Origin of the sequence: Flavobacterium galactosi (assembly GCF_048158585.1) — a bacterium.
Classification (GTDB): Bacteria; Bacteroidota; Bacteroidia; order Flavobacteriales; family Flavobacteriaceae; genus Flavobacterium; species Flavobacterium galactosi.
Genome location: NZ_JBLNKV010000006.1, coordinates 230687 through 288357, shown reverse-complemented (window position 1 = coordinate 288357; position 57671 = coordinate 230687). Strand labels below are relative to the sequence as shown.

At 34.2% G+C, this 57671-nt stretch carries 56 protein-coding genes (2 of these 56 running past the window's edge); 21 read left to right on the top strand and 35 right to left on the bottom strand.

The annotated features are described in order from the left end of the window. From coaBC to ACM55M_RS14435, 8 genes are all read left to right on the top strand, one after another. On the top strand, positions 1-53 hold the 3' portion of the coding sequence (gene coaBC, locus ACM55M_RS14470) for a bifunctional phosphopantothenoylcysteine decarboxylase/phosphopantothenate--cysteine ligase CoaBC (RefSeq protein ID WP_416858365.1). 1165 nt of this gene lie to the left of the window's left edge; the window shows 53 of its 1218 coding nt (coding positions 1166-1218); its start codon lies beyond the left edge, outside the window; its stop codon occupies positions 51-53. Positions 54-122: 69 nt separating this feature from the next. After that, positions 123-1007, top strand: coding sequence for a type IX secretion system protein PorD (porD, locus tag ACM55M_RS14465; RefSeq protein ID WP_416858364.1), 885 nt, complete (start codon positions 123-125; stop codon positions 1005-1007). Positions 1008-1061: 54 nt separating this feature from the next. Continuing rightward, complete coding sequence (gene recN / locus ACM55M_RS14460; protein ID WP_416858363.1) at positions 1062-2714, top strand: DNA repair protein RecN; 1653 nt, start codon at positions 1062-1064, stop codon at positions 2712-2714. 90 nt (positions 2715-2804) lie between these two features. Further along, entirely contained in the window at positions 2805-3995 is a 1191-nt protein-coding gene (gene fabV, locus ACM55M_RS14455) for an enoyl-ACP reductase FabV (RefSeq protein WP_416858362.1), read from the top strand. Between the two features lie 126 nt (positions 3996-4121). Next, the gene (locus tag ACM55M_RS14450; protein WP_416858361.1) at positions 4122-5120 is read left to right on the top strand and encodes a glycosyltransferase family 2 protein; all 999 of its coding nucleotides are present in this window, start codon (positions 4122-4124) and stop codon (positions 5118-5120) included. Between the two features lies 1 nt (position 5121). Beyond that, entirely contained in the window at positions 5122-5718 is a 597-nt protein-coding gene (gene coaE / locus ACM55M_RS14445) for a dephospho-CoA kinase (protein WP_416858360.1), read from the top strand. A gap of 59 nt (positions 5719-5777) precedes the next feature. Further along, positions 5778-7361: a sensor histidine kinase gene (locus tag ACM55M_RS14440; protein WP_416858359.1), complete on the top strand. Its 1584-nt coding sequence runs from the start codon at positions 5778-5780 to the stop codon at positions 7359-7361. Between the two features lie 4 nt (positions 7362-7365). After that, the gene (locus ACM55M_RS14435; protein ID WP_416851343.1) at positions 7366-8082 is read left to right on the top strand and encodes a response regulator transcription factor; all 717 of its coding nucleotides are present in this window, start codon (positions 7366-7368) and stop codon (positions 8080-8082) included. A 95-nt stretch (positions 8083-8177) separates the two neighbouring features. Here the strand turns inward: ACM55M_RS14435 and ACM55M_RS14430 are convergent, their stop codons facing one another. The 7 genes from ACM55M_RS14430 to ACM55M_RS14400 form a co-directional block, all read right to left on the bottom strand. Continuing rightward, entirely contained in the window at positions 8178-8918 is a 741-nt protein-coding gene (locus ACM55M_RS14430; protein WP_416858358.1) for an acyl-[acyl-carrier-protein] thioesterase, read from the bottom strand. 44 nt (positions 8919-8962) lie between these two features. Then, positions 8963-9880: a tRNA (adenosine(37)-N6)-dimethylallyltransferase MiaA gene (gene miaA / locus ACM55M_RS14425; protein WP_416858357.1), complete on the bottom strand. Its 918-nt coding sequence runs from the start codon at positions 9878-9880 to the stop codon at positions 8963-8965. A gap of 159 nt (positions 9881-10039) precedes the next feature. Then, positions 10040-10873: an ion transporter gene (locus ACM55M_RS14420; protein ID WP_416858356.1), complete on the bottom strand. Its 834-nt coding sequence runs from the start codon at positions 10871-10873 to the stop codon at positions 10040-10042. Between the two features lie 27 nt (positions 10874-10900). Beyond that, positions 10901-12262 (bottom strand): exonuclease domain-containing protein, encoded by a 1362-nt coding sequence (locus ACM55M_RS14415; RefSeq protein ID WP_416858355.1) that lies wholly within the window; start codon positions 12260-12262, stop codon positions 10901-10903. Between the two features lie 97 nt (positions 12263-12359). After that, the gene (locus ACM55M_RS14410) at positions 12360-13025 is read right to left on the bottom strand and encodes a YggS family pyridoxal phosphate-dependent enzyme (RefSeq protein WP_416858354.1); all 666 of its coding nucleotides are present in this window, start codon (positions 13023-13025) and stop codon (positions 12360-12362) included. Position 13026: 1 nt separating this feature from the next. After that, positions 13027-13914: a 3-hydroxyacyl-CoA dehydrogenase family protein gene (locus tag ACM55M_RS14405; protein ID WP_416858353.1), complete on the bottom strand. Its 888-nt coding sequence runs from the start codon at positions 13912-13914 to the stop codon at positions 13027-13029. A gap of 84 nt (positions 13915-13998) precedes the next feature. Further along, positions 13999-14964, bottom strand: a complete 966-nt coding sequence (locus ACM55M_RS14400) for a Gfo/Idh/MocA family protein (RefSeq protein WP_416858352.1) — start codon at positions 14962-14964, stop codon at positions 13999-14001. A 144-nt stretch (positions 14965-15108) separates the two neighbouring features. Here ACM55M_RS14400 and ACM55M_RS14395 point away from each other — a divergent pair, with 144 nt between their 5' ends. Continuing rightward, the gene (locus tag ACM55M_RS14395; protein WP_416858351.1) at positions 15109-15750 is read left to right on the top strand and encodes a protein-L-isoaspartate(D-aspartate) O-methyltransferase; all 642 of its coding nucleotides are present in this window, start codon (positions 15109-15111) and stop codon (positions 15748-15750) included. A 49-nt stretch (positions 15751-15799) separates the two neighbouring features. On the opposite strand, the gene ACM55M_RS14390 is transcribed toward ACM55M_RS14395, so the two are convergent. Together ACM55M_RS14390 and smpB are read right to left on the bottom strand one after the other, a co-directional pair. After that, entirely contained in the window at positions 15800-16849 is a 1050-nt protein-coding gene (locus tag ACM55M_RS14390; RefSeq protein WP_416858350.1) for a Fic family protein, read from the bottom strand. Positions 16850-16932: 83 nt separating this feature from the next. After that, positions 16933-17385, bottom strand: a complete 453-nt coding sequence (smpB, locus tag ACM55M_RS14385) for an SsrA-binding protein SmpB (protein WP_035671685.1) — start codon at positions 17383-17385, stop codon at positions 16933-16935. Between the two features lie 69 nt (positions 17386-17454). Between smpB and ACM55M_RS14380 the strand changes: the two genes are divergently transcribed. Next, complete coding sequence (locus tag ACM55M_RS14380; RefSeq protein ID WP_416858349.1) at positions 17455-17685, top strand: VF530 family protein; 231 nt, start codon at positions 17455-17457, stop codon at positions 17683-17685. A 2-nt stretch (positions 17686-17687) separates the two neighbouring features. On the opposite strand, the gene ACM55M_RS14375 is transcribed toward ACM55M_RS14380, so the two are convergent. The 3 genes from ACM55M_RS14375 to ACM55M_RS14365 form a co-directional block, all read right to left on the bottom strand. Continuing rightward, a complete protein-coding gene (locus ACM55M_RS14375) occupies positions 17688-18239 on the bottom strand; it encodes a DUF3575 domain-containing protein (RefSeq protein WP_416858348.1) in 552 nt (183 codons plus the stop codon). A gap of 118 nt (positions 18240-18357) precedes the next feature. Further along, positions 18358-18909 carry a GNAT family N-acetyltransferase gene (locus tag ACM55M_RS14370; protein WP_416858347.1) on the bottom strand — a complete coding sequence of 184 codons (552 nt, stop codon included), beginning with the start codon at positions 18907-18909 and terminating at the stop codon, positions 18358-18360. Positions 18910-18930: 21 nt separating this feature from the next. Further along, positions 18931-19782, bottom strand: coding sequence for an aldose 1-epimerase family protein (locus ACM55M_RS14365; RefSeq protein ID WP_416858346.1), 852 nt, complete (start codon positions 19780-19782; stop codon positions 18931-18933). A 172-nt stretch (positions 19783-19954) separates the two neighbouring features. Here ACM55M_RS14365 and ACM55M_RS14360 point away from each other — a divergent pair, with 172 nt between their 5' ends. Then, positions 19955-22222: a M1 family metallopeptidase gene (locus ACM55M_RS14360; RefSeq protein WP_416858345.1), complete on the top strand. Its 2268-nt coding sequence runs from the start codon at positions 19955-19957 to the stop codon at positions 22220-22222. Between the two features lie 76 nt (positions 22223-22298). Here the strand turns inward: ACM55M_RS14360 and ACM55M_RS14355 are convergent, their stop codons facing one another. Continuing rightward, positions 22299-23339: an agmatine deiminase family protein gene (locus ACM55M_RS14355; protein ID WP_416858344.1), complete on the bottom strand. Its 1041-nt coding sequence runs from the start codon at positions 23337-23339 to the stop codon at positions 22299-22301. Between the two features lie 186 nt (positions 23340-23525). Here ACM55M_RS14355 and ACM55M_RS14350 point away from each other — a divergent pair, with 186 nt between their 5' ends. Beyond that, a complete protein-coding gene (locus ACM55M_RS14350) occupies positions 23526-25049 on the top strand; it encodes a choice-of-anchor I family protein (RefSeq protein ID WP_416858343.1) in 1524 nt (507 codons plus the stop codon). 78 nt (positions 25050-25127) lie between these two features. Here the strand turns inward: ACM55M_RS14350 and ACM55M_RS14345 are convergent, their stop codons facing one another. Both ACM55M_RS14345 and ACM55M_RS14340 read right to left on the bottom strand, forming a co-directional pair. Next, positions 25128-26015: a carbon-nitrogen hydrolase gene (locus ACM55M_RS14345; protein ID WP_291248957.1), complete on the bottom strand. Its 888-nt coding sequence runs from the start codon at positions 26013-26015 to the stop codon at positions 25128-25130. 72 nt (positions 26016-26087) lie between these two features. Next, positions 26088-27776, bottom strand: a complete 1689-nt coding sequence (locus ACM55M_RS14340; RefSeq protein ID WP_416858342.1) for a glycoside hydrolase family 28 protein — start codon at positions 27774-27776, stop codon at positions 26088-26090. Positions 27777-28154: 378 nt separating this feature from the next. Here ACM55M_RS14340 and ACM55M_RS14335 point away from each other — a divergent pair, with 378 nt between their 5' ends. Then, on the top strand, positions 28155-28436 hold the full coding sequence (locus ACM55M_RS14335) for a hypothetical protein (RefSeq protein ID WP_416858341.1): 282 nt from the start codon (positions 28155-28157) through the stop codon (positions 28434-28436). 76 nt (positions 28437-28512) lie between these two features. Here the strand turns inward: ACM55M_RS14335 and ACM55M_RS14330 are convergent, their stop codons facing one another. From ACM55M_RS14330 to ACM55M_RS14315, 4 genes are all read right to left on the bottom strand, one after another. Next, positions 28513-28917 (bottom strand): putative quinol monooxygenase, encoded by a 405-nt coding sequence (locus tag ACM55M_RS14330; RefSeq protein ID WP_416858340.1) that lies wholly within the window; start codon positions 28915-28917, stop codon positions 28513-28515. A 241-nt stretch (positions 28918-29158) separates the two neighbouring features. Beyond that, positions 29159-29767 carry a hypothetical protein gene (locus tag ACM55M_RS14325; RefSeq protein ID WP_416858339.1) on the bottom strand — a complete coding sequence of 203 codons (609 nt, stop codon included), beginning with the start codon at positions 29765-29767 and terminating at the stop codon, positions 29159-29161. Between the two features lie 147 nt (positions 29768-29914). Next, a complete protein-coding gene (locus ACM55M_RS14320; protein WP_416858338.1) occupies positions 29915-30769 on the bottom strand; it encodes a DUF3800 domain-containing protein in 855 nt (284 codons plus the stop codon). Between the two features lie 458 nt (positions 30770-31227). After that, positions 31228-32097, bottom strand: a complete 870-nt coding sequence (locus ACM55M_RS14315) for a DUF808 domain-containing protein (RefSeq protein ID WP_416858337.1) — start codon at positions 32095-32097, stop codon at positions 31228-31230. A gap of 201 nt (positions 32098-32298) precedes the next feature. On the opposite strand from ACM55M_RS14315, the gene ACM55M_RS14310 reads away from it, so the two are divergent. Next, on the top strand, positions 32299-32766 hold the full coding sequence (locus ACM55M_RS14310) for an OsmC family protein (RefSeq protein WP_416858336.1): 468 nt from the start codon (positions 32299-32301) through the stop codon (positions 32764-32766). 31 nt (positions 32767-32797) lie between these two features. Here the strand turns inward: ACM55M_RS14310 and ACM55M_RS14305 are convergent, their stop codons facing one another. From ACM55M_RS14305 to clpB, 4 genes are all read right to left on the bottom strand, one after another. After that, positions 32798-33445 carry an HAD family hydrolase gene (locus ACM55M_RS14305; protein ID WP_416858335.1) on the bottom strand — a complete coding sequence of 216 codons (648 nt, stop codon included), beginning with the start codon at positions 33443-33445 and terminating at the stop codon, positions 32798-32800. Between the two features lie 118 nt (positions 33446-33563). Continuing rightward, complete coding sequence (locus ACM55M_RS14300; RefSeq protein WP_416858334.1) at positions 33564-34163, bottom strand: nitroreductase family protein; 600 nt, start codon at positions 34161-34163, stop codon at positions 33564-33566. A 133-nt stretch (positions 34164-34296) separates the two neighbouring features. Then, positions 34297-34785 (bottom strand): IS200/IS605 family transposase, encoded by a 489-nt coding sequence (tnpA, locus tag ACM55M_RS14295; RefSeq protein WP_416858333.1) that lies wholly within the window; start codon positions 34783-34785, stop codon positions 34297-34299. A gap of 743 nt (positions 34786-35528) precedes the next feature. Continuing rightward, positions 35529-38132 (bottom strand): ATP-dependent chaperone ClpB, encoded by a 2604-nt coding sequence (clpB, locus tag ACM55M_RS14290; RefSeq protein WP_416858332.1) that lies wholly within the window; start codon positions 38130-38132, stop codon positions 35529-35531. A gap of 144 nt (positions 38133-38276) precedes the next feature. On the opposite strand from clpB, the gene ytxJ reads away from it, so the two are divergent. Next, positions 38277-38666: a bacillithiol system redox-active protein YtxJ gene (ytxJ, locus tag ACM55M_RS14285; RefSeq protein WP_416858331.1), complete on the top strand. Its 390-nt coding sequence runs from the start codon at positions 38277-38279 to the stop codon at positions 38664-38666. A gap of 85 nt (positions 38667-38751) precedes the next feature. Here the strand turns inward: ytxJ and argH are convergent, their stop codons facing one another. From argH to fahA, 12 genes are all read right to left on the bottom strand, one after another. Then, entirely contained in the window at positions 38752-40032 is a 1281-nt protein-coding gene (argH, locus tag ACM55M_RS14280; protein WP_416858330.1) for an argininosuccinate lyase, read from the bottom strand. Between the two features lie 120 nt (positions 40033-40152). Next, entirely contained in the window at positions 40153-41223 is a 1071-nt protein-coding gene (locus ACM55M_RS14275; RefSeq protein ID WP_416858329.1) for a M20 family metallo-hydrolase, read from the bottom strand. Continuing rightward, positions 41220-42005, bottom strand: coding sequence for an acetylglutamate kinase (gene argB, locus ACM55M_RS14270; protein WP_416858328.1), 786 nt, complete (start codon positions 42003-42005; stop codon positions 41220-41222). Before argB ends, ACM55M_RS14275 begins: the two co-directional genes overlap by 4 nt. After that, a complete protein-coding gene (locus tag ACM55M_RS14265) occupies positions 41995-42942 on the bottom strand; it encodes an N-acetylornithine carbamoyltransferase (RefSeq protein WP_416858327.1) in 948 nt (315 codons plus the stop codon). The genes argB and ACM55M_RS14265 overlap by 11 nt, the downstream gene beginning before the upstream one ends. Before the next feature lie 68 nt (positions 42943-43010). After that, positions 43011-43781: a glutamate 5-kinase gene (gene proB, locus ACM55M_RS14260; protein WP_416858326.1), complete on the bottom strand. Its 771-nt coding sequence runs from the start codon at positions 43779-43781 to the stop codon at positions 43011-43013. Further along, entirely contained in the window at positions 43765-44961 is a 1197-nt protein-coding gene (locus tag ACM55M_RS14255) for a glutamate-5-semialdehyde dehydrogenase (protein WP_416858325.1), read from the bottom strand. Before ACM55M_RS14255 ends, proB begins: the two co-directional genes overlap by 17 nt. A gap of 89 nt (positions 44962-45050) precedes the next feature. Continuing rightward, on the bottom strand, positions 45051-46187 hold the full coding sequence (locus tag ACM55M_RS14250; RefSeq protein ID WP_416858324.1) for an aspartate aminotransferase family protein: 1137 nt from the start codon (positions 46185-46187) through the stop codon (positions 45051-45053). A gap of 88 nt (positions 46188-46275) precedes the next feature. Beyond that, entirely contained in the window at positions 46276-47253 is a 978-nt protein-coding gene (argC, locus tag ACM55M_RS14245) for an N-acetyl-gamma-glutamyl-phosphate reductase (protein WP_416858323.1), read from the bottom strand. Then, on the bottom strand, positions 47246-48439 hold the full coding sequence (locus ACM55M_RS14240) for an argininosuccinate synthase (RefSeq protein ID WP_416858322.1): 1194 nt from the start codon (positions 48437-48439) through the stop codon (positions 47246-47248). The genes argC and ACM55M_RS14240 overlap by 8 nt, the downstream gene beginning before the upstream one ends. Before the next feature lie 4 nt (positions 48440-48443). Then, complete coding sequence (locus tag ACM55M_RS14235) at positions 48444-49061, bottom strand: GNAT family N-acetyltransferase (protein ID WP_039110646.1); 618 nt, start codon at positions 49059-49061, stop codon at positions 48444-48446. Positions 49062-49537: 476 nt separating this feature from the next. Further along, positions 49538-50722: a hypothetical protein gene (locus tag ACM55M_RS14230; protein WP_416858321.1), complete on the bottom strand. Its 1185-nt coding sequence runs from the start codon at positions 50720-50722 to the stop codon at positions 49538-49540. A gap of 133 nt (positions 50723-50855) precedes the next feature. After that, entirely contained in the window at positions 50856-52139 is a 1284-nt protein-coding gene (fahA, locus tag ACM55M_RS14225) for a fumarylacetoacetase (protein WP_416858320.1), read from the bottom strand. 108 nt (positions 52140-52247) lie between these two features. Between fahA and glyA the strand changes: the two genes are divergently transcribed. The 6 genes from glyA to ACM55M_RS14195 form a co-directional block, all read left to right on the top strand. Beyond that, entirely contained in the window at positions 52248-53522 is a 1275-nt protein-coding gene (gene glyA / locus ACM55M_RS14220) for a serine hydroxymethyltransferase (protein WP_416858319.1), read from the top strand. Between the two features lie 143 nt (positions 53523-53665). Further along, complete coding sequence (locus ACM55M_RS14215; protein WP_416858318.1) at positions 53666-54259, top strand: MiaE family protein; 594 nt, start codon at positions 53666-53668, stop codon at positions 54257-54259. A gap of 194 nt (positions 54260-54453) precedes the next feature. After that, complete coding sequence (locus ACM55M_RS14210; protein ID WP_416858317.1) at positions 54454-55014, top strand: helix-turn-helix domain-containing protein; 561 nt, start codon at positions 54454-54456, stop codon at positions 55012-55014. Positions 55015-55065: 51 nt separating this feature from the next. Next, positions 55066-55497: a response regulator gene (locus ACM55M_RS14205; RefSeq protein ID WP_039110653.1), complete on the top strand. Its 432-nt coding sequence runs from the start codon at positions 55066-55068 to the stop codon at positions 55495-55497. A gap of 11 nt (positions 55498-55508) precedes the next feature. Further along, a complete protein-coding gene (locus ACM55M_RS14200) occupies positions 55509-57305 on the top strand; it encodes a CHASE3 domain-containing protein (protein WP_416858316.1) in 1797 nt (598 codons plus the stop codon). A 17-nt stretch (positions 57306-57322) separates the two neighbouring features. Further along, positions 57323-57671 carry the 5' portion of a GNAT family N-acetyltransferase gene (locus ACM55M_RS14195; RefSeq protein WP_416858315.1) on the top strand. The gene runs 149 nt beyond the window's last position, so 349 of the gene's 498 nt are visible here — the first part of the coding sequence; it begins with the start codon at positions 57323-57325; its stop codon lies beyond the right edge, outside the window.

Below are 57671 nucleotides of genomic sequence, written 5' to 3'. Positions count from 1 at the left end.
TTGCTGATGATATATTAAATAAAGTCATTGGACACTTTTATGAGATGAGCTAGCAGAGCAATTTAAAAGCAATGTTGGTGAGTGACTTATTATAATCCCTATGAAACAATAGAAAGTTACAGATGAATAAAATAATTACTTTTCTTTTACTCCTGACTTTTGGGTTTTTACAAGCGCAACAATTAAATTGTACTGTGACAGTAAATGCGCAAAAATTGAGTAATGCAAATCAGCAAGTTTTCAAGACCCTAGAAACATCAATAAGTGAATTTGTAAACAAAACGGATTGGACAGGACAGAGTTTCAAGCAAAATGAAAAGATTAATTGCTCGATGTATATTACCGTTTCATCAAATAGCACAGACCAATTTACGGCCACCATTCAGGTACAATCATCACGACCAGTTTTTAATTCTTCCTACGCATCTCCAGTATTAAATTTTAATGATAAGGACTTTAGTTTTAGATATACGGAGTTCGAAAATTTAATTTTTAATCCAACTACTTTTGATTCTAATTTAGTTTCTGTAATTGCTTTTTACAGTTATGTGATTTTAGGGATGGATTCGGATACTTTTGTTTTGGAATCCGGAAATCCAAATTTTGAAATAGCCCAAAACATTTCAAATGTGGCGCAACAAGGAGGTTCTAAAGGGTGGGGACAAACGGATGGAAATCAAAATCGATATTTTTTGATTAACGATATTTTATCCCCGCCGTTCAAACAAGTCAGACAAACCATGTATGACTATCATGCCGGATTAGACTTGATGAGTCAGGATTTAAAAGCTTCGAAAGAAAAAATAAAAGGATCGTTAATTAATTTAGCAAAATTAAGTGCTTCAAGACCTAATGCCTTTTTAACACGTGTCTTTTTTGATGCCAAATCAGATGAAATAGTTTCGGTATTTTCTGGTGGACCAAGCATCACTATATCAGATTTAGTCGATAATCTGAATAAAATTTCTCCTTTGAATTCAAGTAAATGGGTGCTAATAAAATATTAATTGGTTTTCAATTTTAATTTATTCTTTAGCTCCTCATCCAAAAACAATATATAAATGATAACGTCACTTTCGATAAAAAACTATGCTTTAATAGAAAAATTGACTATCGATTTTTCAAAAGGTTTCTCAACAATAACAGGAGAAACTGGAGCTGGTAAATCAATAATTTTAGGAGCATTAGGACTAGTTTTAGGAAAAAGAGCCGACTTGACTTCTTTGAAGAACAAGGAAGAAAAATGCATCATTGAAGCTCATTTTGAAATTTCAAAGTATAATTTGTTACCGTTTTTTGACGCCAATGATTTAGACTATGAAAATGAAACTATAATTAGACGTGAAATCCTGCCTTCGGGTAAATCCAGGGCTTTTATCAATGACAGTCCCGTAAATCTTCAGGAACTTCAGGAATTGAGTTTGTTCTTAATTGATATTCATTCGCAACAGCAAACCCAAGAACTTTCAGATGAAAATGTTCAGTTCGATATTATTGATGCCATTGCCAATAATAAAGAAACGATTTTGGATTACCAATCGCTTTTGAAAAGTTATAAATCGGATAAATCCAAATTGAATTCGCTGCTGAAAAGACAAAGCGAATCTAAGAAAGAACAGGAATACAATACTTTTTTATTGGATGAATTAGTTGCGGCGCAATTAAAATCAGGCGAACAAGAAACTCTAGAAGCTGATTTTGAGAAGTTGAACAATGTTGAAATTATTAAAGAATCTATCGATAAAGCTTTGGCTATTGCCAATGAAGAACAGATTGGAGTACTGAATAATTTGAAAGAAATTAAAATTTCATTACAAAAAATAGCTCCTTTTTCAACCGATTACCATTCTTTGTTAGAAAGAATTACAAGTTTAACGATTGAGTTTGATGATATTTCAGAAGAGATGAATCGTTGTTCAGAAAAACTAATTAATGATCCGGAGCAATTGGACTTAATTAGCCAAAAGCTACAGGTTCTTTTTAATTTGCAAAAGAAACATCAGGTTACTACGGTAGATGAATTACTGGAAATTCAAACTAACTTAGAAAATTCAGTTTTAGAATTAGGAAATATAGAAGAAGAAATTATAGCATTAACGCATTCGATAGGACAAAAAACAATCACATTAGATGCCATGTCGGCTATACTTCATGATAATAGATTAGAATCGATTCCAGTTTTATCTCAAAAACTGATTGCGATTTTAGAAACTCTAGGAATGCCGAATGTCCGCTTTAAAATTGACATGAATGCCGCTGAAACGTATTTCCAGAATGGGAAAGATGAACTTCAATTTTTATTTTCGGCCAATAAAGGAACTGATTTTGGCTTATTGAAAAAAGTGGCTTCCGGAGGAGAAATGTCCAGAATCATGCTGGCTGTTAAAGCAATATTGGCGCAATATTCAAAATTGCCAACGCTGATTTTTGATGAAATTGACACTGGTGTTTCCGGAGAGATTGCCATTAGAATGGGAGAAATCATGAAGGAAATGAGTCAGGAAATGCAAATTTTTGCCATCACGCATTTGCCTCAAATCGCTGCAAAAGGGAATGCACATTTCAAAGTGTTTAAATCAACTGTTGGCGATGATACACAATCGGAACTAAAGTTGTTAAACGCAGAAGACAGAGTAGTGGAAATTGCACAAATGTTATCAGGGACAATCGTTTCTGAATCAGCCTTAAATCACGCAAAAGCCTTGTTGAACTAATATTTTGCTTTATATTTGTTCCTTTTAGTAAGTATTTTGCGAAAGCTTAAAAACAATTATACAAAAAATTAAATTAAAGAATAACCAAATATGATTATAGAACCTAGAATGAGAGGATTTATTTGTACGACATCTCACCCAAAAGGATGCGAACAAAATGTTAAAAATCAGATAGAATATATAAAATCAAAAGGAAATATTAATGGGGCTAAAAAAGTCTTAGTAATTGGAGCCTCAACCGGTTTTGGGTTGGCTTCCAGAATTACAAGTGCTTTTGGTTCTAATGCAGCAACGATTGGTGTATTTTTTGAAAAAGCACCTTCTGAAGGGAAAACGGCTTCACCAGGTTGGTATAATTCTGCAGCTTTCGAAAATGAAGCTCACAAAGCAGGTTTATATGCAAAAAGTATCAATGGCGATGCCTTTTCGAATGAAATAAAAAAACAAACATTAGATCTTATCAAAGCTGATTTAGGTCAAATTGATTTAATAATTTATAGTTTAGCTTCCCCTGTTCGTGTTCATCCCGTTACTGGTGTTATGCATCGTTCTGTTTTGAAACCAATTGGAAGTACTTACACTAACAAAACTGTTGATTTTCATTCGGGTAAAGTTTCCGAAATTTCTATTGAGCCTTGTAGTGGCGATGATATTGAAAATACAATTGCTGTAATGGGTGGTGAAGATTGGGGTATGTGGATTGACGCTTTAAAAGCAGAAAATTTATTAGCTCCTGGCGCTACAACTGTTGCTTATTCTTATATTGGACCTTCATTGACTGAGGCAGTTTATAGAAAAGGAACCATAGGGCGTGCTAAAGATCATCTTGAAGCGACTGCATTTGCTATCACTGACAGTTTAGCCGATATTGATGGAAAAGCATTTGTTTCTGTAAATAAAGCTCTAGTAACTCAAGCAAGTTCTGCGATTCCAGTTATTCCATTGTATATTTCTTTATTGTACAAAATAATGAAGGAAGAAGGAATTCATGAAGGTTGTATTGAGCAAATTCAACGTTTATATCAAGAAAGATTGTATACCGGAAATGAAGTTCCTGTGGATGAGAAAGGAAGAATTCGTATTGACGATTTAGAAATGCGTCCTGATGTTCAAGAAAAAGTAGCTAAATTATGGATTGAGGCTGTTACTGAAAATCTAGCTGAAATAGGTGATTTAGAAGGTTATAGGAAAGATTTTTACAATCTGTTTGGCTTTGACGTTCAAGGAGTAGATTATAAAGCAGATGCAAACGAAGTGGTCAACATCGAAAGTATTGCGTAATCCCATGCCAAAGTAAATATTTATAAAACCATCAATTAATAGTTGATGGTTTTTTTATGTATAAAGATTATATTTGTTAAAATTATTTGAGTCTAAAAAATATCTTTAATACCACATTCTTAATTTATGTTATTTTCCCTTATCATACCGGTTTACAATCGCCCGGACGAAGTTGATGAACTTTTAGAAAGTTTATCTCGTTCAACCTACAACGAAATTTTTGAAATTGTTATAATTGAAGATGGCTCCACTGTACCTTGTAAGGATATTGCTCAAAAATATGGTGACAGACTTGATATTTCCTATTATTACAAGGAAAATTCAGGTCCAGGGGATTCTAGAAATTATGGAATGAATAAAGCTAGAGGAGATTACTTTATCATTTTTGACTCGGATTGCATTATTCCAGAAGGGTATTTGATAGAAGTGGATACGGCATTAAAACAAAATTATGTGGATTGTTTTGGTGGTCCTGATAGGGCTTTAGATAGTTTTTCGGATATTCAAAAAGCAATCAATTTTGCGATGACTTCGTTTCTTACTACTGGCGGAATTAGAGGTGGTTCAGAAAAAATTGACAAGTTTCAGCCTAGAAGTTTTAACATGGGATTGTCTCGAAAAGCTTTTGAGGCTTCCAAAGGTTTTGGAAATATTCATCCCGGTGAAGATCCGGATCTATCCATCCGTTTGTGGAATTTAGGTTTTGAGACGCAACTTTTTCCAAAAGCGTATGTGTATCACAAAAGAAGAATTGATTGGCATAAGTTCTCTATTCAGGTAAATAAGTTTGGTAAGGCAAGACCCATTCTTAACAGTTGGTATCCGCAATACAATAAATTGACTTTTTTCTTTCCTTCTGTTTTTATAATAGGATTTTTCACTTCATTAGTATTATTGGTTTTCAATTTTGACAAGTTGCTTCAGTTGTATTTTGTTTATTTTTTGGTATTGTTTTTGGTGTCTACGTATCAGAACAAGAATATTAAAATTGGATTTTTATCATTGATAGCCGTTTGGAAACAATTTTATGGCTACGGAATAGGATTTTTAGAATCATTTATAAAAATTATAATTCTGAAGCAAAAACCACAAGAGGCTTTTCCTGAGTTATTTTTCAAAAAATAATATGACAAAAATAATTGGTTTAACAGGCGGTATCGGAAGTGGAAAAACAACCATTGCAAATTATTTTCAATCCTTTGGTATTCCAGTTTACATTGCCGATGATGAAGCAAGGGAAATTATGCAATCAGCAGCAATTATTGAAGCTATTAAAAAAGTATTTGGTAATTATATTTTTGAAAATAATGTATTGAATAGAGAAAAACTAGCTGAGATTGTATTCAATGACCCTGAAAAATTAAAAGAACTCAATAAAATAGTTCACCCTGCCGTAAAAAGACATTTTGATCAATGGGTTTTGCAACATACAGCAGCACCTTATGTTATTTACGAAGCTGCCATTTTATTTGAAAGTGGCGGTTATAAAAATTGTGATTTAATTATAACGATAACTGCACCAGTAGAAGCAAGGATTCAAAGGGTTATGGAGCGCGATAAAACTACACGCGAACTTGTTTTAAAGCGAATGCAAGCACAATGGACTGACGGTCAGCGCATTTCGAAAAGCGATTTTGTTATAGAAAATACTTCAATTGAGGTGGCAAAATTAGAAATTGTTAAAATTCTTAAAATTTTAAAGATTAAACAAAATGAGTCTTAGATGTTAATCTTTGGTTAATGTATTATTTAATATATTGTTAAAATACTAATTTTGTCTCGATGAATAAACTTTTTTTTAGATTACTTGTATTGTTGATGAGTTTATCCCTGATAGGAATAATTCTTGTTCAGGTATATTGGTTTAATACCTCATTTAAAAACAATGATGAACAATTCAAATTTCATGTCAAACAGGTTATTGGTAATGTTGCCGATAAATTGCAACAACACGAAGCATACAGTTTTTATGATAAATATAATCATTATAAAGACAGTACTGGAAAGATTCCAAAAAAGAATGATTTATTAGAGTTTTATTACGTTCAAAAGAATCCGAAAACAAACAAAACCATCATATATTCTAATAGTATCATATCAGAGGATTACAATATATCTTCAACGCTCTTTGACAAAAAATTTGACAGTGAAAGGTTTAAAAATTTTAATTCTAAACGTGTTACTGAAGTTTATAACAATAATAACATTGATAATCCTGGTGTTCAACAAAGTTTGATACCAGATGTAAGGATTGAAAAATCTGGAAATTTAGATGTTTTAGACAATGCACAATTTGAAATTTTCTTTAAAGATATTGCTTCTGCAATGCCTCTTGAGGAAAGAGTTTCAAAAGAAACATTAAGTAAACTTATAAAAAAAGAATTAGAGGAATATGGTGTAAATACAAAATTTGAGTTTGGTATATATAGTAATAATTTGGCAACTAAAATTAAGTCAAATAATTTTAAATACGATAAAGAAGCCACATATTCAATCCCTATACTTACTGATAATGAAGGAAATAGTAAATACCAATTATTGGTTACTTTCCCTCATAAAAAGAAGTTTTTATTATCGGAACTCGTTAGCATAACCATACTTTCAATCATATTTACGCTTATTATTATCATAGCTTATTCAAGTGCTTTGAACCAATTGATTCGTCAACGTCACATATCTGAAATAAAAACGGATTTTATTAATAATATGACGCATGAGTTTAAAACCCCTATAGCGACGATTAATTTAGCTTTGGACGCTATTAAAAATCCAAAGATTATTGATGATAAGGAAAAGGTGTTTCGATACCTCCAAATGATCAGAGATGAAAATAAGCGAATGCACGCTCAGGTTGAAAATGTTTTAAGAATCTCTAAATTGGAGAAAAAAGAATTAGACATTAATAAAGATTCTAATAATATTCAGGATGTTATTAATGATGCGATTGAGCATGTTAATTTGATTTTAGAAGACCGACAAGGATCTATTAGAAGTCATTTTGACGCTAGTAGAACTACTGTTTTAATTAATGATGTTCATTTTACGAATGTGCTTGTTAATATTTTAGAAAATGCAATAAAATATTCACCAAATGTTCCGGAGATTGACGTTTATACCGAAAATGTTAAAGACATGGTTATTATTAAAGTAAAAGACAATGGTTTGGGTATGAGTAAAGTGGCTCAAAAAAGAATTTTTGAAAAATTTTATAGAGAACATACTGGAGATATACATAATGTTAAAGGCCACGGATTAGGTTTGGCGTATGTTAAAAGAATAGTTGAAGACCATAACGGTCAAGTTTATGTAGAAAGCGAAAAGGGAAAAGGAAGTACCTTCATAATAAAATTACCATTAATAAATTAGGAATATGGAAAATGTAAATAAAAAAATACTTTTAGTGGAGGATGACCTTAATTTTGGTGCGGTACTAAAAGATTATTTAATGCTAAATGATTTTGATGTTACTTTAGCAAAAAATGGAATGGAAGGATTTGAAAAGTTCAAAAAAGATACTTATGATTTGTGTATTTTAGATGTAATGATGCCCTATAAAGATGGCTATACACTAGCTAAAGAAATCAGAGAGAAGAACAATGAAGTGCCTATTATTTTCTTGACAGCAAAATCTATGAAAGAGGATGTATTGAAAGGATATAAAGCAGGTGCCGATGATTATTTGAATAAACCCTTTGATTCTGAAGTTTTATTGATGAAAATTAAAGCTATTATTCAAAGAAAATCTTCTGATACAAAAGCAGAGCAAGTTCAATTTGAATTTAACATTGGTAAATTCCATTTGAATTCTAAACTCCGTTTTTTAACATATGATAATGAAGAACCGATAAAATTGTCTCCAAAAGAGAATGAATTATTGAAAATGTTGATTCTTCACGAAAATGATTTAATGCCAAGAGAATTGGCCTTAACAAAAATATGGAGGGATGACAACTATTTTACGTCCAGAAGTATGGATGTTTACATCGCTAAACTAAGAAAATATCTGAAACTGGATGAAGATGTTGAAATCTTAAATATTCACGGTGAAGGATTTAGATTAGTAGTGAAAAATAAAAAAGCAGTATAAAATAGAAAAGGCTTCGAGAAATTGAAGCCTTTTTTTTTGGGAGCTATTTACCACTTGAGTTCGCTTAGGGAGTTTGTTTAAATAACAATTTTATTCTATTTCCAATTCAATTGTAAAGCGAAACTTGTTTTATCTTCTTTCGTAATACTAAAAATAGTTTCGTTTTCAGAAATATTTTCATGAATGATTACTTTATCTTTTAAAGACAATTCCTTTAGAAAATTCATTTCAAAACTTTTAATCTTTTGATTCAGAATTAATTTTTCATCAACTAAATCCAAACACCATTCCAGGTATTTTACATTATTGACATGATTTACGATATCTAAATCCGACAAGAATACGGTTTTTTCAAAAGCGATCTCTTTTTCATGATTGAAATTAATCTTAGAAAAACCTTCCTGAGTAGCTCTTTCTTCGGGATATAATTCAAAATGGTTAAACGGTAAGGCCAATCCTTCCGGTCGGCGGGTTTTAGTGTTGAAAACAGCCCAAAAAGTCTCGGAACCTACAATTTTTTCGCCATTCACATGCATTTCTAAAGCACGCACCGAACGGGAATTTTCTAGCGAATTGATCCACGTTTTTACGGTTACAAGATCACCCCATTTTGGTAATTTAGTGATTTCAACACGCATTCTGCTCAAAACCCAAGCTTGGTTGAATTCCTGCATATCCAAAAAACTAATCCCGCCAATTTCAGAATGTGCCGCAGCCGTTAATTGCAAAATATTACACAAATCAGTATATTTTAAAAATCCATTTGGCGCGCATTGCGTGAAATTGATTTCCCAATCTTTGCTTAAAACAGAAGTGAAATTTGGAGCTATTGGCATATAAATAATTATGAATTATGAATTTGTATTCTTAGATTTAAGTTTTATTTTTTGGAATTGATATAATCAACAATAACTTCATATGGAGTTTCAAAATCAAACCATTTGGTATTTTTATTTCTTTTGAACCAAGTGAGTTGTCGTTTAGAAAACCGTCGGGTATTTTTCTTTATTTCTTCAATGGCAAATTCCAATGAAATTTCCCTGTCAAAATAACTAAACAATTCTCTATAACCTACAGTTTGTAAGGCATTCAAATCTTTATTTGGGAATACTTTTTTTGCTTCTGCTTGCAATCCTTCCTTCATCATGATGTCAACACGTTGATTGATACGGTTGTAAATGATCTTTCTGTCTGCTTCTAAACCGATAAGAATCGGAGTGAAATTGCGCGTGTTTTGCTTCTGATTTAAAAAAGAAGAATACGGTTTCCCGGAACCCAAACATACTTCCACAAAACGCATCATTCGCTGTGGGTTTTGCAACGTTTGAGGATTTTCGGTTGTCAAGCTTTTATAATAATCGGGATCCAGCGCTTCTAGTTTTTGTTGTAAATATCCGATTCCTAGTTTTTCATAATTAGCCGTTATTTCAGAACGTATTGCTGGATCAATTTCAGGAAATTCATCAAAACCTTTCAGAATCGCATCTACATACAAACCTGAACCACCAACGAGAATCGCATAATCATTTGTCAAGAATAATTCGTTGAGTTTGGCAATGGCTTCTTTCTCGAAATCACCAACGGTATAATTCTCGAATATGGATTTGTTTTGGATGAAATGATGCGATGCTGCCGCCAATTCGGTTGCGCTTGGTACAGCTGTCCCGATAGTCATTTCCTTAAAAAACTGTCGGCTGTCACAGGAAAGAATATCACATTTGAAATAATTGGCTAATACAATACTCAAGGAAGTTTTCCCTATTGCCGTTGGTCCGATTATGGTTATTAAGTATTTCATATTTTTTTAGCCCAGATGGAAACGAAAACCCCGGAGTTATGAAAGTTCTTTTTTCTTGGTGTAAAAGAGCGACCAAAGGAAGCTCCTTTTATGTCTTAGAAAAATAACTTGAATGACGAGGAGTTGCAGTGTACAGCTGGAATTAGCTTCAAATTAGTATTATTTTAGAACTGCACCACAATGGTAACAGTATTTTGCGTTATAATTATGCCCTTCTGTTCCACAATTCGGACAAGGATTAATTTTATCAGACACCGTTTTTTTACGAAAATTGTTAGCAAATTCGGCTGTGACAATTCCTGTGGGTACCGCAATAACGCCATATCCCATTATCATAACGATAGAGGCAATGAATTGTCCCAAAGGCGTAATAGGTGAAATATCTCCATAACCCACCGTGGTGAGTGTTACAATAGTCCAGTAAATACTGGTAGGAATACTTGTAAAACCGCTTTCTTCTCCTTCAACCACATACATTACAGAACCGATTATGATGCTGCTGATTAGCATAAAATAGATAAAAATAAGAATTTTTCCTCTACTCGCAATCAATGCTTCCTTTAAGTGAATGGACTGGCTGGAAAATTTGGGATGTTTCAAAATCTTGAATAAACGCAGTAATTTAATGGCTCGAATGACCGTTAAAATACTTGCTCCTGCCAAAATAAAGGACAAATACATAGGCAAAATAGCCATTAAATCAATAATCCCATAGAAACTAAAAATGTACTTTATAGGTTTGTTTATTGACAGAATTCTAAGAAGGTATTCTAGTGTAAAAAAAACGGTAATAATCCATTCCAGCACAATGAGTTCATGATGGTATTTTATATCAAAACCTTTGACTGTTTCTAGCATAACTATGAAGACGCTCAGTAGAATAACCCCTAAAAGAATAAGGTCAAACAGGCGTCCGGAAGCCGTATTTGTTCCGTAGATTACAATATTGGTTTGATGTCTGAAACTGTCAAATTTCGATTTTATTGTTTTCATATTTGATTGATAAGAAATATAATATGATTAAAATCGTATAATTTTGAGCGTTTTACTTTTTCGAATCTGACTTTGAATGATATTGCGAATATCCCGGTTGCTTTGCATTGGGATTATAATGTTTTTAAGGATTTCGATATTGTTGATTTGATAATTTAAATCATAAAAAGCATATCCTTTATAAATCCCATTTTCTATCAAAACTGCAGAGCGCTCATTGATGGTTCTTCCTCGATCAATAAGCATCATATTTTGATTTTCAAAACTGTTTTTGTCGATGAATGCCTGAACTCTTGCGTTGTATTCTTCGGCAGAAATTTCGCCTGTGCAAGCACCGTCACATTCTTTTATATTGTATTGAAAACAGTTTGTTTTTGAAGTATACAAACCCGTTAATTTTTGGCATAAATTGTAATGGGAAGTGATTCTAAACAAGGCGTCTTTTCCTTCTTGTAACGAAGTAAATGAAGTTATTTCTTTTTTTCGACCGTCCGCTTTTTGAAGTTTTAAATTGAGATAACCCTTTTCGTCTTTTTCGGCATATAAGGCCAATTGGAAAATGCTTTTTCTTTGCGCCCGATTATGGATTGGTTTATTGACTTTTATTTCTTCGCTTTCTTTTAAAAGTGCGATTAATTCACTTCCGGTTTCATCATAAGTTACCGTGAAAACCTCGGCTTGGATTTTCTTACATTTAGTAGAAGTTCCCGTAAAATGTTGGTTGATTCGTTTTTTAATGTTTCGGCTTTTGCCAATATAAATCAGATTTCCTTTTTCATTGTGAATGTAATACGTTCCCGTTTTGGCAGGTATGCTTGCGACAATATCCAATAATTTTGGAGCGATTCCTTTTTCGATTTCTAGCTTTATGAAATCTTTTACAATTTCTTTTTCTACATCTTTCTCTAAAAGGATTTTAAATAGTTTTACCGTCGCCAACGCATCACCACTCGCTCTATGTCTGTCTGCCATTGGGATTCCAAGGGCGCGTACCAGTTTTCCTAAACTATGGGAAGGTTGCTCTGGTAATAATTTTTTTGATAATTCAACCGTACAAAGTGTTCTGGCTTCAAAATCGTATCCCAATCGTCTGAATTCGGTTCTTAAGATTCTGTAATCAAAGGAAGCATTATGTGCGACTATGACACAATCATTCGTCATTTCGATAATGCGTTTGGCTACTTCAAAAAACTTGGGAGCAGAGCTCAACATGGCGTTATTAATCCCCGTCAATTTTACTACAAAAGGCTGAATTGGAATTTCGGGATTGACCAAACTGATGAATTGATCCACAACTTCATGACCATCAAATTTATAGATGGCGATTTCAGTAATTCCTTCTTCGTTGAATTGTCCCCCAGTGGTTTCTATGTCTAGTATTGCGTACAAATTTTAGTCTTCAGTGTTACTTTTTTAGTAATCAGTTTTTTAAGTAGTAATTTTCAAATCTGAAATTAAAAATATTAATCCTCAATCAAAAATCAAATTATCTTCCTCCAAAGATACTACTTCCTATTCGAACCATCGTGCTTCCGCATTCAATTGCGAGTTGATAATCACCAGACATTCCCATTGATAATATTGATGCAGTACAGACGCGATGAATCGCGTCTGTACTGCTAATCGTGTCAAAAATCGATTTCAAATGAGTGAATTCTTTCTTGATTTGCTCTTTATTATCGGTAAAACTTGCCATTCCCATTAGTCCTAAAATCCGAATGTTTTTCATTTCCTGAAATTCACTTGAAGATAGGAGAGATGCGAGTTCTTCCTCGTCAAGTCCAAATTTGGTCTCCTCTTCGGCAATATGAATTTGCAATAAACAATCGATAACTCTATTGTTTTTTTGCGCTTGTTTGTTGATTTCCTGCAATAATTTCAAACTATCCACTCCATGAATCAAGCTCACAAATTGTGCCATAAATTTGACTTTATTGGTCTGAACGTGACCAATCATATGCCATTGAATGTCTTTGGGCATTTGTTCCCATTTCTCGGCCATTTCCTGGATTTTGTTTTCCCCAAAAATACGCTGTCCGGCCGCATAAGCTTCCATCAAATCAGCAACAGGTTTGGTTTTTGAAACAGCAACAAGAGTTACGTGCTCTGGTAAAGTAGATTTTATTTTGAGAAGGTTTTGTACGATTGACATATTAAATAAATTGTTTAGCAATTTTCTCTGCTTTTTTGCTTTCAGAATAATCGTAGAAACCTTCACCGGTTTTCACTCCCATTTTTCCTGCACGAACCATATTTACTAATAATGGACAAGGAGCATATTTTGGGTTTTTGAATCCGTCGTACATTACATTTAAAATGGCTAAACAGACATCAAGACCAATAAAATCAGCTAGTTGTAAAGGTCCCATAGGATGGCCCATTCCTAGTTTCATAACGGTGTCAATTTCATAGACACCTGCCACTTTGTTATATAACGTTTCGATGGCTTCGTTAATCATGGGCATCAAAATTCTATTGGCAACAAAACCAGGATAATCGTTTACTTCAACAGGCGTTTTTCCTAATTTCTCAGATAAGTCCATGATGATTTTAGTCACTTCGTCGCTCGTATTATACCCACGAATGATTTCCACCAATTTCATAATAGGCACCGGATTCATAAAATGCATTCCAATAACACGTTCCGGATGTGCTACTACCGCTCCAATTTGTGTAATGGAAATGGAAGAAGTATTGGTTGCCAAAATCGTATTATGAGAACAAGCTTCGTTTAACTGTTTGAAAATATTCAGTTTTAATTCAACATTTTCCGTAGCTGCTTCAATCACTAAGTCAACACCTACAACACCATCTTTGATATCTGTGTACGTAATTATATTGGTAATTGTTTTGGCTACATCTTCTTGGGTGATGCTACCTTTGGTCAACATTCGGTCTAAATTAGCAGCAATAGTTGTCATTCCTTTATCCAAAGATTTTTCGGAAACATCAATTAATTTTACGGTAAAACCACTTTGGGCAAAAGTATGGGCAATTCCGTTACCCATTGTTCCTGCACCTATTACAGCTATTGTTTTCATTTATATTTTGGTTTAAAGTTTAAAGTTCAAGTTATAAAGTTTCTCTAGAGAGACTTTATAACTTGAACTTTAAACTAATTTTATTTATTTTTTAAAACAATCAATGATTTGGTAAGCCACTTTTAAAGCTTCGGTTGCTTGTTCCAATGTAACAACAGGAGTTGTATTATTGTTGATGGCATCAGCAAATGATTCTAATTCGTCAAGAATTGCGTTGTTTTGTTCCACATCAGGATTTGAAAAGTAGATTTGTTTTTTTACACCTTCAGCATTTTGTAGAATGATATCAAAATCACCAGGAACTTCTGGAGCATCTTTCATTTTTACCACTTCGCATTTCTTTTCAAGGAAATCAACTGAGATATAGGCGTCCTTCTGGAAGAAACGAGATTTACGCATGTTTTTCATCGAAATTCGGCTCGCAGTTAAATTAGCAACACAACCATTTTCGAATTCGATTCGGGCATTAGCAATATCCGGAGTTTCACTTATAACGGAAACGCCACTGGCATTAATGTTTTTTACTTTGGATTTTACAACACTCAAAATAGCATCAATATCATGAATCATCAAATCCAGCACTACGGGAACATCCGTGCCACGAGGATTGAATTCCGCTAAACGGTGCGTTTCAATAAACATGGGATTCTCAATCATGTTTTTGGTAGCGATAAACGCTGGATTGAATCGCTCTACATGTCCTACTTGTCCTTTGACATTGTATTCTTTTGTTAAAGCGATAATTTCTTCCGCTTCTTCAACAGTTGTAGAAATGGGTTTTTCAATAAAAACGTGTTTTCCTGATTTGATAGAAACTTTAGCACATTTGTAATGAGAAAGGGTAGGAGTTACGATGTCTATAACATCAACAGCATGAATTAATTTGGCTATAGTCTCAAATTGTTTGTAGCCAAATTCAGTAGCTATTTTGGCTCCATTTTCAAGATTTTCATCATAAAAACCAACCAATTCATATTTTTCTGATTGTTGTAATAAACGCAAATGTATTTTTCCTAGATGGCCGGCACCTAATACCCCAATTTTCAGCATAATTATGTAATTTGTACAAAAATAGCAATTAATTGGTTAATTTATTATTGATAATAAACAATTATTTATAGTATTTTAAATTCAATTTTCAATATCTAAAATTAGAAATTCTTTTCTATTTTTGCCAAAATAAAATAATATACTTTGAAAGACACAGCCAAACATCAAGGACTTCGGAATCAGTTAGTAAGCACTTTGGAACAAAAAGGGATTACTGATAAAAGTGTTCTGGCTGCGATAAAAAAAATCCCAAGACACTTGTTTTTGAATTCCAGTTTTGAAGATTATGCCTACCAAGATAAAGCATTCCCTATTGGCGCAGGCCAAACTATTTCTCAACCCTATACAGTAGCTTTTCAATCCCAATTATTAGAAGTTAAAAAAGAGCATAAAATTTTAGAAATTGGAACAGGATCTGGGTATCAAACCGCTGTTTTGTGTACCATGGGAGCAAAAGTATTTAGTATAGAAAGACAAAACGAATTGTTTAAACAGACTTCTATTTTATTTCCAAAATTAGGTATTCGTCCCAAACATCTTTCTTTTGGAGATGGGTACAAAGGATTACCAAGTTACGCGCCTTTTGATAGTATTATTGTAACTGCGGGAGCTCCATTTATTCCCCAGCCATTGATGGCGCAGTTAAAAATAGGAGGAAGGTTGGTTATTCCGTTAGGAGATGATGTGCAGATTATGACTTTACTAATCAGAAAAAATGAAACACAATTTGAGAAACATGAGTTTGGGGAGTTTAGATTTGTACCTTTATTAGAAGATAGAAATTAAAATCCCATCCCCATCCCTTACTAAAAAGAAGGAAGCTAAAAATGTTTTTTTATTGACCAATAATACTTAGATACCGTTCTAAACTTTCTTTTTCCGTTTGAGCTATAAATAAGAAAAAATCTTCTTTATTGTTTTTATTTTGAGCCGTTTCCAGTGCTTGGTAGTATTGCATTCTACTTTCATAATCACCTTTTATATTAGCGATAATATAACCATGTTGCAGCAAAATCAAGTTCATGACAAAGCGTGAAGTCCTTCCGTTTCCATCGATGAAAGGATGAATCGTGACTATACGCTCGTGCATTTCAGCAGCCAAAACGATAGGATGGAGGCTATTTTTGTTGGTTTCAAACCAAATGAAAAAATCTTCCATTTCTTTGGCAACCAGAAAAGGTTGTGGAGGCATATGGCTACTTCCTTGTATCATGGCCTGTACTTTTCTATAACGTCCTGCATCTTCAGGATGAATACCTCTTAAAATAAGATTGTGAATAGAAAGTACTTCTCGTTCATTTATGGAAGTGTTTTTTTGCACCAAATCTTTGATATAAGCAATCGCTTCCTGATGATTAATGACTTCAAGATGTTCTCGCATACTTTTTCCTGAAATTGTCAAACCTTCATTGATAACCAAATCAGTTTCCCGAAGCGTCATGGTATTTCCTTCGATACGGTTACTTTCAAAAGTATATTCTAATTCTAATGCCTGAGCAATACGATAACTGTCAAACACCTTAAAAGAATCTAATTTTGTCTTTAAAGAATCTATTTCATCTAGAATTTTTTGTAATGTTGTAGATAGCTTTTTCTTAGCAGCTTTATTTTGGTATCTTATTTCTTCCTCTGCAACCTGTAATGCTTTTAATGCGAATTCATCTTGACCTATTTCATAAAGAATTTTTTCTTTAAGCCAAGCTATCATTATTGTTTCTAAATCTATTTCAAGTAAAGCTGCAAGTTTCAAAACTTGATCTCTAGTAGGTTTTCTGGTGCCACTTTCAAATTTACTGATTAAGGCCTGATCAATTCCTAAAAGTTGGGCCACTTCTCTTGTCTTGAGTCCCTTCTGTTCTCTTGCATTTTTGAGCAGCGTTTTCATTTTATAAAAATGTTTTAAATTGTCTTGACAAGTTTAGTCATTTTTATTTGGTAAAAACACACAAATATGACTTAAAATTTAATTTAAAATGATTTTTTTATCCTGTCGAGGTCGCGTTTAGTATCTTGTTCTTTTAGAGATTCGCGTTTGTCATAGGTTTTCTTTCCTTTACAAAGACCAATTTGTAGTTTAGCCATTCCTTTTTCATTAGTGAACAATTTCAAAGGAATAATAGTTAGTCCTTTGGCCTGTACGCTTTTGATTAGGCCTTTTAATTCTCTTTTATTCAAAAGTAATTTACGTTCGCTCCTGGCTTTATGGTTGAATTGATTGCCAAAAGTATATTCTTCAATGTAAGTATTGATAGCAAAAAGTTCGTTGTTGCTAAATTCACAAAAACTCTCTGTAATATTAGCCTTTCCTAATCGAATGGATTTAATTTCAGTTCCTGCCAAAACAATTCCAGCAGTAAATGTCTCGATTATTTCATAGTCGAATTTGGCTCTTTTATTGTAGATATTTATTGTTTTCAGCATAGGAATACAAAGGTAGAAACAAATCTATGAAACACCAATTGTTTTTATATAAATACTTAAATTTGCAAAATGCAAAATTCGAAATCAAAAGACCCGCTTCACGGAATAACACTCCAAAAAATTGTAGAACAATTAGTTGAATATTATGGATTTGATACTTTGGGAGAATTCATAAAAATTAAATGCTTTACAGATAATCCAAGTGTGAAATCCAGTTTGACTTTTTTACGAAAAACGGATTGGGCTAGAAAACAAGTAGAAGACTTGTACCTAAAAGTATTGCCTAAATTGCCAAAATAGGTTTAATTTAATTTATAAGAAACCATTACGCCCCCTCGATATGGAATCCATTCGCCGCTTTTGTTATATTTCACAGCAGTTTCATAGCGTTCATTAGTACCAATATAATATCCTTTATAAAAACCTTGGTGCCATCCGCCACCTAAAAAACAATCCAACATAAATTTATCATTTATTTTAGTTTGATATCCAATAGTTGCGCCTATAAAATATCCCACTCCTTTTTCATATTTATCAGTATTTAAATAATTCCATTTTTGAAAATTAAATATGCTGGCACCAATATGGGCTCCAACATAAAACCCGTTGTATTTTTCTTTAAAGTGGTACCGATATTCTGGGGTAAATGTGTAAAATTCTCTTGGCTTTCCAGCTATCGATTTCCAGGGAGAAGCTAAAATATCAAATTGGAATGTAGATTTTTTCCCAATACTCGTTTCAATACCTACATTTGGAATTGCTAACATAGTAGTTAATGCATTAACTTTTACATAGGTTTGACTTTGTGAATGAATTGAAAAGATAAGAATTGCAATTACTAATAGTTTTTTCATGATAAAGTTTGCGTAATGCTTTGGAGAAGCATTTATTTTGGGGGCAAATATAAAGATTATTCTTTCAAAGCGATTACTAATCCATTTTTAATACTGAATCGGTTACTGAAAATTTAAATCAGATTCTATTCAAAATAGAATAAATAACAGTATCTAAAAAACGCCCATCATAAAATTCGTTTTCTTTTAAATGTGCTTCTTTTATAAAACCACTTTTTTGTAAAACCTTTTCAGAGCCAAAATTTTCGGGATCAATTAGCGCTTCAATTGAATGCAGTTGCATTACTTCAAAACCATATCGGACAGCCTCTTTTACAGCTTCAGCCATGATGCCCTGTCCATTAAATTCAGGAAGTAGTATATAACCAATTTCAGCACGATGGTTTTCCGGTTTTATTCTGTAATGTCCAATGATACCAATGAGTTTTGGGTTCTCTTTTAATGTAATTGCCCAATTGATTCCTTCGTTATTTTCGATTTTAGCGTCAATCATTGCTATGTGTTCCAAGGCATCTTCAGTAGTTTTCACTAAAGGTCTGGGAATATATTTCATAGTTTCCGGATTAGAACGTAAATTGAAAATTTCATTTACATCACTCGCATCAACACGTCTTAATAACAGACGTTCGGTTTCCAGATTGGGAAATGGATTGAAATTTATAGTTAACATATTTTGTTACTTTTTTACAAATTAAAAGATTTCGATGGTAAATTCTGAATGGAATGTTTGCTTTCCATTCAGAATTTGAATTCCTTCTTTTTCAAAAAGATTTTCAGAATTTTTGGGTGTATCCGAATAACCAAACCAAGGTTCTATACATAGAAATGGTGCGTTCACTTTTGTCCAAATTCCTAAACTTGGAAAATCTTTGAAATTTACTTTTAAAATTGGATTTTCATTTTCTAAAATCGTCAATGAATTTGATTCTAATGTTTTAAAAATTAACGCATCATTTTCGAATAATTGATAGGTCAATGGAATTTGGTTATTTTGAACGGCTAATTTTTTAGTTTTATTAGAAATCAAATCATTTTCAAGAAGATAATATTCCAGCGGTTCTTCTTTTTCGAATGCCATGGAATAGTTCTCAAAATTTCCGGGTAAAGCAAATGCTGGATGCGCCCCAATAGAAAATGGCATTTGTGATGCTCCTTTATTGATGACTTTATATTCAATATGTAAACTATTCTCATCTAAGGTGTAAATGAGCTGTAATTCAAATGCAAATGGATATACTTTTAGCGTCTCTTCAGAAGATTGTATCGAAAAAATAGCACTATTTTCCTTTTTATCAATTAATTCAAATTCCATATCTCTGGCAAAACCATGTCGGGATAAATTATATTCGATACTATTATATTGATAGGAATTGTTTTTTAGCGTACCCACAATAGGAAATAAAATGGGAGAGTGCTTACCCCAAAAATCAGGATTTCCTTCCCAGATATATTCTTTATTTTTATTATTCTTTAAAGAAGATAATTCGGCTCCAAAGTGTTTAATTTCAGCAGTTAGATTCGAGTTTTTAAGTGTTGTAGTCAAAATAGTTTCCAGTTAATTTAAAAATTAATTTTAGATGGTAAATATATTTTATAATTTTAATAATAATTGGGATTGATAAGAATTTTATTTTCTTTAAAATCTAGCTAAATTTCTTGAAATTAGTTTTAAATTCTCTTTTTTTTCATTTATTTGTGATATAAATAAAATGAAAATGAAAAAAATCCACTTCAGAGTCCTATTAAATTTGACTTTATTATTGGGAGTTTCGTCTATTTGGGCACAACAAACTCCTACAAATGCAACAATTGACGAAGTTTCAAAGTATAATTATCATGATGCTTTTGCACCATTTTTTTATACTAAAAACGGAACAAATACCCGTTCAGCAAGTGGTCAGCCCGGATCTGAATATTGGCAAAATAGAGCCGATTATCAATTGACGGCACGGTTGAATGACCAAAACAATGAAATTACCGGATCTGGAATTATAACGTACACCAATAATAGTCCGGACAAAATGAATTTTGTTTGGATGAATTTAGATCAAAATTTATTTAAATCAGATTCAAGAGGAAACGCCGTTGTTCCCATTACAGGAAGCCGAAATGGCGCCCAGGGTCAAATTTTTGACGGAGGTCATAAAATCAAATCAGTTAAAGTAATTGCGACTAGCAATGGAAAGACGACTGAAGCTGTTGCTAAATATGTGATTTCTGATACCAGAATGCAGGTTTTTATTCCTCAAGGATTGAATGCTAAAGGTGGAATTGTAAAAATTAAAATTGATTTTTCTTTTATAGCTCCTAACGAAGGTTCAGATAGAATGGGAGTATTGGAGACTAAAAACGGTAAAATATTTACCATAGCACAATGGTATCCTAGAATGTGTGTGTATGATGATGTACGTGGATGGAATACGAATCCTTATTTAGGGGCTTCTGAGTTTTATTTAGAATATGGGGATTTAGATGTAAATATTACAGCTCCCTCGAATCACATTGTAGTTTGTTCAGGCGAATTACTAAATCCTACAGCAGTATATACTGTTGAGCAACAAAAGCGTTTGGCGCAAGCTTCAAAAAGTGATAAAACAATCATGATTCGTTCTGCCGATGAAGTTACTACTGCAGCAAATGGTACTGCTCCTAAAACTGAAAAGACTTGGCATTATAAAATTAAAAATGCACGTGATCTTTCTTGGGCTTCCTCTGCGGCTTTCATTTTAGATGGTGCAAAAATTAATTTGCCAAGTGGTAAAAAATCATTGGCGCTTTCAGCATATCCTATAGAAAGTGCCGGTAACGATGCTTGGGGACGATCAACAGAATATACAAAATCATCTATCGAAAATTATTCTAAAAGATGGTTAGAATATCCTTATCCTGTAGCTACAAATGTGGCTGGAAATGAAGGTGGAATGGAATATCCAGGAATCGTTTTTTGTGGATGGGAATCAAAAGGCGAGGATTTATGGGGAGTTACAGATCATGAATTTGGTCACAACTGGTTCCCAATGGTCGTAGGTTCAAACGAACGCTTGTTTGCCTGGATGGATGAAGGTTTCAATACCTTTATTAATTCACTAAGTTCCGTTGATTTTAATAATGGGGAATACAAAGAGAAAGTAACGGATTTACACGACAGGGCAGAAACGTTTACTAATCCAAATTTAGAAACGATTATGAGTTCACCAGATAATATGAAAGAGGCAAATATTGGCCTTTTATGTTATTTTAAACCTAGTTCGGGATTAGTGATTTTGCGTGAGCAAGTTTTAGGTCCGGAGCGTTTTGATTTGGCTTTTCGCACGTATGTAGAACGTTGGGCATTTAAACATCCAACTCCTGATGATTTCTTTAGAACTATTGAAAATGTTGCGGGAGAAGATTTAAGTTGGTTTTGGAGAGGTTGGTTTCAATACAACTGGCGTTTAGACCAAGGAATTAACTCCATTAAATATATAAAAAATGATCCTAAACAAGGAGTTATAATTTCAATTGAAAACTTCGAAAAAATGGCAATGCCTGTAGTTTTAGATATAAAAACTAAAAATGGAAACGTAACTCGGGTTAAATTACCTGTAGAAGTTTGGCAAAAAAATGTGGAATGGTCATTTAAACATAACTCTACCGAAGAAATTGAAAGCATTACAATTGATCCGGATCATGTACTTCCGGACAGTAATGACAGCAATAATAGTTGGACTTCTGCCAATGGAATGATTGATGTTGACATTGTCTTAGATGAATATTTAGGAACTTATTCCAATAAAAATTCCCCAACGAAAATTGTGTTTACAGAAAAGAACAGTGTTTTAAATGTTGCAATAACGGATTATCCAAAGTTTACTGTAGAACGAATTGCAAAAGATACGTTCGAGTCTAAACAAGCTGGACTTAAATTTCAATTCAATGAAAGTAAAAATAGCCTAGAAATGATTTTGAGTGATGGTAGAAAAATACCTTTCAGGAAAGAGTAATTAAACAATTTTGAATACTAAAAAACACCAGCATAATGTTGGTGTTTTTTTTTGCAAAAGTAAAATCTTGAATTTTTTATTTTGGAATTTGTTGACTCAGGCAATGTAATGTTCCAAAACCCCAAATAAAATCAGTAGCGCTAATTCCGATTATTTCTCTATCCGGAAAACATTCTGACAGTATATTTAAGGCGATGCGGTCATTACTGTCGTTAAAGGTAGGAACTAAAACACAATTATTCAAAATCAGGAAATTAGCATAACTGGCAGGCAATCGCAAACCATCAAATTCCAAACGTTTTGGCATTGGCAAAGCAACAATTATAGGTGATTTTCCGTTTTCTAGTTTAGCATTTTGCAATCGTTTTAAATTATCCTGCAACGGTTTGTAGTTATTGTCTTTAGGATTAGTTTCTACAATAGTCACAATAGTATCTTCGTTCACAAATCGGCATAAATCATCTATATGACCGTGTGTATCATCCCCTTCAATTCCGTCACCTAACCAAATCACATTTGTAATTCCAAGGTATTCCTTAAAAACTGCTTCGTAATCTGCTTTGGTGAAATTTGGATTCCGAACCTGAATATCAGGATGCATCAAGCATTCTTCCGAAGTCAATAAAGTTCCTCTTCCATTGGTATCGATTGCGCCTCCTTCTACAATAACCGGTTTTCCTTTATATAAAACTTGGGTAACAGGAATCTTTAGAAATTCACCTATTTTGGCAGGAACAAATTTATCTAATTGAATGTTTTTATATTTCGCCCAACCATTAAAATTAAAGTTTAATGCTTCTCTTTCGTCTCCATTTTTTACAAGAATTGGACCCGAATCCCGCATCCAACTTCTATTGGTTTTATGAATGATATAGGAAATATTTGCGAGTTTAACATCAGCTGTTTCCAGCATTGTATTGACTTTTTCCTTTTGGTTTTCATCGGCAACAACTAAAAAAACGGGCTCGAAAGTGGCTATTTTTTTTATAAATTCTACAAAAGCCCATTTTACAGCTTCATATTTCCCAGGCCAATCTTTTCCATTGTGTGGAAAACAGAGTAAAATACCTTGTTGTTTTTCCCACTCTGCAGGAAATCGTCTATTATTTGTCGTCATACAGCGTTCTAATTATACAGCGTACAAATATAAACATTCAGGAGGATTTTGAAATAGGCAGCATAGGTTCATTTTTGAGAGATTCACTATTTTATAAGAATAGTTTTGGTAATGATTATATAATATTGAGTTAATTCTTGTCGGGTTGCAGCTAGTTATTTTTGAAAAAAAATTAAAAATACAATTATGAAAAAATATGGTATTACTTTTCTAGCGGCAATATTGGTATTGTCAAGTTGCGAAAATGACTCGAATAAAGGGGAATCTGAGTTGGTTGTAAATGAAAATGCAGCAACTTTCAAAGAGATTGGTTCGCTAACTATTGGGGGTGTCGGAGCTGCTGAAATAAGTGCTTATGATGAAGTTTCTAAAAAATTATTTACGGTTAACAACAGTAATACGAATAGAATAGATGTAATCGATTTATCTAATCCATCCAGTCCGGTTTTTGTTGCAAGTATCGATTTAACGCCATTTAATGGAGCTTCAAATAGTGTGGCAACCTATAATGGTAAATTAGCAGTTGCATTAGAAGCAAAACCAAATAAACAAGATGCCGGAAAAGTGGTTGTTTTCGATACGGCTAATTACAGTGTCATTAAAGAAATTACGGTTGGTGCTTTACCGGATATGATCACATTCTCTCCTGACGGAAATTATATCATGACTGCTAATGAAGGGGAACCAAATGATACCTATTCCATAGACCCAGACGGATCCGTTTCTATTATTGCGGTCAACAATAATTATGCAGTGACAACGTTAACTTTCGAAAGTTTTAGCACTCAATTGAGTACTTTGAAAACAAAAGGATTCCGAATTGCAAGTCCAACAAATAATTTTGCCTCCGATATTGAACCAGAATATATTACTATTTCTGCTGATTCTAAAACGGCTTGGGTTACTTTACAGGAAAACAACGGAGTGGCTAAAATTGATTTGACTACAAAAAAAATCACGACTATTTTTCCATTAGGTTACAAAGAGTACAATCTTGCCGAAAATGCAATCGATATCAGTGATAAAGACGGCGGTGTATTTATGAATATGTGGAAAGCCAAAGGAATGTTTCAACCGGATGCCATCACTAATTTTGAAATCAATAATATCCCTTATTTTGTTACTGCAAATGAAGGAGATGCCAGAGAATATAGTGTTTTTACAGATGTAAAAAGGATCAGCGCTTCTACTGTTATTCTTGATCCAATAGCATTTCCTAATGCGGCTGCCTTAAAAGCAGAGACAAGTATGGGAAGATTAAATATCAACACGAAAATGGGCGATACCGATGGTGATGGTGATTTTGACGAATTAGTTTCTTTTGGAGCCCGCTCTTTCTCAATTTGGAATGGAAACACAGGAGAAATAGTATTCGACAGTAAAAATGAATTGGATAAGAAAGCGCAAGAGTTTGGGGTATATGATGACGCCAGAAGTGATGATAAATCGGTAGAGCCAGAATCCGTTGTTGTTACTAAGATGGGAGATAAAACGATTCTTTTCGTTGGATTGGAAAGAGCAGATGCGCTGATGGTATATGATGTGACCAATCCAGCTGCACCAAAATTTTTACAAATTTTAAAAACGGGTGATGCGCCCGAAGGATTACTTTTTATTCCAGCTTCGAAAAGTCCAACCAAAAGAAGTTTAGTGGTGGTGAGTAGTGAAGGGGATGGAACCGTTAAAATATTCCAACCGGATTTGAATTAGGTATAGAAGTTTATTTTAAATATAAATCCCTGCTTAGAATTATTTCTCAGCAGGGATTTTCTATTGTAGAAAGATTATTTAGTCAATCGCTCTTTTTGTAATATCACCAAAAGCATCAATTCTTCTGTCTCTAAAAAAGGGCCAGTTCTGACGTACATTTTCTTGTAAGTCTAAATCTACTTCGGCAATCAGAATTTCTTCTTTATCGTGTGAGGCTTGCGCCAAAATTTCGCCTTGTGGTCCCGCAATAAACGAAGATCCCCAAAACTGGATTCCTGCCGTGTCAGGCAAGTATTGTTCTAATCCAATTCTGTTTGCTGCTGCAACATATACGCCATTTGCAACTGCATGCCCTTTCATTACACTCATCCAAGCCCCATGTTGGTTTTCACCGTATTGCTCTTTTTCTTGTGGATGCCATCCAATTGCTGTTGGGTAAAACAGCACTTCTGCTCCTTGTAACGCGGTCAAACGAGCTGCTTCAGGATACCATTGATCCCAACAAATTAGCGTTCCAATTTTTCCTTTTTGCGTTGGGATAGTTTTGAAACCCAAATCACCGGGCGTAAAATAGAATTTTTCATAAAAATGCGGATCATCCGGAATGTGCATTTTACGGTACAATCCCGCTTCTGAGCCATCCGTGTCAATGATGTATGCGCTATTGTGGTAAATTCCTGCCATTCTTTTTTCGAAGAAAGGAACAATAATTACCACGCCTAATTCTTTTGCCAAAGCGCTAAAAGCAATAAATGAAGTGCTGTATAACGGCTCTGCCAAAGCAAAATTATCTACATCTTCGCTTTGACAAAAATAATGACTGCTGTATAATTCCGGCAACGAAATGACTTCGGCACCAAGGTTAGCGGCGTCACGAACCCAACTGATACATTTTTTTAGGTTATTTTCGGCAATATCATTAAGATTCAATTGTATGACCGCTATTTTGTATTTCTTGTTTGGCATGACTAAAAATTTTAGAGTGCAAAAATAGTGAATTTTATAAAGATTAGAAAATAGCGATATGGTGTTTTTTGGTTATAATTTTACTGCTCCTTTTGGAACGGTATCGCCAATGCTCGTTTTTTTGGAATAATCCAACTTAGGAGAAGAAACCAATTCTATATTCTCAGAAGCAGGTCCATTGATAGTAACTGCTTGTGGTGAAGCCGAATTAAATTCAATATTTTTTAAGGACATGTTTTTACCATTATAAATGTCAAATACAGTACTTTCTTTTATGTCCAGTTTGATATTGTTAAGTTTGATTCCTTTGGCATCAATGATTGAAAAGCCTTTTTCTGCTTTTGCAGTCAAATTGGAGATTTCGATGTTTTCAAGGTTCATTTCAGGCAAACCTTGTAAAAATACGGCTTGATACGCTCCTGCAATGGTTATGTTTTTGATAGAAATGTTTTTGAACTGTGGCGTTTTTTCATCAACAGGAACCATCTTCGTGCTAATTTTATTTCCTCCTTCAGCCAAAGTTTCTGCAATGGATTTCCCGCCGTAATAAAGGTCGAAAGAAATCGCCTGTGAAGGAATATCGGTCATGAAAATATCCGAGATAAAGATGTTTTCGACAACACCGCCACGTCCACGGTTACTTTTAAAACGCAATCCAACGTCAGTTCCCATAAAAGAACAATTCGATACGTGCATATTTTTTACTCCGCTAGACATTTCGCTACCTACCGTTACGCCACCGTGTCCATGATAAACGATATTGTTTCTTATAATAATATTTTCGCAGGGAACAGCACGATCACGACCATCTTTGTCTTTTCCTGATTTGATGCAAATCGCATCGTCGCCCACATCAAAACTTGAATTTTCAATAAGTACATTTTTACACGATTCTACATCAAGACCGTCCCCGTTTTGAGAAAACCAAGGATTACGAACGGATACATTACGAACAATTAAATCTTCCACCATTAAGGGATGAATATTCCAAGCAGGAGAATTTTGAAATACAGGCCCGTCAAATAATACTCTTTTACTGTTTTGAATACTGACCATTACCGGACGAAGAAAATCATGAATGGCTTCAAATTCTTCTTTTGTTTTTAAATCTAGGCGTACATTTTGGTCGGCACCTTTAGAAGCATTCATAAACGTTTCTGAGGGATACCAGCTGTCTTTTTTATCATTGAGTACTCCGCCGGAAGCAACAAATTTTTTCCATTGACTTTCGGTAAGTTTGCTCTTTTTGACTTGTCTCCAAACTTCTCCTGAACCGTCCCAAACTCCTTTTCCAGTAAAAGCTACGTTTTCTAGGTTTTTTCCATAAATAGGGGAGATGCAACGCCACGTATTTAATCCTTCAAAACTGGTTTCGATTAGCGGATATAAACTTTTATCCGTTGAAAATTTTATTAACGCGCCAGTTTCGGCGTACAATTCGATGTTGCTTTTCAAAATGATGGGACCAGTAAGCCAAATTCCGGGAGGGATAATCACTTTTCCACCTCCTTTTTTGGATACGGCAGCTATGGCATCGGCAAAAGCCTTGGTATTTAAAACAGTTCCCCCATTTACAGCGCCAAAATCTTTTATGTTTACGGTATTGTTCGGGATTATGGGTTCTTTGACTTTTGCCATTTTGAATTCAATGCCTTTATACGTTTCATTGGGCTTTGAATTTTGGGCAACGCTATTTTTCGACCAGCTTGTTATTAAAACTGTCAAAGCGATGCATAATAGGTTAATTGGTTTCGTTTTCATTCTATTTAATTTGATTTAATAATTCGGTGTCATTTTATAAAAAAAGCGTCTCTTTAAAACTCAAGGACTACAATGTAATCGATTACTCAAATGTATCTAATAAATGAGTATTTACAAATTAATTTCGATTAAAAACAGGTACTATCTGATTTTAAGCGGTATAATCGCACTATTCATAATAAGTTGGCGGTAGAAGCTACCCGTTGGAACATTTCCCAATTGTATAATGACTTTAAGCTGGAGAAAAAATTAATATAAAATTGGCATTAACAAAGTTAAGGAGGCTTTATTTTTGTATATAGTATTATAGCTAACAAAATGAGTAAGTTTTTGTTTTGCAAGAATACTATATTTTATAATTCATTAAATTTTAAAATTATGACAGAAGAATTCAAAATCATCGATAAAGAAGACATAGCTCTTCTTAAATTTCCGGCAACAGATGTTCTTGACGATGTTGATGAAATAAAAACTAGAATAAGTGATATCAATAGGGCTTTATCATTGGGTAATTTAGAGCATTCAAAAATTAAAATTTTCTTTGAAGATATCGAATCCAAAAAAATAGTAGATACTACGGTTTGGGGTGTTACAGATAAAAATGTTATGCTAAAGCAAGGGGTGATGATTCCAATTCACAGGATATATAAGTTGTTTTAGTGTATCGTATTTTTTAATTATTTGGAGCGGTTCTTTTCACAAATAGCTGTATAGCTAAGAGTTGTTTTTTTACGGATTATTTATCCATTTTATTTGCCGAGCCAATTAAGGTAACATCTACAAGTTCCAAACATTTGACCATATCTTTAACAGTCTCCTTGTATTTTTTAAAATGAGTTGTTTCTATGTGTAATTTGTATGCCGTTGTATCAGCATATATTTCAAGTATTGTGATGTGTGATGGTTCGGTTTTGTCCGCAACGGCGTAATAAGTTAATACCCCTGGTTCAAGACGAACTGCAGTAGTCATTTGTTCTTTTAATGCATTATTATATTTGTCCAATTGCAATGGATCAACTTTAATTTTTGCCAATCTTACCATTTGAATTTTTTCCTGAGCCACAGTATTTGTACTAAAGGAAAGTATAAATAAAGTGATTATTGCAGCCAGCAATTTATGGGTTGGTTTAAATGTTTTCATATCTATTGTGTTGAAGTTTAAATTATAATAATCAATAGTCCTTTTGATATTTGTCAATAAGTTGCTTGCTTTTGTTTGTTCACGAGCGGTTAGGTTTTTAAATAGTCTGTGGATATTTCTTATTTGGGTTTCCTTATGATGGCTCCGAAGTCGGGAGACTTTGCAAAGAGGATGCGAAATCATTCCAAATACAAAACCAACTTCCCATTAAGTCTATTGCCCAAATCCGTTGTAGTGGCTGTTAACAGATGTTTTTTTGTTCATTTATGTAATTTATTAAATCATCATAGTTAGGTTTGTGTTTTTTAAATAACTCAACATCTTTGTTTTCTTTTTCTGCACAAACAACTGCAAATAAGTATAATAAACCTTTAAACAAAGATTTCCATTTTATGTTTTCTTTGCTAAATTCCATTAAGAACTTCATAGCGTTTAAAATTTCTTCACGATTTTCAATTTTATTTCCAGAAAGGAAATCTCTCCAAAATGAGTGTACAAAAATATTTCTATTTTTTACATATTCATTTAATTCAGAATCATTGAAAAAATCATTATTTTTAAGTAGAATATTTATAATATTTCCGAGAGTTTGCTTTCTGTTTTTTCTAGATTTCTCATCATTGTCTAAAAAGATTCTCGGAGTTAATTTTTCAAATTGCTTATTTGTTCGTAATATGTTTTTATTAAAATGAGCAACTAAACCGTGAATAATAAATTCTACTTTTTGGACTTCAATTAATATAATTCCACAACATTCATATAAAAAACTAATCAATTCTTTATCGCTTAGTTTTTCATAATCAGAAGTTATGTTCTCAATTACTAATATTTCATTTTCGTAGTTTTTCATAAAATATCTGCTAACGTCCCGCGACTTCGCGAGGTTTGGGACTAAATTAAGATTTATTTTTCGGTTAAACACAAATTTTCCAGACACAAGACCGACTTTAAATTAAGCCTAAAACCCAAATCTTGCGAAACCGCTGTTAGTAGCCGTTTATGTTATTGTATAATGAGATTTCCACCTAGTTCTTGGACGAAGATTAACAGTTGAAATGTAGTCATTTAAAAGTCTAAGTCTAGGTTCTGATCTTGCTATAATACCTGTTTTAAAAGTTAATCGTCCGTCAATAATGTTATAGCAAGATGCAAAGAAATCTTTAGCAGCTTGTGGCCATGCAACGCCATGACCATGTTCACATTCTAAAAATTTTCTAATGCAGAAAATGACTAGATCAGAAATTTGTATCATTGGATTCTTAGTAGAATCTATAGGGTAACTAAATTCGACAACTCTTTTAACTCTATGTGTGGCAACAGTTAAAAATCTTCTATCATGAAGTATAGTTTCGATGTCTGCATGATGATTTTCCTTCTTATCTAATATCATTAATCCTCTTGCGGAACTACCAAGTTTTCTTTTAATATGGTCATTAAATTGAGTTATTAAATAGTCAAATCCTAATAAATATGGAGATTTAGAATTGAAAGCTGTAGCAACCATGCAAGTGTTAGCGTGAATTAATGACTTTGAGAAAGCAATAATATGAACATTGTGTGTGTGATCTACAAGAATATTCAAGACATCAAATGCTAGCTGATTTCGCATAGCTCGCACATGACCTGCAAAATGTCCATCACCATTGGGGGATAGAAGTTCATGTGCATGCAATTCAAAATTTGCTGGAACTGCTCCTCCAAAGTATCTGTTAATGATTGTAACAAATTTTTGTTGAGTCGGATTCCATTTCTCATCACTAACAGTTAAGCCGCCGATAACAAAAATTGGTTGTTCTACATTTAGTAAATCATTTCCAGTGTCTCCAGTTTCATCAATATAAAGAAAATGCATATTTTATTTTTTAGCGGTGAGTTTTGTTAAATAGCTACTAACTTGTATATATGTGCTACAAAGTAGCGTATATACATCTCATTTTGGGTAGATAGACGCTACTGCGTAGCAATATATTTTCTCAAATATATTAAATTTTTCTTACAAATTAGTAATCATTTTTTTTATTCAAATACTATTTATAACAGATTTTAAACTTTAATAAAGCACTTTTCTCGAAAACTTTATTCTGGAAAAAACGCGTTGTCAAATAGCCCCGATGGGAGCAAGTATCCTTTTTATAAACGCAACCCGATAGGGTTGCGTTTATAAAAAGATACTGTGGACAGCGGGACAGCTCGTGTTGAAAAATTAGAAATGTTCTGCTCCTAAAAAAGCATAAAAAAACACCAGCCTTTCGACTGATGTTCTCCTTATTTTTAAATTATGTATACGGCTAAAGTGTATTCAACTGTTGTTTACTTTTTGCCAATGATCTTTTTGAACAGCGTTACAATTCCCAAAACAATTCCCCCGATTAGAAGTCCGATTATAAATTCGGTTACGATGGCCGGTAATTGCGGTAATACATGATGTAAGAAATCGATATTGTGTACAAATATGCCGCCTGCCACTAATATCAAGGCGATAGTACCTATGACAGATAAACTTTTGATGACTTTTGGCAACGCTTGTACCAGAATGTTGCCTACCGTTTTTGTAAAACTTCCTTCCTTGGAACTCAGTTGAATCAGTTTTAAACCTGCTTCATCCATTCGTACAATTAGGGCTACAATCCCGTAAACACCTACGGTTGCTATTATTGCAATGATGGAAACAACAAGAATCTGCGACAAAATGGGTTTTCCAATAACGGTGCCCAGCGCAATAATTACGATTTCTACTGATAAAATAAAATCGGTTACGATGGCTGATTTTATTTTTCCTTTTTCGAAAGCTAAAATTTGCTCTTCGGTCATCGGTTCCAACGAAATTTCGTGCTTTGCATGTTCGTGCGGAAAGAAGTATTCGTATATTTTTTCGGCACCTTCATAGGCTAAATAAAGTCCGCCAAGCACTAAGATTATGATTACAGCTACAGGAAAAAAAGCACTCAGCAGAAAGGCGATGGGTAAAATGATTACCTTGTTTATGAAAGAACCTTTTGCGATTGCCCATAATACGGGGAGCTCTCTTGAGGAGATAAATCCGGAAGCTTTCTCGGCATTTACGGCCAAATCATCGCCTAAAATACCAGCCGTTTTTTTGGCTGCAAATTTACTCATTACTGCAACATCATCCATAATTGCTGCGATATCATCTAATAGTGCGAAAAAACCTGATGCCATTTTGATTGTTTTAGAAACTGCGTTGCTTTTGGAATTGCTTTGCCAAAATTTGATTAACGCGTTTTGATTGTTTATTGATGCGAAGCTAAAACTTTTTTATTTACTCTATTTATAAAACGGGTGAATTTTTAGTTAATATTCACCCAAAACCTTTCGGTATTAGCAGGGCTGTTTTTAATTACTTTTGAAATAAAAATAAGTATGGGATTCAAACATGTATTTAAAGCCAAATTAGATTGGCTTTTTTCTAAAAAGGAAGCGGCGACGTTTACTAAAAGTCATACCATAACGATTGACGGTAAGGCCGTTTTAAATATTTCGGCGGCTAAAGCTTTCAAAGGAGATCCTGCTTTGTACAATCCAGAAGACCTTTTATTGAGCAGTGTGGTTTCCTGTCACATGATGTCGTATTTATATGTTTGTGAACAAAATGGTATCGATGTGGTGTCGTATACAGATGAAGCGGAAGCAACTCTTGAAGTTTTGGCCGACGGTAGCGGCCGTTTTATTGCAATTAAACTCAATCCTAAAGTGCGTATCAGCAACAAAGAAAAAATTGCGGAGGCAATTAGCTTGCATAAAAAAGCAAACCAACTCTGTTTTATAGCCAATTCGTGTAATTTTCCAATTGTACATGTTCCAACTTGCGAAATTGCAGCTACAAACTAAAGGGATTCCGCATTTTATTTTTTTGGATTAATTACAAAATAGCAATTAAATCAGCCGGTTGGTTTAATACATATTTTGCTCCATTTGAAAGCAATTCTGCCTCGGGTCTATAGCCCCATGAAACCCCTACGGCATACATATTAGCATTCGTTGCCGTTTGCATATCAATACCGGAATCCCCTATGAAAAGGATTTCTTCGGCTTTTAGTCCAAAGTGTTCACTTATTTCCACTGTTTTAAATGGATTTGGTTTTTTTAGTGATTCTGTCGTCAAACCCAATATTGGATTAAAATAATCAGGAAATAGCGTTGCTGTAATTTCTTTTGTCAGGTCATCTGCTTTATTCGAGAACACGCTTAGTTTTATATTGCGTGATTTTAATTCGTCTAATAATTCGAAAATCCCATCATAGGCTTTTGTTTTATGCGTACAATTATTACGATATACTCCAACCATCAACTGGTAACACTGATCAATTTGTGTTTCATCATTATGTGTTACCGGCAAGGCTTTACTGACCAAATTTCTAAGGCCGCTGCCAATGAAATATTGATAAGCATCATAACTGTGAGTAGGGAAATTGAGGCCTTGAAGAACACTGTTCATCGCATCGGCAATGTCTTCCAATGAATTCACTAGTGTTCCGTCTAAATCAAAAATAATTCCTTTAAATTTCATTTTTTATTTTTATAGGAATCGAAAAATTCAGCATTTCGATTCTTGTTTGGATATCATACCCAAAGATAGGGATATTGTTTTTTATCTTAAAAGGTAGAACTGGTCTGACCCGTTTTTGTTAAATAGTTTCAATTACACTCTCTTGTAATCTCCTGGATTTTGGTGTTACTTCAATTCGGTTGAAATCATCTTCCGAACCGTAACCTACCGCCATTGCAAATAATGGTTTATATGCTGCCATACTAAGAATATCCCTGTATTTATCCGATTCGATACCTTCCATTGCTGTTGAATCCAGACCCAATGCAACACTAGCGGTCAAACCAACTCCCAAGGCGATATACACTTGTTTCGACAGCCATATTTTCAAATCGGCTTCGGGCATACTTGCTTTCATTTGGTTATACCAATCCCTTCTGGCCTGCGGTAATTCGTTGTCTACCACTTTTTGAAAAGCATCCAAATCATCCGCAACACTAAATACAACCAATAGTTGCGCTTGATTTATTTTTTCTTCATTATGCATGGAAACGGAAGCTAATTTTGCTTTAATTTCTGGATTTTGTACAAATGTAAATTTCCAAGGTTGAATATTTATGGAAGAAGGAGTGAGCCGTAAAACCTCTTTCAAATCTTCAATTTTTTCTTGAGGTATGGCTTTGTCAGCGTTGTATTTCTTTGCTGTATATCTTTTTTTTATTAATTCTAAAATATTCATGGTTGTGTTTTTTAAACGGTTGTAATAGGATTAAACAGTGATGCAAAGTTAAGCTAATAGTAGGATTATACAATTTGATTGAGTTGGTAGCGAACGGTATTTTGTGATGGGTACTGAGTTTCTGAGGACACCCTTAGAATCCTCCCGACTTCGTACTGGGGCATATCAGATGTTCAAAAATATACCTTTCATCAAACGGCACTTCAAACTTTTCTAAAAACGCCAAATATTCCTCTTTGAAGGTTTGTTTCTTATGATGCTCTTCTTGATTGGTAATGTATTTATAAACAGTATCAACTTGGGAATGGCTATACGAAAAAACACCATAACCTTCCTGCCATTCAAATCTTGATTTTGTCAATTGATGGTCATTGATATATTTGGAGGATTTTGCTTTAACGGTTTTCATCAATTCTGAAATAGAAACCACTGGTTTCAATCCCAAGAAACAATGCACGTGATCTTCAACACCATTAATAATAATGGTTTTGCACCCAGTTTCATTTATCAAATTACCAATTACACCCATTAGTATAGATTTCCATTCCTTACTAATAACGGCTTCTCGATACTTTACTGCAAAAACTGCTTGAATGTAAACTTGATGATAGGTATTTGCCATTTTATATTTTAGATGAATCTTTATTCGTTTTTATTTAAATCAACGCATTAAAATCCGTTGCTACAATATGTATCGTTCCTATGGAACTTTTGCATGCGTTTTGTTTTTGATACCAACGGATTAAAATCCGTTGCTACCATATGTATCGTTCCTATGGAACTTTTGCATGCGTTTTGTTTTTGATACCAACGGATTAAAATCCGTTGCTACCATATGTATCGTTCCTATGGTACTTTTATAGACTTCTCAGAGCCATCGGCTCGATCCATTTTGTAAGGCTGGACTTTAGTCCAGTTAACAACGGAACTCCCGCATCACAAAGAGCCATCGGCTCGGTACATATCATTACTCCTCCACAATTAGCTTTTTATAGTTTCGCTAAGATATAAATAATATACTACAAATTATTATATTACTTTGTCATTCAGAAGGGTTGATAAAAGATTTAAATGGTTGCCAAAGAGTTTGTTTTTCAAAATATTCTACTGAAAAAAGGTTGTTATCAATTAGCCCCGATGGGAGCAAGTATCCTTTTTTAAACGCTTTTAACCTTTCAGAGTTCTGAACAATGATAGGGTTGCGTTTAAAAAAAGATATTGCGGACAGCGGGACAACTCGTGATGAAAATCTACAACTGTGCTGCTACTAAAAAAGCAGCATAAAAAAACACCAGCCTTTCGACTAGTGTTTTTATCTGCTTTACCAAAGTTGAAAACTTTGGAATTTTTTATATAAGGAACTATTTAGTTCACCAATTCGCTTTGATTTCTAAAAACCAGTTTTCCATCAAACGCATCAATCAAAACGATGCTGTCTGTAGTTATTTTTCCGGATAGAATTTCTTTGGATAATTCATTGAGAACGTCTCTTTGAATCACTCTTTTCACGGGTCTGGCTCCAAATTGTGGATCATATCCCTTCTCGGATAAATAAGCAATGGCTTCCGGAGTCGCGTCCATCGTAATGCCTTGTTGTGCCAGCATTTTTGTCACATTTTTCAGTTGCAACCCAACAATTTGAGCAATATTTTCATTGGTCAATGGCGTGAACATCACGATTTCATCAATACGATTGATGAATTCCGGGCGCACCGTTTGTTTCAATAATCCCAGTACTTCCACTTTGGCGAGTTTGGTTGCGGCTTCCACGCTTCCTTTTAAATTCTCGAATTTCTCCTGAATAATCTGGCTCCCCATATTAGAAGTCATGATGATAATCGTGTTTTTAAAATCGGCCAAACGCCCTTTGTTATCTGTCAAACGTCCTTCGTCTAAGACTTGTAGCAAGATATTAAACGTGTCTGGATGCGCTTTTTCAATCTCATCCAATAAAATTACGGAATAGGGTTTTCTACGTACGGCTTCGGTCAATTGTCCGCCTTCATCATAGCCCACATATCCCGGAGGCGCCCCCACCAAACGACTTACGCTGTGGCGTTCTTGGTACTCGCTCATGTCGATACGGGTCATCGCATTTTCATCATCAAACAGGTATTCGGCCAAGGCTTTCGCCAATTCTGTTTTACCAACTCCCGTTGTACCGAGGAAAAGAAAGGTTCCCACCGGTTTTTTCATATCCTGCAATCCGGCACGGCTTCTGCGCACCGCATCGCTCACGGCCTGAATGGCTTCTTCCTGTCCTACCACTCTGTGATGCAATTCATCTTCCAGTTTCAATAGTTTTTCTCGTTCACCCTGAAGCATTTTCATCACTGGAATTCCAGTCCATTTGGCTACGACTTCGGCGATATCTTCACGAGTTACCTCTTCTTTTATCAACGAAGTTCCCGATTGGTTTTCTTGTAATTCTTTTAGTAAAATGGCTAAACGTTCTTGCGCTTCCTTGATTTTACCATACCGAATTTCGGCTACTTTTCCATAATCACCATCACGTTCGGCACGTTCGGCTTCGTATTTGAAGTCCTCTATCTCTGTTTTTACCGCTTGAATGTTATCGACTACATCTTTCTCTGATTTCCATTTGGCATAAATTTCGTTGCGATCTTCTTTGAGATTGGCCAAATCCATGCCCAGAATTTTGAGTTTGCTTTCGTCTTTTTCTCGTTTAATGGCTTCAATTTCAATTTCCAACTGCATGATTTTTCGATCCAAAACATCCAGTTCTTCGGGTTTCGAATTGATTTCCATACGCAGTTTGGAAGCGGCTTCATCCATTAAATCAATCGCTTTGTCCGGAAGAAAGCGGTTCGTGATATACCGTTGCGATAATTCGACAGCAGCAATAATAGCGTCGTCTTTGATTTGAACTTTATGGTGCGTTTCGTATTTTTCCTTGATTCCACGCAAAATCGAAATGGCACTTTCGGTATCCGGTTCTTCGACCATTATTTTTTGGAAACGTCTTTCGAGTGCTTTGTCTTTTTCGAAATATTTTTGGTATTCATCCAATGTTGTGGCTCCAATGGCGCGCAGTTCCCCACGAGCCAATGCCGGTTTCAGAATATTAGCCGCATCCATAGCACCTTCGCCACCGCCGGCTCCCACAAGCGTATGGATTTCGTCTATGAATAAAACAATATCGCCTTCGGCAGAAGTGACCTCTTTTACGACTGATTTTAATCGTTCTTCAAATTCCCCTTTGTATTTGGCTCCGGCAATCAAGGCTCCCATATCAAGGGAATACACGATTTTATCTTTCAAATTATCAGGAACGTCTCCATCTACAATTCGGTGGGCTAATCCTTCGGCGATGGCTGTTTTCCCAACACCGGGTTCTCCCACGAGCATTGGGTTATTTTTAGTTCTACGGGTAAGAATTTGTAATACCCTGCGAATTTCCTCGTCACGACCAATTACGGGATCGAGTTTACCGTTACGAGCCAATTCGTTTAGATTTTTCGCATATTTATTCAAGGAATTATAGGTTTCTTCGGCAGAGGCCGAAGTCACTCGTTCTCCTTTTCGTAATTCGTCGATAGCGGCTTTTAGTCCCTTTTCGGTAACGCCTTGGTCTTTCAGGATTTGGGCAACTTTACTTTTGGAACCAAATATGGCTAAAATTAAATGCTCTACAGAAACGAATTCATCATTCATTTTTTTTGCAATAATCTCGGCTTCGTTTAATGTTGAGTTTGCGGTTCTGGAAAGCATAATTTCGCCACCGGAAACTTTTGGAAAGCTTTGAATCGTGCTGTCTATTATTTGTTCCAATAAACTCACATTTACGTTCAGTTTCTTCAATAGAAAAGGCGCCACATTTTCATCGACTTCAAAAATGGCCTTGAAAATATGTTCGTTTTCTATCTGTTGTTGCCCGTTGCTTTGCGCCAATTGTTGGGAAAGCTGAATGGCCTCTTGAGATTTGATGGTAAATTTATTTATGTTCATGATGGTATATTGTTTTGTTGTTATTTGACTAACTTTGCGAATTATATTCAATATATATTCCAATACAATAATACAGACAAATTGACGGAAATTTCATGATTTTTATCATATTATAAAGTCAAAATGTCTTAAAATAAGACAATTATGAGTTTTTTTCAAAATATATTTAATAGTTCAGAAGACAAGGATTTAAAAGAAAACAAAATCAACTGGAATGAACTAACCGATTTAGGACAATTGAATGAAATTATCTTCATTTCGAATGAAAAACCGGTAGCCATTTTTAAACACAGTACCCGATGCAGCGTAAGTAGGATGGCGCTGAAACAGTTTGAAAATGAGTTTAATAGCGCAGATAAAGTTACGCCTTATTTTTTAGATTTAATAGCGCATCGCGATATTTCTAATGCTATTGCGTATCAATTTGGAGTAACCCATCAGTCCCCGCAATTGATAGTAATTAAAGACGGAAAAGCTGTTTACAATGTTTCGCATAGTGATATTGATGCGGAAGAGTTAGGAAAAAAGGTTTAATAGTCAATAGTTTAATTTTAAAATATAAAAAAATCCATTCGCTTCAACGAATGGATTTTTTTGCAGCAACTATTTTGGTTTTGAATTAATAAGAATCCCTCATTTTCCTTTTTATTTCCTTTAAACACAAGTTATTAATACTTCCTTCGTGCGTATGTTTTGTTTCTTTTGGCGATTTGAAAGTACCATTTTCCAGTTGTTCTGCCACCGCTTTATAAGCATCTCTAAATGGCATTCCGGCAAGAACCATTTCGTTCAGGGTATCCACAGTGAACAGATAATTGTATTTAGGATCGTCTAATATATGTTCTTTTACTTTGATGTCTTTTATAGCGAAAATAGCAATATCCAAACAGGCTTTCAGGTTTTGAATCGCAGGAAACAAGCCTTCTTTCAAAAGTTGTAAATCCCTGTGATACCCGCTTGGTAAGTTGTTGGTAATTAAAGTGATTTCGTATGGCAACGCCTGAATTTTGTTGCATTTTCCACGGATCAGCTCAAAAACATCTGGGTTTTTCTTGTGTGGCATAATGCTGGAACCTGTTGTAAGATGAGCAGGCAAACTGATGAAATCAAAATTCTGGCTCATATACAAACAAACGTCCATAGAAAACTTCGCCAAAGTAGCAGCAACACTGCTCATTGCAAAAGCAACCGTTTTTTCCGATTTTCCACGGCTCATTTGTGCCGCAACCGAATTGAATTTTAAGGTTTCAAAACCCAATTCGGCTGTGGTGAATGTTCTGTTGATAGGGAAGGAACTTCCATAACCTGCAGCCGAACCCAAAGGGTTTTGGTCTACTATTTTCAAAGCCGCATTCAACATCGTTATATCATCAATCAAAGTTTCGGCGTAAGCGGAAAACCACATTCCAAAAGAAGACGGCATTGCAATTTGAAGGTGTGTGTACCCGGGCAACAAAATATTTTGATGTTTTTCTGCTGATTCCATAAGCAGATCGAACAATGTTTTTACTTGTTCCTTAAGTTCTTTAACTACGTCTTTTAGATACAAATTAACGTCTACTAAAACTTGGTCGTTACGGGAACGGGCAGTATGGATTTTTTTTCCGGCATCGCCTAATTTTACCGTTAAAAGATATTCGATTTTAGAATGTACGTCTTCAAAACTGTCTTCAATTTCGAAATGCCCTTTTTCGGCATCAATAATAATATCTTCTAAGGCCAGCACTAAAGAATCCGTTTCAGAAGTTGTCAAAAGCCCGATTTGTTGCAACATTTTGGCGTGAGCGATAGAGCCTAAAGCATCATATTTGGCCAGAACTAAATCTAGTTCCCTGTCGTTTCCAACGGTGAAATGTTCGATTTGTTTATCGGTTGGTATTCCTTTTTCCCAAAGTTTCATATATGAATAATTAGATTTTTAGACTGTTAGATTTTTAGCCCCGATAGGAGCGATATCCTTTTTCTGGCTTCTTTAGCCAGAAAAAGATAAAGCGAATAGCGGGATTAGCTCCAAATTATTTTATTGTTTGAAAAAATCAGTTAGTATTTTGATATACAATTGAATTCCTTCTTCTATTTCGTTTATAAATATAAATTCGTCTGCTGAATGAGACCGCAGGGTTTCTCCAGGTCCTAATTTTAAGGATTTACAACTCAAAACGGATTGATCCGAAAGGGTAGGCGAGCCGTACGTTGTTCTTCCCAGTGCGATTCCTGCTTGTACTAATCCATGTGCAACGGGAATCGATGACGCATTCAAATGCATGGAACGCGGATTGACTTCGGCGGTCAAATGTCTTTTTACGGTTTCTAAAATTTCGGGATTGCTGTAACAATCATTCACCCGAATATCGACAACCAGATGACATTCGGCCGGAACTACATTGTGTTGTTTTCCAGCGTTGATTTGGGTTACCGTCATTTTTACGGGTCCTAAAACGGCTGATATTTTTTCGAATTGATAGCTGTTCAACCATTCTATAACAGGTATTGCATTGTAAATGGGATTGTCCGGATTGTTGTGTGCGGCGTGACTGGCTGTACCTTTTACGATGACATCGAGTACCAATAACCCTTTTTCGGCTACTGCCAATTGCATCAAAGTAGGTTCTCCCACAATGGCACATTCCAGTTCCGGTAAATGTTTCAATACGCTGTTTAATCCATTTTTTCCGCTGCTTTCTTCCTCGGCTGAAGCGACCATCACAATATTGTAAGGCAGCTTTTCATTCGAATAAAAATGAACAAAAGTGGCTAAAAGCGAAACCAAACAACCACCCGCATCATTACTTCCCAATCCAAATAACTTCCCGTCTTTTACGATAGCTTCAAAAGGATCGTTGGTATAGCCTTGGTTTGGTTTTACGGTATCGTGGTGTGAATTCAGTAATAGTGTGGGTTTGGTTTTATCAAAATGTTTATTGAAAGCCCAAATGTTATTATTTTCTCTTTCGAAAGGAATATTATTTTGTGTAAACCAATTTTCGATTAAAAGTGCTGTTTGGTCTTCTTCACTTGAAAAGGAAGGTGTTTCAATCAGTGCTTTTAATAGCGCAATGGCTTCTTGTGTAAGGATTTCTATACTCTTCATAGTGTAATTGTAGTGTACAATGCCGTTTTATCTTGCAACATCCTGTGATGGCCAATTTTTATTTTTTGAACTCCTTTGGACAAACTGTTGAAACAGTTGTCTAATTTAGGAATCATGCCGGAATGTATCGCTTTTTCGGCTTTTAATTTGGAATATAATTCTTGATTGATGTTCTCAATTACGGATGCATCATCTTCGGCGTCATATAAAACACCCGGTTTTTCGAAACAATAGTTCAAAGTGACATCAAAAACTTCGGATAGAGCAATTGCCAATTCACTGGCAATGGTATCGGCATTCGTGTTTAATAATTGTCCTTTTCCATCATGCGTAATCGCACAAAATACAGGGACTATACCCGTTGAAAGCAACGTTTCCAATAATTGCGTGTTCACTTTTTTCACATCGCCCACAAAGCCATAATTGATTGTTGGGTGGTTTCTTTTATCCGATTGAATTAAATTTCCATCCGCACCGGAAAATCCCATCGCATTGGTGGAATTTGCTTGTAATTGGGCAACCATATTTTTGTTGATTTGACCTGCATAAATCATCACAACTACATCAAGCATAGCGGCATCGGTAATGCGTCTTCCATCAATCATTTGAGGAACTAAACCAATACTTTCTGCCATTTTGGTAGCTGATTTTCCTCCGCCGTGAACGAGTACTTTGTAGCCTTCAATTTTAGAAAAATCAGCTAAAAATTGTGCTAATTCCGTTGGATTATCAATAATGTTTCCTCCAATTTTTAGTAGCGTTACCGGTTTTTTATTTTCCATTTTCCAATATTTTTTGCAACACTAATTGTGCGGCATAGGTTCTATTATTGGCTTGTTCGATAACAATTGAATTTTGGCTGTCAATCACTTCATCGGTAACGATTACATTACGTCTTACCGGCAAACAATGCATAAATTTAGCATTATTAGTCAGTTTCATTTTATCGGCAGTTACGGTCCAATTTGGGTCGGAATTTGTAATCTGACCATAATCGTTATAATTGCTCCAGTTTTTGGCATAGATAAAATCGGCGTTTGCGAAAGCTTTATCTTGGTCGTATTCAATCTTGGAATCTTTCGTGATTTCAGGATTCAATTCGTATCCTTCCGGATGCGTAATGACAAAATCGGCATCTTGTAATTGCATCATTTGCACAAAGGAATTGGGAACAGCCTGAGGCAATGCTCTGGGATGTGGTGCCCAAGTCAAAACTACTTTTGGTCTGTGTTTTGTTTTATGTTCTGCCATAGTAATGGCATCGGCTAGGGATTGTAACGGATGTCCTGTGGCACTTTCCATATTAACAATTGGCACAGTGGCGTATTTTAAGAAACCCATAAGAACGATTTCGGCATTGTCTTTTTCCTTGTCAGCAAGACCGGCAAAAGCTCTGATGGCAATAATATCGCAATATTGAGAAACAACTGCTGCCGCTTCTTTGATGTGTTCCGAAGCACCAGAGTTCATGATAGCTCCGTCTTCAAATTCAAGCGTCCAACCTTCACTGGTAAAATTCATTACCATGACGTTCATTCCTAAATTCAAAGCTGCTTTTTGGGTACTCAAACGCGTTCTCAAACTGGAATTAAAAAACAACATTCCTAAAGTTTTGTTTTTACCCAGTTTTTTGTTTTTTAATGGTTTTTTCTTGATCTTTAATGCTTCTTTCACCCATTTGTTGAGCGAATCTATGTTTTGTATGGAGATGTAGTTCATTGTCGTATTTATTTAATCGTTAATTTGTTTAATCGATTAACCGAATTAACGATTAACCGCATCAACATTTATAGAATTTTAGTAAAAGGTATTTGGTTTTTTAAAGCTTTCAAAATAAAGTTGTCTTCCAATCCATTGACAATCCAGGTTTCTATATTGGCGGCTTTGGCAATTGCCGAAGCTTCTATTTTAGATTGCATTCCACCGGTTCCGTGCGACGATTTAGAATCGCCAATCTCTTTTTCCAATAATTTTAAATCGGTTACCAAAGAAATCGTTTCAGGAACGGCATCATGGATGGATGATTTGGTGTAAATCCCGTTCGTATTAGTTGCAATGATAAGAATGTCAACATTTAATAAAACAGCGGTTAAAGCGGCTAATTTATCGTTGTCTCCAAACTGAATCTCATCCGTTGCCACAGTATCATTTTCATTGATAATTGGAATATAACTGTTTTTGACCAACACATTGATCGTGTTGACGATATTGAGCTTGGTTTGTTTTTTTTCAAAATCAGAATACGAAAGCAAACACTGCGAGGTATGCAAACCTAAATCGCTAAAGTTTTCGTGGTAAATCCGCATCAGATGAGGCTGGCCAATAGACGCTAACGCTTGTTTTACAAAAACATCTTTATCGTGGTTATCCAGTTTTACAAATTGTTTGGCCGCAGCAATCGCACCGGAACTTACAATAATAAACTCATAATCATCTTTTAATGCCGCTATTTGAATTCCAATATCCTCAATCTTTCCTCTCGAAATGTGATTGGTTTCTTTGGTTAACGTATTACTTCCTAACTTTAATAAAATTCTTTTTTTACCTGATTTGTCCATTTCCGTAAATATACCACTTATTAGTAACTAAATGTTGCAAACCAATTGGTCCACGTTGGTGTAATTTGTCCGTGCTTATCGCCAACTCTCCTCCTAAACCAAATTGTCCTCCATCAGTGAATCGGGTAGAGGCGTTTTGATATACGGCGGCCGTATCTACATTTTCCATGAATTCTTGGGCAATTGCATCATTTTTTGTGATTATTGAAGCGGAGTGTCCGCCACAATATTTATTTATTTTGTCAATCGCTTCTTGATCCGAATTGGTTGTTCCAATAACAATTTTATAATCTAAAAACTCTTCGTACCAAATTAAATCAGATTCAATCTGAGGAACATCTGTTGCTCTGGAAATTGTTTCATCTCCTAAAACGGTTACGTTTCTTTGTTGTAATTCCTGAACTATATTGGTAGCAAAAGCTTCCCAATTTTCAAGATTTGTATCAATTAAAACTTTATCTAAAGCATTGCAAACTGATATGTTTGAGGTTTTTCCGTTAATAATAATGTCAAGCGCTTTTTTTAAATCGGCTTCCTTATTTACATATACAAAATTATTTCCTCGGCCACTTATAATCACTGGGCAAGTGGCGTGTTTTTTTACAAAAGCAATCAATTTCTCCCCACCACGAGGAACGATTAAGTCCACTTTTTGTGTTGGTTTCTCTAAAAATGCCTGCGTTTCTTCCCGATTGTAATTCAAGTATTCCACCCATTCTGTGGCAACATTATTTTCTTTTAAAGCTTGATGCCACAATTCCACAATTTTTAAGTTGGATAGTAAGGATTCTTTTCCGCCTTTCAATAGAATTTTATTTCCGGATTTAAAAGCGATTCCACCAGCTTCAACAGTAACATCAGGTCTGGATTCATAAATAATCATTATGGTTCCAAAAGCCGCTGTTTTATTGATGATTTTCATTCCGTTTTCATGGTCGAAATTAAAACGCTCCACACCAATAGGATCTTCTTGACTTGCTAATTGTTGCATGGATAAAATCATACCGTCAATTTTGGCATCATCAACCAATAAACGTTTTTCCATGGCCAAATCATCCCCAGAATAATTATTTAAATCTTGTTGATTTATAGTCTTAAGAATGGCTCTTTCTTGTTCAAGAAGTTCGGCCATGCGACTTAAAACTAAATTTCGTTTTTCTATTGGTAATAAGTGGTTCATTAGTTTTTGGTTTTACTATTTTAGAAAAAAATCTAAACATATAAGTCATATAAGTTTAAGAGCTTATATGGCTTATATGTTTAAAAAAACTATTTCAATTCCGCCAATGTTTCTTTTAAAGCTATAATAAAGATATCAATTGCTTCCTTATTGATTGTCAATGGAGGAAGAATTCTTAATAAGTTTTTATTATTTGCATTTCCTGTAAAAATATGTTTGTCAAGAATCATTTTTTTACGAAGATCACTTACATCAAAATCAAATTCTACACCGAGCATTAATCCTCTTCCTTTGACTTTGATCACTTCAGGAACTTGTTTGATTGCTTCTAAAAAATAGGCGTAAACGTTATTTACGTTATCCATTAATTTTTGGCTTTCAATCACATCCAAAACCGCAATTCCAGCAGCACAAGCCAAATGGTTGCCACCAAAAGTAGTTCCCAATAATCCATAACTCGCTGTGAATTTTGGAGAAATCAAGATTCCGCCAATAGGAAATCCGTTACCCATTCCTTTCGCCAGACAAATAATATCTGCTTTGATGTCATGATGTTGGTGAGCGAAAAACTTTCCACTTCTTCCGTATCCTGATTGCACTTCGTCCAAAATCAAAACGGCATCATATGCTGCACATACTTTTTCTAATGCCTGGAAAAATTCAGTTGTTCCTTGGTCTAAACCGCCAACTCCTTGAATTCCTTCGATGATAACAGAAGAAACATCTCCTTTTTTCAATTCATTTTCTACCAACTCGATGTTATTCAAGGGTGAAAAAGTAACAATTTGTTGTGCATTGATTGGCGCAACAATTTTTTTATTATCTGTAACTGCAACTGCCGCCGAAGTTCTTCCATGAAAGGAATTATCAAAAGCAATTACTCTCGTTTTATTGTTATGAAATGACGCTAATTTCAATGCATTTTCATTGGCTTCGGCTCCAGAACTGCATAAGAATAAAGTATAGTCTTCCAATCCGGAAAGTTTCCCTAGTTTTTCTGCTAATTCTACTTGCAATGGATTCTGAATCGCATTCGAATAAAAACCAATATTATCCAATTGATTTTTTAATTTGGCAACATAATCCGGTTGGGTGTGTCCAATGGAAATTACTCCATGACCACCATATAAATCTAAATATTCCACTCCTTTTTCATCTGTAATAGTACAATCCAATGCTTTTACAGGAGTGATGTTGTATAATGGGTAAACGTCAAATAAGTTCATTTTTAATTATTTTAAATGTTGAATTTTAAATTTTAAATGAATCGATTTTTAAATTTAGAATTTAAAATTTATCATTTAAAACAGAAAATTAAAATCCGCTTGGTTTCAAATGCAATCCTGTAGTTTCATCCAATCCAAACATTAAATTCATGTTTTGTATGGCTTGTCCTGAGGCTCCTTTTGTTAAATTATCAATTACTGAAGTAATCAATAACCGGTTTCCTTTTTTCATTAAACTAATAATACACTTGTTCGTTTGAACCACTTGTTTCATATTGATTCCAGTAGTCGTTACGGTTACGAAAGGTTGGTCTTTATAAAAAGCCTCATATTTGGCCACTATATCTTCCAGATTTTCTTCGATTGTTGTGTATAATGTTGCGAAAATTCCTCTTGCAAAATCGCCTCTGTTAGGTACAAAAATCAATTCGTTTGTATAATCCGCTTGCAATTGGTTGACACTTTGGTTTATTTCTCCCAAATGTTGGTGTTCAAAAGCTTTGTAATGCGACATATTGTTCGATCTCCAGCTAAAATGCGTCGTTTCCGAAGGGGAAACTCCAGCTCCCGTGCTTCCGGTTGTGGCATTAATATGAACGTCGGTCGTAAGCATTTCGTTTTTGGCTAAAGGCAATAATGCCAGTTGAATCGCTGTTGCAAAACAACCTGGATTAGCGATAAATTGAGCATTTTTGATAACCGTTTTATTCAATTCGGGCAAACCGTAAATGAAAGATTTATTATCGAAGTCTTTGTCTTTTGTCAATCTGAAATCATTTCCTAAATCGATGATTTTGGTATGGCTTGCAAATTGATTTTGCTCTAAAAACGATTTTGATTTACCGTGTCCTAAACATAAGAAAACAACATTCACATTTGGATTTACAGTATCGGTAAAATTCATTTCGATATCGCCCATCAAATCATGATGCGCAACCGAAAGTGGTTTTCCGGCGTTTGTTGTGCTGTACACAAAATCAAGTGTAGCGTTGGGATGAAACATCAATATTCTGATGAGTTCTCCGGCTGTATAACCAGAACCACCAATTATTCCAATATTAATCATGTGTCAGTTTATTTACAGATGAAAATATGTTTTGGGCATTTCCAAGAATTTTGATAAATCCTTTGGCATCGTCAGAGGTCCAAGCGTTGTTCATTTCGCCGTATTGACCAAAAGAGGTATTCATTAAATCATTTTCAGATTCAATTCCGTCCAATGTAAAGTGATATGGTTTTAGCGAAACGATAACGGTTCCGTTTACAGTCGCTTGAGTGTCTTCTAGGAAAGCCTCGATGTTTCTCATTACAGGGTCTAGAAATTGTCCTTCATGAAACAACATTCCGTACCAGTTCCCCAGTTGTTCTTTCCAGTATTGTTGCCATTTACCCAGCGTATGTTTCTCTAATAAATGGTGTGCTTTGATGATGATTAAAGGCGCAGCAGCTTCAAAACCTACTCTTCCTTTAATTCCGATGATGGTATCGCCCACATGCGTGTCTCTACCTATAGCGTAAGCGTTTGCCAGTTTTTCTAATGCAACGATGTTTTTTGTCGGTGTGTCCAATGTCCCGTTGATGCCTACTAATTGTCCTTTTTCAAATTGTAGCGTTACTTTCTCTTCACCCGTTTTTTGCAATTGCGAAGGGTACGCTTCACTTGGTAAAGATTGATTTGAGGTCAATGTCTCTTTACCGCCTACGCTTGTTCCCCACAATCCTTTATTAATGGAATATTGTGCTTTTTCCCAAGAATAATGAACTCCGTTTTTAGATAAATAATCCACTTCTTCCTGTCTGGATAATTTTAAATCTCTGATTGGAGTGATGATTTCAATTTCGGGAGCAATGGTTTGGAAAATTAAATCAAAACGAATTTGGTCATTTCCTGCACCGGTACTTCCGTGAGCAATCGCTTCTGCACCAACAGATTTTGCATATTTAATCGCTTCGATAGCTTGAAAAACACGTTCGGCACTTACTGATAATGGGTAGGTATTGTTTTTTAATACATTTCCATAAATCAAATATTTAATGGCTTTGTCATAATATTTATCTACAATAGTAAGATTTGCATGTTGCGCACTTCCTAATTCGTAGGCTCTTTCTTCAATAGCGGATAGTTCAGCTTCATCAAATCCGCCTGTATTTATAAGAACGGTATGAACTTCATATCCTTTTTCGGTTTTTAAATATTTTAGGCAATATGAGGTATCTAATCCTCCACTATAAGCTAATACAACTTTTTTCATGATATTATTTTTTTAAGAACAATGCTTCTTTAATTGATTTTAATCTGTTTAACACTCTGACATTAAATGGATGTTTAGGTGGATCTTTAGGTTTTTCCTTTGGATCATAAAGCATTCCGGTGCACAAACACATTTTGTTGTCTTTGCTTTTTAGGATTTCATAATTGGTACACGTTTGACATCCTTTCCAAAAACTTGGATCGCTGGTCAATTCTGAAAAAGGAACAGGTTTGTATCCTAAATCTGAATTGATTTTCATTACAGCTAAACCAGTTGTGATTCCAAAAACCTTAGCTTCTGGATATTTTTCCAATGAATAATCAAAAACAAATGATTTAATTTTTTTTGCTAAACCTAAATTTCTGTAATCTGGATGTACAATCAACCCGGAATGTGCTACAAACTTCCCGTGTTGCCAACTTTCGATATAGCAAAAACCAGCAAATTTACCATTGTCTAATGCAATGACAGCATCTTTGCTTTCCATCTTTTTTTGGATGTATTCAGGAGTTCTTTTAGCAATCCCAGTACCTCTCAATAAGGCGGACGATTCAATAGTATCGCATATTTCTTGCGAATACTTATAATGTTCTTCCTGAGTTACAATGATAGAAATGTTCATTTCAAGAGATTATTTGAGTTAAAAAATGAGTTGGATTCAAGTTGTGAAAAACAAGAGTTATGCCAATCAGTTAAAATAGATACATAAAAAGACATTGATCCTGAACATAGCGTTGTGTGGGCTAATGAACAAGAAAATATAGTTTTTTTAGGATATATTAATCCAATGGTTAACTGGGATAATTTCAAAACGGTATAAATGAGAAATGAATAAAAAACAAAAACAAAACACGTTGTGGGTACTATATTATAGCATCCGTACTTCGGGAGAAGCCGTAGGTCTGTTTGTCCGTGATATAGAAGTTATATGTATACTTGTATTATTCATGGGTGCAAAAATACAATTATTTTTTAAATACACGGGTTGTTTTGTTTTTTGTAACAAAAAATTAATACAATGTTTGTTTTCTGTAAATTAAAAACTCCCTGAAATAATTTATTTTCAGGGAGTCGTTCTTTTTGTATTGATTTAACCAATTAATTTCGAAATCTATTGCGACTGATAATATCTTTTAATTTGGCCTTCAAATCTTCTCCCGTGTCATAAATCATTTGTTCACTGCTAGGAAAAGCGACTGCTCTTTTATCAAAATTAGCGTAATAATTATCATCAGATGCGCGTCGGTCTCCTTTATAGGTTGAATAGATGTTTTCGAAAGTAAACTCACTTGTCACAGGAAAGGACTGTAGGAGTTGATTGTTTCTTAGGTTTACATAATCTACTTTTGCGGTAATTTGGCAGGATTTAAATTGTCTCGATTCATAAATACGGGCATTTACGGTTCTAAGATTATCAACCATAACGACTTTTCCTTTTTCATCTACAACTTCTTTACCATTCGCATCAATCAGTTTTTTTACCCCATCTTTTATGATGCGTTCTTTTACGAATTCTCTTTCTTTGATTTGCTCCGGTGAAATATAAATTTGGCGAAAATTAATCATCATACCATAATCATAATCAATTCCTCTTTGTTTGTTACTGTGATAAACGGTCCATTTATCATTTAATCCATAGGTGCTAAAATCCAATAAATCATTTTGCAGACGAGCCGGAATAATCATGTTGGTTTCATTTTTGGTGTAAACTGAAACATAATCAGAGCCTTTGAATTTGGCTTCATCCATAAGTTGCAAAACATTCTTGTAATTTGGATTTATCTGATTCAAGTAATCCAAATCATCATACCCCTTGCGGAAATTCATCTTGTCTGAAGTGAGCATTAACTTTTTTGCATTAGCATACAAATAAGCTGACAGGGCATTTTTGCTGTCGACAATTTGGTCATTATAATTGTCAAACGGGAAAATGGCGTTTCTGCCTTCTTTAATTAATTTTAAAGGAAGCAATGGTTTGATTTTTTCCTGACGGTTATTCAATTGTATGTAGGTGGTGTACATTTTTTCCAATTGCGCCGGATTTGCCTCTTTTGTCAATATGTTTATCGCATTCAAATCACGCTCTTTGGCTTTGGCGAAAGCCTCTTCCAGCAAATAAACATATTCCTGTTTTCCTTTTTTGTCTTTATTGGTTCGCAAATTAGAAATGGCATTATCAATTGCGGGATCGTAATTTCCGGAGCTTAATAAGTTTTGAGTTTGCTTTACGCCACAAGACGAGATAAATACAAACAGGAATAATAGAAGAGTAATTTTTTTCATAAGCAAAAAGTAAGTAGTTGTTTATTTGAAGCTGTAATCCTATTTTTTAAATTCAAATTTCAAAAATAATGCCACAAAAAAACCTAACAAAAATAGAATAAATGTTAGGTTTTGAAAAGTATATTGTTAATTTTTATTGTCTCACAAAAGGAGGCAGCAACTTACTGGAAACTTCGCCAAAACCAATGCGAACTTGTCCATTTTGACAAAATCCTTTCATGATTACAGTATCGTTATCATTGATGAATTTACGTTCTGTCCCGTCATTCATTTTTATTGGATTTTTTCCTCCCCAAGTTAATTCTAACATGGAACCAAAACTATCTTCAGTTGGTCCTGAGATTGTTCCTGATCCCATCATGTCACCCGAATTTACGCGACAACCATTCGAGGTATGATGCGCTAACTGTTGGCACATTGACCAGTATAAATATTTAAAATTAGAATGAGAAACAATTGTTTCCTCCGCGTTTTCAGGTTGGATTACCACTTCTAAATTGATGTCGAACGAATGCTTTCCTTTTTGTTGTAAATAAGGTAACGGAGTAGGTTCTTGTTTTGGACCTTTGGTTCTAAACGGTTCCAACGCATCCATAGTTACTATCCAAGGAGAGATTGAAGTGGCAAAGTTTTTTGATAAGAAGGGGCCTAGTGGCACATATTCCCATTTTTGAATATCGCGGGCGCTCCAGTCATTCAATAAAACCATTCCAAAAATATAATCTTCGGCTTCATTTATAGGAATATTTTCTCCCATAATATTGACGTCGGTTGTAATAAAAGCAGTTTCCAGTTCAAAATCGACGGAACGGGAAGGACCAAAGACGGGTGTAGTTTCGCCATTTGGCAACGTTTGTCCCATTGGTCTGTGTACTGGAATCCCAGAAGGAACAATAGTAGAACTTCTTCCATGATACCCTACAGGGATGTGAAGCCAGTTGGGTAATAACGCGTTTTCTGGGTCGCGGAACATTTTTCCTACATTAGTTGCGTGCTCTTTACTGGAATAGAAGTCGGTATAATCGCCTATTAGTACTGGTAATTGCATTTCTACATCTTCCATTTTGAAGATGACAATATCTCTGTCTTTTGTATTATCTCTTAATTTTGGATTTTTTTCGTCAAAAATTTCGGCGATACGATTTCGAACCAATCGCCATGTTTTTTTGCCATCCGAAATAAAATCATTTAAGGTATCTTGCATGAACATATCATCCGTCAGCTCAATACCTTCAAAATAATTTAATTGTTGTAAAGCTCCCAAATCAATAGCGAAATCTCCAATTCTAGTCCCTACAGTCACTATGTTTTCTTTAGTAAGAAAAACACCAAAAGGAATGTTTTGAATAGGAAAATCGCTGTTTGGAGCTACTTCTAACCATGATTTTCTTTTAGTATTGTTGGCTGTTATAGGCATATTGATGTTAATTATTTTGTTGAAAATTACTCATCAAATATATTATAATCTAACTATTAACCAAACGTTTTTTTGTATTTTTGCAACATATTAACGAAAATCAAAGAAATGCAACGCGACGAACAAATTTTTGACCTTATTCTAGAAGAACAAGAAAGACAAATACACGGATTAGAACTTATCGCTTCGGAAAACTTCGTAAGTGACGAAGTAATGGAAGCAGCTGGTTCTGTTTTAACCAATAAATATGCAGAAGGATATCCTGGCAAAAGATACTACGGCGGTTGCGAAGTAGTTGATGTTATTGAACAAATTGCTATTGACAGAGCCAAAGAATTATTTGGTGCTGCTTACGCAAATGTGCAGCCACACTCTGGTTCACAAGCGAATACTGCAGTTTATCACGCTTGTATCAAACCAGGAGATAAAATTTTAGGTTTTGATTTGTCACATGGTGGACACTTAACGCACGGTTCTCCAGTAAACTTTTCAGGACGTTTATACACACCTTCATTCTATGGTGTAGATAAGGAAACAGGAAGATTAGATTACGATAAAATTCAAGAAATTGCAACAAGAGAACAACCAAAATTAATTATCGCAGGAGCTTCGGCTTATTCTCGTGATATGGATTTTGAACGTTTCAGAGTAATTGCTGATAGTGTTGGTGCTATTTTACTAGCTGACATTTCTCATCCTGCAGGTCTTATTGCAAAAGGATTGATGAACGATCCATTGCCTCATTGTCATATTGTAACGACTACAACACACAAAACATTACGTGGTCCTCGTGGAGGTTTAATTTTAATGGGTAAAGATTTCGAAAACCCATTTGGCCTAACTACTCCAAAAGGAGAAATCAGAATGATGTCTTCATTATTAGACTTAGCTGTTTTTCCTGGAAATCAAGGTGGTCCATTAATGCACATTATTGCTGCAAAAGCAGTAGCATTTGGTGAAGCATTGAATGATGAATTTTTTACTTATGCTTTGCAATTGCAAAAAAATGCTAACGCAATGGCGGATGCTTTTGTAAAAAGAGGATATGAAATCATTTCTGGGGGTACAGATAACCACATGATGTTGATTGATTTAAGAAACAAAAATATTTCTGGAAAAGATGCTGAAAACGCATTGGTAAAAGCAGAAATTACGGTAAATAAAAACATGGTTCCATTTGATGATAAATCACCATTTGTAACTTCAGGAATTCGTGTAGGAACTGCAGCAATTACCACTCGTGGTCTGGTTGAAGAAGACATGGAAACTATTGTTGCTTTAATTGATAGAGTGTTAGTGGATCATACTAACGAAGATGTTATCGAAGCAGTAGCTGCTGAAGTAAACGAAATGATGAGCGAAAGAGCTATTTTCGTATATTAATTTTTTTAAGTTTAAAGTTTAAAGGTTTAAAGTTTAAAGTTTTGTGTTTCGAAAAGGTATCACAAAATTTTGAACTTTAAACTTTTTTCATTTTTAATGAAACTTTAAACCTTATTTTTTTCAAACTTTAAACAAATTTTGTAATGTCTGTACTAAGATTAAAATTGCCAACCGATCCGAGATGGGTGAATATTGTAGAGAAAAATATCGAGGAAATCTTGACGGATCATGCTTGGTGCGAACAAAAAGCTGCTACAAATGCCATAACAATTATCACTAACAACTCGGAACACCAGGATTTAGTGAAGGATTTATTGGCTTTGGCCAAAGAAGAAATTGACCATTTTGAGCAGGTGCACAACATTATCATCAAGCGTGGTTTGAAGTTAGGACGCGAACGAAAAGATGATTATGTCAATGAATTGTATTTGTACATGAAAAAAAGTGGAAACGGAAGCCGAGTTTCAAGTTTAGTGGAACGGTTGTTGTTTTCAGCTATGATAGAAGCTAGAAGTTGTGAACGTTTCAAAGTACTTTCGGAAAACATCCAGGACGAAGAATTAGCTGTTTTCTATAGAGATTTGATGGAAAGTGAAGCGGGTCATTATACTACTTTTATAACTTATGCCCGAAAATATGGAGTAGGAATTGATGTGGAAAAACGTTGGAAAGAATGGCTTGAATTTGAGGAAAATATTATAACAAATTACGGTAAAAGTGAAACAATTCATGGATAACTTTAATTGTGGTATTTTTGATTTTTATTTAAAATGCGCCTGATTTATTCAAGAGTATTAATAATCAGGTTTTTATGTTATTTGTGTTTTAAAGAAATCAATGTTTAACATTTAAATTAAATTATTTGTTATGGATTAATAATTTTTGATTTACTTTTAGCGTTTAATTTTAACTTTAACGATTGTTTATTGCTATGAAGCTCAATTTTAATTATGATGGAAATATTGCTTGCAGGGCGATATTGCAAGATCAATTAGAAAAATTAGATATTAAATATCAACTTTTAGATCTAGGACAAATTGAAATCGGTGATGATGTTTCAGAAGATAGCTTTACAGCGCTTCAGGACAGTTTAAAGAAGTATGCGATTCATATTATAGATAACCCAAAAGGGCAATTAATTCAAAAAATTAAAGATGCAATAATTGAAATTGTCTATGAAAAGGATAAATTTCCTAATATAACAATATCTCAGTATCTATCGGATAAATTGAACTTTAGATATGGTTATATTACAAATGTTTTTTCAGAATATACGCATACGTCAATTGAGAATTTTATTATTATTCAAAAGATTGAAAGAGCAAAGAAATTAATAATTGAAGAGAAGCTCACTTTAACTGAGATTTCTCATGAACTGAATTATAGCAGCGTCGCTTATCTATCAACTCAATTTAAAAAAGTAACAGGATTAACACCTTCCATGTTTAAAAGAATTGTAGGTAAAAGAAGAGAGTTAGCTAATAATGAATAAATAAAAACACAAAATAACCCCCGATATTTTATGATCTCACACCAAGATTCAATGCATATTCTTTTAGCTGACGATGACGAAGATGATCGCACATTTTTTAGTGAAGCTATACAAGAGCTTAAAATGAATAATAAGTTGACTCTATTTAAAGATGGTAAAGATCTAATGGATTATTTAGTACATCCTGATATTAGGTTGCCGCATGTTTTATTTCTCGATTTAAATATGCCAGGAAAAACCGGAATAGATTGTCTGAAAGAAATAAGAGCAAATATTCGTTTTAAAGATGTTTCTATTGCCATATATTCTACTTCTTCATCAGAAAAAGATATTGAGGATACGTTTATAGAGGGCGCTAATATTTATATCAAAAAGCCAAACGATTTTTCAATGTTGAAAAAAGTGATTAAGGAAGTTGTAAATATGAATTGGCAATTTCATACATCAGGCTTAAATATAGAAACCTTTTTCTTCAGCATATAAAAAGAGGGTAAATGAAAATTCTAGGACTATATAAAAACGCTCAAGTGTTTAAAATAGCGTTAGCTATTGCAATTGTTGTGGTTTGTTATATAGCCTCGATGTTTTATTCCCAAATGAAAAAGCTTGATTCAACGGTTGAATTAATTGCAAATTCTAATCAAACTCAACTTGAATTAGAAAAACTTTTATCGGTAATCAGTAATTACGAAACGAGTTTACGGAGTTATATTATCACAAAAGATGAATCGTATTTAGAAGACCGGTTTTTGAGCAGAGGTAAAATTGAAGAAAACTTAGAGAAATTAAAAAAGCTGACTTCGAAGAATCCGGCCAGAAATAAAGATATTGACCGACTTAAAAAAATCATTGATTACAGATTTAAGCTATTCCGACAAACGTTAATTATTGCTAAAAGTAAAAATTCAGGACCATTATACTTAAATGCTAAGTTGCTTGAAAGTAGTGAGGTTACTGAAATGATGAAATCTTTTGTCACTAAAATAATATTTTCGGAAAGTGCAAAAACAAAATTTCAAAATGACAGTCATCAATTTGAATTGCGAGATTCCATTATAACTGCCTTTTTATTAGTCATTCTTTCCCTTTTAATATTGCTGTTATCATTCAATAAAATGAATGTAGATATTGATGAACTCAAAAAAGCAAATGATAAATTAAAACTGCTTAACGAGTCGTATAATACTGCCGAAATGACTGCAGGTTTTGGACATTGGATGGTTAATCTGGAAACTAATACCTATACTTTTTCAGATAATTTGTTCCGTCTAATGGGGGTTGAACCCAATGAATTTGAACCCAATATAAAAAATACAATTAAATTTATTCATCCTGATGATTTAGCTTATGTAACGAAAGTGCATAAAGATTCTTTAATAAATCACCAGTCTACTTCGATGATATTTAGATTTTTAACTCCAAAAGGAGAAGTGAAATACATTTTGGGTGTAGGAAGTTTTACTAATGATGGAAATGGAAATTTAATTAAAATAGGTGTGAATTGTGATATTACAAACCAATACAAAAAAACACTTGAATTAGAGGAAAATAATAAAGAGCTTAAATATATCAATAAAGAACTCGAAGCTTTTAACAATATAGTGAGTCATGATTTACAGGAACCGCTTCGTAAGATTCAAATGTTTATTTCCAGATTAGAAGAAAAAGAATTGGATTTACTTACCCAACAAGGAAAAGACTATTTTTCTAAAATTCGGGTTGCAGCCAATAGAATGCAGACCTTATTAATAGATTTAGTCGATTATTCCAGAACAATAAAAGGGGATAAGGTTTTTATAGAAACAGATTTAAACAAAGTGGTTGACGAAACCCTTCAAGATTTATCTTCAAATATTGAAGAGAAGAAAGCAACCATTCAAGTTGGAAATTTGCCAACGATCAAAGTAATACCGTTTCAGATGAAGCAGCTTTTTATAAACTTAATTTCTAATTCTCTTAAATACAGTAAAGACGATGTACCGCCTCAGATAAGTATTGCTTCTAAAGAGATCACTGAAAAAGAAGTAGTAGATTATAAGATAGCGAATGCAGCGGATTATTATAAAATTGCCATTGAAGATAACGGAATTGGTTTCAAACAGGAATATTCTGAAAAGATATTTCTTTTGTTCAAACGTTTAGAAACAGATCCTAAATACTCAGGAACAGGACTTGGTCTGGCTATTTGCAATAGAATTGTAGAGAACCACAAAGGATTCATAAAAGTAAAAGGAGAGCCTGGAACAGGGGCTACATTCTATGTTTTTATCCCCAAAGGGGATTTACTTTAATTTTATACATAATTACAATGATTACAATAAGAGAAGCTTCAATAGCTGATATAAATACAATTCAAGATGTTGCCAATAAAACTTGGCCGATAACATATTGTGAAATTTTGTCAAAAGAACAACTAGACTATATGATGGATTTGATTTATTCAGATGAATCTTTAATAAAACAAATTCAAAACCAAGAGCAATTGTTTTATATTGCTTATGAGGAAACTTCAGTTTTGGCATTTATAGCAATAGAGCACAATTATAAGAGTGAAGCGGTAACCCGAATTCATAAAATTTATATTTTGCCAGAAGCACAAGGAAAAGGAATTGGTAAAATATTAATTGATGCTGTACAAAAATTAGCCAACGAAAATA

What these genes read in the sequence shown, in the direction of transcription:
- porD (WP_416858364.1), top strand. Translation starts at nt 123, where the DNA reads ATGAATAAAATAATTACTTTTCTTTTACTCCTGACTTTTGGGTTTTTA.
- recN (WP_416858363.1), top strand. Translation starts at nt 1,062, where the DNA reads ATGATAACGTCACTTTCGATAAAAAACTATGCTTTAATAGAAAAATTG.
- fabV (WP_416858362.1), top strand. Translation starts at nt 2,805, where the DNA reads ATGATTATAGAACCTAGAATGAGAGGATTTATTTGTACGACATCTCAC.
- ACM55M_RS14450 (WP_416858361.1), top strand. Translation starts at nt 4,122, where the DNA reads ATGTTATTTTCCCTTATCATACCGGTTTACAATCGCCCGGACGAAGTT.
- coaE (WP_416858360.1), top strand. Translation starts at nt 5,122, where the DNA reads ATGACAAAAATAATTGGTTTAACAGGCGGTATCGGAAGTGGAAAAACA.
- ACM55M_RS14440 (WP_416858359.1), top strand. Translation starts at nt 5,778, where the DNA reads ATGAATAAACTTTTTTTTAGATTACTTGTATTGTTGATGAGTTTATCC.
- ACM55M_RS14435 (WP_416851343.1), top strand. Translation starts at nt 7,366, where the DNA reads ATGGAAAATGTAAATAAAAAAATACTTTTAGTGGAGGATGACCTTAAT.
- ACM55M_RS14430 (WP_416858358.1), bottom strand. Translation starts at nt 8,918, where the DNA reads ATGCCAATAGCTCCAAATTTCACTTCTGTTTTAAGCAAAGATTGGGAA.
- miaA (WP_416858357.1), bottom strand. Translation starts at nt 9,880, where the DNA reads ATGAAATACTTAATAACCATAATCGGACCAACGGCAATAGGGAAAACT.
- ACM55M_RS14420 (WP_416858356.1), bottom strand. Translation starts at nt 10,873, where the DNA reads ATGAAAACAATAAAATCGAAATTTGACAGTTTCAGACATCAAACCAAT.
- ACM55M_RS14410 (WP_416858354.1), bottom strand. Translation starts at nt 13,025, where the DNA reads ATGTCAATCGTACAAAACCTTCTCAAAATAAAATCTACTTTACCAGAG.
- ACM55M_RS14405 (WP_416858353.1), bottom strand. Translation starts at nt 13,914, where the DNA reads ATGAAAACAATAGCTGTAATAGGTGCAGGAACAATGGGTAACGGAATT.
- ACM55M_RS14400 (WP_416858352.1), bottom strand. Translation starts at nt 14,964, where the DNA reads ATGCTGAAAATTGGGGTATTAGGTGCCGGCCATCTAGGAAAAATACAT.
- ACM55M_RS14390 (WP_416858350.1), bottom strand. Translation starts at nt 16,849, where the DNA reads ATGAAAACGCTGCTCAAAAATGCAAGAGAACAGAAGGGACTCAAGACA.
- smpB (WP_035671685.1), bottom strand. Translation starts at nt 17,385, where the DNA reads ATGCTGAAAACAATAAATATCTACAATAAAAGAGCCAAATTCGACTAT.
- ACM55M_RS14380 (WP_416858349.1), top strand. Translation starts at nt 17,455, where the DNA reads ATGCAAAATTCGAAATCAAAAGACCCGCTTCACGGAATAACACTCCAA.
- ACM55M_RS14375 (WP_416858348.1), bottom strand. Translation starts at nt 18,239, where the DNA reads ATGAAAAAACTATTAGTAATTGCAATTCTTATCTTTTCAATTCATTCA.
- ACM55M_RS14370 (WP_416858347.1), bottom strand. Translation starts at nt 18,909, where the DNA reads ATGTTAACTATAAATTTCAATCCATTTCCCAATCTGGAAACCGAACGT.
- ACM55M_RS14360 (WP_416858345.1), top strand. Translation starts at nt 19,955, where the DNA reads ATGAAAAAAATCCACTTCAGAGTCCTATTAAATTTGACTTTATTATTG.
- ACM55M_RS14355 (WP_416858344.1), bottom strand. Translation starts at nt 23,339, where the DNA reads ATGACGACAAATAATAGACGATTTCCTGCAGAGTGGGAAAAACAACAA.
- ACM55M_RS14350 (WP_416858343.1), top strand. Translation starts at nt 23,526, where the DNA reads ATGAAAAAATATGGTATTACTTTTCTAGCGGCAATATTGGTATTGTCA.
- ACM55M_RS14345 (WP_291248957.1), bottom strand. Translation starts at nt 26,015, where the DNA reads ATGCCAAACAAGAAATACAAAATAGCGGTCATACAATTGAATCTTAAT.
- ACM55M_RS14340 (WP_416858342.1), bottom strand. Translation starts at nt 27,776, where the DNA reads ATGAAAACGAAACCAATTAACCTATTATGCATCGCTTTGACAGTTTTA.
- ACM55M_RS14335 (WP_416858341.1), top strand. Translation starts at nt 28,155, where the DNA reads ATGACAGAAGAATTCAAAATCATCGATAAAGAAGACATAGCTCTTCTT.
- ACM55M_RS14330 (WP_416858340.1), bottom strand. Translation starts at nt 28,917, where the DNA reads ATGAAAACATTTAAACCAACCCATAAATTGCTGGCTGCAATAATCACT.
- ACM55M_RS14325 (WP_416858339.1), bottom strand. Translation starts at nt 29,767, where the DNA reads ATGAAAAACTACGAAAATGAAATATTAGTAATTGAGAACATAACTTCT.
- ACM55M_RS14320 (WP_416858338.1), bottom strand. Translation starts at nt 30,769, where the DNA reads ATGCATTTTCTTTATATTGATGAAACTGGAGACACTGGAAATGATTTA.
- ACM55M_RS14315 (WP_416858337.1), bottom strand. Translation starts at nt 32,097, where the DNA reads ATGGCATCAGGTTTTTTCGCACTATTAGATGATATCGCAGCAATTATG.
- ACM55M_RS14310 (WP_416858336.1), top strand. Translation starts at nt 32,299, where the DNA reads ATGGGATTCAAACATGTATTTAAAGCCAAATTAGATTGGCTTTTTTCT.
- ACM55M_RS14305 (WP_416858335.1), bottom strand. Translation starts at nt 33,445, where the DNA reads ATGAAATTTAAAGGAATTATTTTTGATTTAGACGGAACACTAGTGAAT.
- ACM55M_RS14300 (WP_416858334.1), bottom strand. Translation starts at nt 34,163, where the DNA reads ATGAATATTTTAGAATTAATAAAAAAAAGATATACAGCAAAGAAATAC.
- tnpA (WP_416858333.1), bottom strand. Translation starts at nt 34,785, where the DNA reads ATGGCAAATACCTATCATCAAGTTTACATTCAAGCAGTTTTTGCAGTA.
- clpB (WP_416858332.1), bottom strand. Translation starts at nt 38,132, where the DNA reads ATGAACATAAATAAATTTACCATCAAATCTCAAGAGGCCATTCAGCTT.
- ytxJ (WP_416858331.1), top strand. Translation starts at nt 38,277, where the DNA reads ATGAGTTTTTTTCAAAATATATTTAATAGTTCAGAAGACAAGGATTTA.
- argH (WP_416858330.1), bottom strand. Translation starts at nt 40,032, where the DNA reads ATGAAACTTTGGGAAAAAGGAATACCAACCGATAAACAAATCGAACAT.
- ACM55M_RS14275 (WP_416858329.1), bottom strand. Translation starts at nt 41,223, where the DNA reads ATGAAGAGTATAGAAATCCTTACACAAGAAGCCATTGCGCTATTAAAA.
- argB (WP_416858328.1), bottom strand. Translation starts at nt 42,005, where the DNA reads ATGGAAAATAAAAAACCGGTAACGCTACTAAAAATTGGAGGAAACATT.
- ACM55M_RS14265 (WP_416858327.1), bottom strand. Translation starts at nt 42,942, where the DNA reads ATGAACTACATCTCCATACAAAACATAGATTCGCTCAACAAATGGGTG.
- proB (WP_416858326.1), bottom strand. Translation starts at nt 43,781, where the DNA reads ATGGACAAATCAGGTAAAAAAAGAATTTTATTAAAGTTAGGAAGTAAT.
- ACM55M_RS14255 (WP_416858325.1), bottom strand. Translation starts at nt 44,961, where the DNA reads ATGAACCACTTATTACCAATAGAAAAACGAAATTTAGTTTTAAGTCGC.
- ACM55M_RS14250 (WP_416858324.1), bottom strand. Translation starts at nt 46,187, where the DNA reads ATGAACTTATTTGACGTTTACCCATTATACAACATCACTCCTGTAAAA.
- argC (WP_416858323.1), bottom strand. Translation starts at nt 47,253, where the DNA reads ATGATTAATATTGGAATAATTGGTGGTTCTGGTTATACAGCCGGAGAA.
- ACM55M_RS14240 (WP_416858322.1), bottom strand. Translation starts at nt 48,439, where the DNA reads ATGAAAAAAGTTGTATTAGCTTATAGTGGAGGATTAGATACCTCATAT.
- ACM55M_RS14235 (WP_039110646.1), bottom strand. Translation starts at nt 49,061, where the DNA reads ATGAACATTTCTATCATTGTAACTCAGGAAGAACATTATAAGTATTCG.
- ACM55M_RS14230 (WP_416858321.1), bottom strand. Translation starts at nt 50,722, where the DNA reads ATGAAAAAAATTACTCTTCTATTATTCCTGTTTGTATTTATCTCGTCT.
- fahA (WP_416858320.1), bottom strand. Translation starts at nt 52,139, where the DNA reads ATGCCTATAACAGCCAACAATACTAAAAGAAAATCATGGTTAGAAGTA.
- glyA (WP_416858319.1), top strand. Translation starts at nt 52,248, where the DNA reads ATGCAACGCGACGAACAAATTTTTGACCTTATTCTAGAAGAACAAGAA.
- ACM55M_RS14215 (WP_416858318.1), top strand. Translation starts at nt 53,666, where the DNA reads ATGTCTGTACTAAGATTAAAATTGCCAACCGATCCGAGATGGGTGAAT.
- ACM55M_RS14210 (WP_416858317.1), top strand. Translation starts at nt 54,454, where the DNA reads ATGAAGCTCAATTTTAATTATGATGGAAATATTGCTTGCAGGGCGATA.
- ACM55M_RS14205 (WP_039110653.1), top strand. Translation starts at nt 55,066, where the DNA reads ATGCATATTCTTTTAGCTGACGATGACGAAGATGATCGCACATTTTTT.
- ACM55M_RS14200 (WP_416858316.1), top strand. Translation starts at nt 55,509, where the DNA reads ATGAAAATTCTAGGACTATATAAAAACGCTCAAGTGTTTAAAATAGCG.